Origin of the sequence: Demequina subtropica, from assembly GCF_000971235.1 — a bacterium.
Lineage (GTDB): Bacteria > Actinomycetota > Actinomycetes > Actinomycetales > Demequinaceae > Demequina > Demequina subtropica.
The window spans coordinates 1-57,671 of sequence record NZ_BBMB01000015.1 but is presented as its reverse complement, the minus strand read 5'-3'; the positions used below and the strand labels follow the sequence as shown (position 1 = coordinate 57,671).

The 57,671-nt window shown below is 71.4% G+C and carries 47 protein-coding genes (1 of these 47 running past the window's edge); 19 read left to right on the top strand and 28 right to left on the bottom strand.

The features are described 5' to 3' along the window. On the top strand, positions 1 to 614 hold the 3' end of the coding sequence (gene dcm, locus AOM06_RS13640; RefSeq protein WP_228372964.1) for a DNA (cytosine-5-)-methyltransferase. The gene continues 850 nt to the left of window position 1, outside the view; only the last 614 of its 1,464 coding nucleotides appear in the window; its start codon lies beyond the left edge, outside the window; its stop codon occupies positions 612 to 614. A 14-nt stretch (positions 615 to 628) separates the two neighbouring features. Here dcm and AOM06_RS13635 read toward each other — a convergent pair whose 3' ends face one another. Genes AOM06_RS13635 through AOM06_RS13625 form a run of 3 tightly spaced genes read right to left on the bottom strand, consistent with a single transcriptional unit; the run spans position 629 to position 6,700 of the window. Continuing rightward, positions 629 to 1,720 carry a PD-(D/E)XK motif protein gene (locus AOM06_RS13635; protein WP_062308023.1) on the bottom strand — a complete coding sequence of 364 codons (1,092 nt, stop codon included), beginning with the start codon at positions 1,718 to 1,720 and terminating at the stop codon, positions 629 to 631. Then, positions 1,713 to 4,475 (bottom strand): Z1 domain-containing protein, encoded by a 2,763-nt coding sequence (locus tag AOM06_RS13630; protein WP_156163721.1) that lies wholly within the window; start codon positions 4,473 to 4,475, stop codon positions 1,713 to 1,715. Before AOM06_RS13630 ends, AOM06_RS13635 begins: the two co-directional genes overlap by 8 nt. Then, entirely contained in the window at positions 4,472 to 6,700 is a 2,229-nt protein-coding gene (locus AOM06_RS13625) for a DUF262 domain-containing protein (protein ID WP_062308016.1), read from the bottom strand. The genes AOM06_RS13630 and AOM06_RS13625 overlap by 4 nt, the downstream gene beginning before the upstream one ends. A 161-nt stretch (positions 6,701 to 6,861) precedes the next feature. On the opposite strand from AOM06_RS13625, the gene AOM06_RS13620 reads away from it, so the two are divergent. After that, on the top strand, positions 6,862 to 7,287 hold the full coding sequence (locus tag AOM06_RS13620; protein WP_228372963.1) for a very short patch repair endonuclease: 426 nt from the start codon (positions 6,862 to 6,864) through the stop codon (positions 7,285 to 7,287). On the opposite strand, the gene AOM06_RS13615 is transcribed toward AOM06_RS13620, so the two are convergent. Beyond that, positions 7,288 to 8,004, bottom strand: a complete 717-nt coding sequence (locus AOM06_RS13615) for a M50 family metallopeptidase (RefSeq protein WP_156163720.1) — start codon at positions 8,002 to 8,004, stop codon at positions 7,288 to 7,290. A gap of 58 nt (positions 8,005 to 8,062) precedes the next feature. Between AOM06_RS13615 and AOM06_RS13610 the strand changes: the two genes are divergently transcribed. Further along, positions 8,063 to 8,629 (top strand): dihydrofolate reductase family protein, encoded by a 567-nt coding sequence (locus tag AOM06_RS13610; RefSeq protein ID WP_062308000.1) that lies wholly within the window; start codon positions 8,063 to 8,065, stop codon positions 8,627 to 8,629. A gap of 114 nt (positions 8,630 to 8,743) precedes the next feature. Here the strand turns inward: AOM06_RS13610 and AOM06_RS13605 are convergent, their stop codons facing one another. The 9 genes from AOM06_RS13605 to AOM06_RS13565 form a co-directional block, all read right to left on the bottom strand. After that, a complete protein-coding gene (locus AOM06_RS13605; RefSeq protein WP_062307996.1) occupies positions 8,744 to 9,133 on the bottom strand; it encodes a hypothetical protein in 390 nt (129 codons plus the stop codon). A gap of 88 nt (positions 9,134 to 9,221) precedes the next feature. Further along, complete coding sequence (locus AOM06_RS13600; protein ID WP_062307990.1) at positions 9,222 to 10,067, bottom strand: ABC transporter permease; 846 nt, start codon at positions 10,065 to 10,067, stop codon at positions 9,222 to 9,224. Next, positions 10,064 to 11,020, bottom strand: coding sequence for an ATP-binding cassette domain-containing protein (locus tag AOM06_RS13595; protein ID WP_062307986.1), 957 nt, complete (start codon positions 11,018 to 11,020; stop codon positions 10,064 to 10,066). Before AOM06_RS13595 ends, AOM06_RS13600 begins: the two co-directional genes overlap by 4 nt. Positions 11,021 to 11,126: 106 nt before the next feature. Beyond that, the gene (locus AOM06_RS13590) at positions 11,127 to 12,938 is read right to left on the bottom strand and encodes an AMP-dependent synthetase/ligase (RefSeq protein ID WP_062307981.1); all 1,812 of its coding nucleotides are present in this window, start codon (positions 12,936 to 12,938) and stop codon (positions 11,127 to 11,129) included. A gap of 67 nt (positions 12,939 to 13,005) precedes the next feature. Further along, complete coding sequence (locus tag AOM06_RS13585) at positions 13,006 to 13,968, bottom strand: alpha/beta fold hydrolase (RefSeq protein ID WP_062307976.1); 963 nt, start codon at positions 13,966 to 13,968, stop codon at positions 13,006 to 13,008. A 104-nt stretch (positions 13,969 to 14,072) separates the two neighbouring features. After that, complete coding sequence (locus AOM06_RS13580; protein ID WP_062307971.1) at positions 14,073 to 14,516, bottom strand: YbhB/YbcL family Raf kinase inhibitor-like protein; 444 nt, start codon at positions 14,514 to 14,516, stop codon at positions 14,073 to 14,075. Between the two features lie 110 nt (positions 14,517 to 14,626). Then, entirely contained in the window at positions 14,627 to 15,736 is a 1,110-nt protein-coding gene (locus AOM06_RS13575; protein ID WP_062307965.1) for a branched-chain amino acid aminotransferase, read from the bottom strand. Positions 15,737 to 15,860: 124 nt separating this feature from the next. After that, the gene (locus AOM06_RS13570; RefSeq protein WP_062307960.1) at positions 15,861 to 16,919 is read right to left on the bottom strand and encodes a 3-isopropylmalate dehydrogenase; all 1,059 of its coding nucleotides are present in this window, start codon (positions 16,917 to 16,919) and stop codon (positions 15,861 to 15,863) included. A gap of 201 nt (positions 16,920 to 17,120) precedes the next feature. Then, on the bottom strand, positions 17,121 to 17,513 hold the full coding sequence (locus tag AOM06_RS13565) for a hypothetical protein (protein ID WP_062307954.1): 393 nt from the start codon (positions 17,511 to 17,513) through the stop codon (positions 17,121 to 17,123). Positions 17,514 to 17,703: 190 nt separating this feature from the next. Between AOM06_RS13565 and AOM06_RS13560 the strand changes: the two genes are divergently transcribed. Further along, entirely contained in the window at positions 17,704 to 21,951 is a 4,248-nt protein-coding gene (locus tag AOM06_RS13560; protein ID WP_169747770.1) for an nSTAND1 domain-containing NTPase, read from the top strand. On the opposite strand, the gene ilvC is transcribed toward AOM06_RS13560, so the two are convergent. The 5 genes from ilvC to AOM06_RS13535 all read right to left on the bottom strand — a co-directional run bounded on the left by ilvC (position 21,924) and on the right by AOM06_RS13535 (position 29,017). Then, entirely contained in the window at positions 21,924 to 22,955 is a 1,032-nt protein-coding gene (gene ilvC / locus AOM06_RS13555; protein ID WP_062307947.1) for a ketol-acid reductoisomerase, read from the bottom strand. The genes AOM06_RS13560 and ilvC overlap by 28 nt on opposite strands. A gap of 88 nt (positions 22,956 to 23,043) precedes the next feature. Further along, positions 23,044 to 23,565 (bottom strand): acetolactate synthase small subunit, encoded by a 522-nt coding sequence (ilvN, locus tag AOM06_RS13550; RefSeq protein WP_062307944.1) that lies wholly within the window; start codon positions 23,563 to 23,565, stop codon positions 23,044 to 23,046. 3 nt (positions 23,566 to 23,568) lie between these two features. After that, positions 23,569 to 25,440 (bottom strand): acetolactate synthase large subunit, encoded by a 1,872-nt coding sequence (locus AOM06_RS13545; RefSeq protein ID WP_082105593.1) that lies wholly within the window; start codon positions 25,438 to 25,440, stop codon positions 23,569 to 23,571. Between the two features lie 291 nt (positions 25,441 to 25,731). Continuing rightward, positions 25,732 to 27,237, bottom strand: a complete 1,506-nt coding sequence (locus AOM06_RS13540; RefSeq protein ID WP_062307939.1) for a TolB family protein — start codon at positions 27,235 to 27,237, stop codon at positions 25,732 to 25,734. 115 nt (positions 27,238 to 27,352) lie between these two features. Further along, a complete protein-coding gene (locus AOM06_RS13535; protein WP_062307930.1) occupies positions 27,353 to 29,017 on the bottom strand; it encodes a variant leucine-rich repeat-containing protein in 1,665 nt (554 codons plus the stop codon). A gap of 160 nt (positions 29,018 to 29,177) precedes the next feature. Between AOM06_RS13535 and AOM06_RS13530 the strand changes: the two genes are divergently transcribed. The 4 genes from AOM06_RS13530 to cydC all read left to right on the top strand — a co-directional run bounded on the left by AOM06_RS13530 (position 29,178) and on the right by cydC (position 34,272). Further along, the gene (locus AOM06_RS13530) at positions 29,178 to 29,822 is read left to right on the top strand and encodes a TetR/AcrR family transcriptional regulator (protein ID WP_062307924.1); all 645 of its coding nucleotides are present in this window, start codon (positions 29,178 to 29,180) and stop codon (positions 29,820 to 29,822) included. 1 nt (position 29,823) lies between these two features. Next, positions 29,824 to 30,810, top strand: a complete 987-nt coding sequence (locus tag AOM06_RS13525) for a DUF5692 family protein (protein WP_062307920.1) — start codon at positions 29,824 to 29,826, stop codon at positions 30,808 to 30,810. A 136-nt stretch (positions 30,811 to 30,946) separates the two neighbouring features. Beyond that, positions 30,947 to 32,530: an ATP-binding cassette domain-containing protein gene (locus AOM06_RS13520; RefSeq protein ID WP_062307916.1), complete on the top strand. Its 1,584-nt coding sequence runs from the start codon at positions 30,947 to 30,949 to the stop codon at positions 32,528 to 32,530. Beyond that, the gene (gene cydC, locus AOM06_RS13515) at positions 32,527 to 34,272 is read left to right on the top strand and encodes a thiol reductant ABC exporter subunit CydC (protein ID WP_062307912.1); all 1,746 of its coding nucleotides are present in this window, start codon (positions 32,527 to 32,529) and stop codon (positions 34,270 to 34,272) included. The genes AOM06_RS13520 and cydC overlap by 4 nt, the downstream gene beginning before the upstream one ends. Before the next feature lie 29 nt (positions 34,273 to 34,301). Here the strand turns inward: cydC and AOM06_RS13510 are convergent, their stop codons facing one another. The 5 genes from AOM06_RS13510 to ilvD form a co-directional block, all read right to left on the bottom strand. Continuing rightward, the gene (locus AOM06_RS13510; RefSeq protein WP_062307909.1) at positions 34,302 to 35,852 is read right to left on the bottom strand and encodes a TolB-like translocation protein; all 1,551 of its coding nucleotides are present in this window, start codon (positions 35,850 to 35,852) and stop codon (positions 34,302 to 34,304) included. A 139-nt stretch (positions 35,853 to 35,991) separates the two neighbouring features. Next, entirely contained in the window at positions 35,992 to 36,117 is a 126-nt protein-coding gene (locus AOM06_RS15145; RefSeq protein ID WP_267127769.1) for a hypothetical protein, read from the bottom strand. A 27-nt stretch (positions 36,118 to 36,144) separates the two neighbouring features. Beyond that, positions 36,145 to 36,801 carry a hypothetical protein gene (locus AOM06_RS13505; RefSeq protein ID WP_062307906.1) on the bottom strand — a complete coding sequence of 219 codons (657 nt, stop codon included), beginning with the start codon at positions 36,799 to 36,801 and terminating at the stop codon, positions 36,145 to 36,147. Then, positions 36,785 to 37,411 carry a zinc metalloprotease gene (locus AOM06_RS13500; RefSeq protein ID WP_156163717.1) on the bottom strand — a complete coding sequence of 209 codons (627 nt, stop codon included), beginning with the start codon at positions 37,409 to 37,411 and terminating at the stop codon, positions 36,785 to 36,787. The genes AOM06_RS13505 and AOM06_RS13500 overlap by 17 nt, the downstream gene beginning before the upstream one ends. Before the next feature lie 115 nt (positions 37,412 to 37,526). Next, positions 37,527 to 39,224: a dihydroxy-acid dehydratase gene (gene ilvD, locus AOM06_RS13495; RefSeq protein ID WP_062307896.1), complete on the bottom strand. Its 1,698-nt coding sequence runs from the start codon at positions 39,222 to 39,224 to the stop codon at positions 37,527 to 37,529. A gap of 294 nt (positions 39,225 to 39,518) precedes the next feature. Between ilvD and AOM06_RS13490 the strand changes: the two genes are divergently transcribed. The 4 genes from AOM06_RS13490 to AOM06_RS13475 all read left to right on the top strand — a co-directional run bounded on the left by AOM06_RS13490 (position 39,519) and on the right by AOM06_RS13475 (position 43,495). Further along, on the top strand, positions 39,519 to 41,237 hold the full coding sequence (locus AOM06_RS13490; RefSeq protein ID WP_062307893.1) for a choice-of-anchor I family protein: 1,719 nt from the start codon (positions 39,519 to 39,521) through the stop codon (positions 41,235 to 41,237). A gap of 96 nt (positions 41,238 to 41,333) precedes the next feature. Continuing rightward, positions 41,334 to 42,083, top strand: a complete 750-nt coding sequence (locus AOM06_RS13485) for a MerR family transcriptional regulator (RefSeq protein ID WP_062307888.1) — start codon at positions 41,334 to 41,336, stop codon at positions 42,081 to 42,083. A 74-nt stretch (positions 42,084 to 42,157) separates the two neighbouring features. After that, positions 42,158 to 42,832 carry an NADPH-dependent FMN reductase gene (locus AOM06_RS13480; protein WP_062307881.1) on the top strand — a complete coding sequence of 225 codons (675 nt, stop codon included), beginning with the start codon at positions 42,158 to 42,160 and terminating at the stop codon, positions 42,830 to 42,832. A 99-nt stretch (positions 42,833 to 42,931) separates the two neighbouring features. Next, positions 42,932 to 43,495 (top strand): NADPH-dependent FMN reductase, encoded by a 564-nt coding sequence (locus AOM06_RS13475; RefSeq protein WP_062307875.1) that lies wholly within the window; start codon positions 42,932 to 42,934, stop codon positions 43,493 to 43,495. 101 nt (positions 43,496 to 43,596) lie between these two features. Here the strand turns inward: AOM06_RS13475 and AOM06_RS13470 are convergent, their stop codons facing one another. Then, positions 43,597 to 43,824 (bottom strand): helix-turn-helix domain-containing protein, encoded by a 228-nt coding sequence (locus tag AOM06_RS13470; RefSeq protein WP_228372962.1) that lies wholly within the window; start codon positions 43,822 to 43,824, stop codon positions 43,597 to 43,599. Further along, positions 43,821 to 44,513 (bottom strand): hypothetical protein, encoded by a 693-nt coding sequence (locus tag AOM06_RS13465; protein WP_062307865.1) that lies wholly within the window; start codon positions 44,511 to 44,513, stop codon positions 43,821 to 43,823. Before AOM06_RS13465 ends, AOM06_RS13470 begins: the two co-directional genes overlap by 4 nt. 111 nt (positions 44,514 to 44,624) lie before the next feature. On the opposite strand from AOM06_RS13465, the gene AOM06_RS13460 reads away from it, so the two are divergent. From AOM06_RS13460 to AOM06_RS13450, 3 genes are all read left to right on the top strand, one after another. Continuing rightward, positions 44,625 to 45,920, top strand: a complete 1,296-nt coding sequence (locus tag AOM06_RS13460; protein ID WP_267127768.1) for a cryptochrome/photolyase family protein — start codon at positions 44,625 to 44,627, stop codon at positions 45,918 to 45,920. Positions 45,921 to 46,062: 142 nt separating this feature from the next. Continuing rightward, positions 46,063 to 46,386: a DUF4190 domain-containing protein gene (locus AOM06_RS13455; RefSeq protein WP_062307853.1), complete on the top strand. Its 324-nt coding sequence runs from the start codon at positions 46,063 to 46,065 to the stop codon at positions 46,384 to 46,386. Positions 46,387 to 46,494: 108 nt separating this feature from the next. Then, positions 46,495 to 48,027 carry an AlkA N-terminal domain-containing protein gene (locus AOM06_RS13450; RefSeq protein WP_062307846.1) on the top strand — a complete coding sequence of 511 codons (1,533 nt, stop codon included), beginning with the start codon at positions 46,495 to 46,497 and terminating at the stop codon, positions 48,025 to 48,027. A gap of 77 nt (positions 48,028 to 48,104) precedes the next feature. On the opposite strand, the gene AOM06_RS13445 is transcribed toward AOM06_RS13450, so the two are convergent. Together AOM06_RS13445 and AOM06_RS13440 are read right to left on the bottom strand one after the other, a co-directional pair. After that, positions 48,105 to 49,055 carry a 2-hydroxyacid dehydrogenase gene (locus tag AOM06_RS13445; protein WP_062307841.1) on the bottom strand — a complete coding sequence of 317 codons (951 nt, stop codon included), beginning with the start codon at positions 49,053 to 49,055 and terminating at the stop codon, positions 48,105 to 48,107. Then, positions 49,052 to 50,233, bottom strand: coding sequence for an ROK family protein (locus AOM06_RS13440; protein ID WP_156163716.1), 1,182 nt, complete (start codon positions 50,231 to 50,233; stop codon positions 49,052 to 49,054). The genes AOM06_RS13445 and AOM06_RS13440 overlap by 4 nt, the downstream gene beginning before the upstream one ends. A 242-nt stretch (positions 50,234 to 50,475) precedes the next feature. Between AOM06_RS13440 and xylA the strand changes: the two genes are divergently transcribed. The 4 genes from xylA to AOM06_RS13420 all read left to right on the top strand — a co-directional run bounded on the left by xylA (position 50,476) and on the right by AOM06_RS13420 (position 56,002). After that, entirely contained in the window at positions 50,476 to 51,666 is a 1,191-nt protein-coding gene (gene xylA, locus AOM06_RS13435) for a xylose isomerase (protein WP_062307830.1), read from the top strand. Between the two features lie 95 nt (positions 51,667 to 51,761). After that, positions 51,762 to 53,189 carry a xylulokinase gene (gene xylB, locus AOM06_RS13430; RefSeq protein WP_062307824.1) on the top strand — a complete coding sequence of 476 codons (1,428 nt, stop codon included), beginning with the start codon at positions 51,762 to 51,764 and terminating at the stop codon, positions 53,187 to 53,189. 93 nt (positions 53,190 to 53,282) lie between these two features. Further along, on the top strand, positions 53,283 to 54,629 hold the full coding sequence (locus AOM06_RS13425; protein WP_062307819.1) for an anaerobic C4-dicarboxylate transporter family protein: 1,347 nt from the start codon (positions 53,283 to 53,285) through the stop codon (positions 54,627 to 54,629). 29 nt (positions 54,630 to 54,658) lie between these two features. Continuing rightward, positions 54,659 to 56,002 carry a M20/M25/M40 family metallo-hydrolase gene (locus AOM06_RS13420; RefSeq protein WP_062307812.1) on the top strand — a complete coding sequence of 448 codons (1,344 nt, stop codon included), beginning with the start codon at positions 54,659 to 54,661 and terminating at the stop codon, positions 56,000 to 56,002. 18 nt (positions 56,003 to 56,020) lie between these two features. On the opposite strand, the gene AOM06_RS13415 is transcribed toward AOM06_RS13420, so the two are convergent. After that, the coding region (locus tag AOM06_RS13415; protein WP_062307806.1) for a heavy metal translocating P-type ATPase at positions 56,021 to 57,671 on the bottom strand (1,651 nt) is incomplete at its 5' end.

Here is a 57,671-nt window from a genome sequence, read left to right as displayed (position 1 = left end):
ACCTCGTCAGGCGCCATCGCCAGGCGACCGGCAAGCGCCTACCGGGTTTCCCGCTTTGGGCTGACCACTGGAAGCCCGAGCGGGACCTCGACGCGCAGATGCTCGACCTCCTCCCCGCGTGGAAGCGAGACTTCCTCCTCAAGAATGCAAGGTTCTACGACGCGAACCGCGCGGTGGTCGACGCGTGGCGTGACGACCATCCGGAGTTCGCAGCCTTCCCGCCGTCTCGTCGCAAGCTCGAATGGCAAGCAGGCGAGCTCGCGTCGCTTTGGGACACGCTGATGCAGCTTCGTCCGTCCGGGGTCCGCGCGAAGGCGCCGACCTACCTCCCCGCCCTCGTCGCCATCACGCAGACATCGATCTATGGTCCGCGCCGTCGTCGTTTGACACCGCACGAGGCGGCGCGGCTTCAGGGCCTTCCGCTCGCGTTCACCTTTGGCGACCAGCGTGACAAGGCGTCATACAAGCAGGTCGGGAACGGCGTTGCCGTGGGAGCCGCATGGCATGTCTTCCGGACGCACGTCGAGGCCAACTACGAAGAACTCCCACCGACGCTCGTCGCTGCGGTGCGCGCTGCCGCGCCGGCCCCGCCGTCCTCGCTTCGGAGACGCTGAGGTACCTGACGAAGTCACCGCGCCAAGAGTCCTGCTCTCGCGAGCAGATGCGATGCACTATCCGGCAAGGTCCGGATGGGATTGAGGTCGCCGTTGACGCGTTCAGGGAGTTGGATACGGAACGACAGCGAATCGAGCTGCATGTGCTCGAACCCTGAGAGGTCATCCCGAGTCGGAAGTTTGATGAGCGGATCGGTCAAGTCGTAGAGCCGTGCGAACCGCACGTCGAACCGGTCCGCGAAGTGCGACGACTCCGTGATCGGCGCGGAGCCGGGACCACCCGAGCCCGCCCCGTAAGCCTCAAGCGCCCGGTCGAATACTGAACGGGTCTCCGGATCTCCGATCCGCCCGCGGATCGCCTCGACGAGGTCCCTGAGCGACGTGCCGTAGCTCTCATGAGCATCGAGCCACGAGATGCCGAAGCTCATCAGGTAGAGATCGGTCTCGGGATGATCATCGACGGGAGTCCCGCACTCGATCTGGTGGAGCCCCTGGATGTGATGAACCGCATCACTATGGGTCGTGGCCTTGACCTCGACGCCGACGTTCGCCAACTGGAAGTCCCTGCTAGAGCGGCCAGCGCCCTTCCACGCATCGATGATGAACTCGGCGGCCGCAGGAGCGTGTGCGAGAAGTGCCCGCAGGAGCAAGAGCTCACCGGCGAGCCCGATGAGGAATTCGCTGCCCAGCCTTGCCTTCTGGAGGGCAAGCGCGATGATCGCCTCGGTCCGTGCGAACGCCCCTTCACGGTCGGAGTCCATGCCGTTGTTGAGCAGTTCGGCACAGATGAAGGCAGCGACCTGATCGAAATGGGGCGCTGCGGGCATGAGCAATCGAGACGCCTCGAGAGAATCGCCTCCTCTCGTGGTCCAGACGTCGTGCGCCAACGCCTCCTTCACGACGGGGTTCGCCGGATTAAGGCGCGCTCCCACCAGGAAGAGCTCTAGCCTGCCCCTCTCATCACGGGCGATCCCGAGCTCGCGCCGTTCATCAGCCCACGACAAGGTGCGCGCGTCGGCACCGGACGCGGATCTCAGCCCGACGATCTCCTCGCGCAGCCACTCGTACGCCGGTTCCAGCGGAAAGTCTTCGAGCGATTCAGCCATCTTCGCGCCTCCGCGCCTGAACGAAGTCAGGCCCACCGCGCGGAATCGAGCACGCGACGGAGATTGTGGGACTCTCCGGTCCTCGATCGATCACGTGGAAGAGGATGAGCCCGTCAGACCCGGTCGGTCGAACGCGATCCGTCGTCTCGACCGGGGCGTCTCCGCGCGCCTCGAGATCGAAGAAGTCATCGCCGTACGGCCCGCTCTGGGAACCCCACGCGCGATCCCGAAGCCGCCCATCGAGCACCGCACGCTCGATGGGCCGGACGAGGAATCCGACATCGGCCAGCTGTCCTTCAACGACGGGTTCGCCGCCACCGAAGCGGACTCCCACCGAGAAACGCGGGTTGCGCAGCTTGCGGGCCTGCAGATCGAGGAGACTCCACCGATGCGGAACCTCGTCGGTCGTGTACAAACCCGGTACGTCCCGGTTGAGACACGCGTCCCAATAGCGCAGGTAGGCCGCGACGGAGAACGGCGATGCGAGCAGGTCCACATAGCCCTCGGTCGGCTGGGCGCGATACAGCGGCAGGTGTGGATCCGCGTCTTCGAGGCCCGCGGTACGAGCAACCGACGCCCACCGGTCGATGAGGAAGCCCTGCGGGTCCGCACCGTGGGCTGAGTACGCGAGGCTGTCGAGCAGATCCGCGACTTCGAGCATCGAGAATCGTCTCTCCAGCACCACTCCGCGTGGCGAGCTCCGGCCGTCGAGCCTGACGAGCGGCTCGCGCATCAGACCGGCGACGATGCCACGGTTCACCTCGTCGTCGTCGGACGGGTTCATGTGGGTGAAGAAGGGGCGCTGCCCGGGCGAGAGGCTGACACCCCGCACGGCTGCGATCTTGCCGGTGGCCAGGAAGTCCCGCCCCTGGAGGATCATCGGGTCCGGAGGTACGCCGCCCTCGTCCATCGCGCGCAGGATTTCTGAACGCAACGCCTCGTCGTTCTCGTGGAACCTGGTGAACAGGTCGATCTGCTCCGCACGCATGAATACACGGCAGAGGTCGATGTGGCTGCCGCGATACCCGAACCACCGCTGCATCTGCATCTGGGTGTCCGCGAGCGGGTTCTCCGCGGAACGGGTGAATACCGTCGTCAACAGACCGTCGAGCGTCAGGCCGCGTGACATCACGTTGCCAGACACGAAGATGGTCGACAGATTCGCTGGGGCGTACCATCTTCCGTCCCTCTCGACAATGCTGAACTGAGGGCGGTCGTCGGCGTGCTCGTCGCTGTTGATGACCGCGAGCGTCGTCGCAGGAACGATCTCCCGCAGGATCACCTCGCGAACCGCGCCCCATTCAGTCGCCGGAGGCACCCGACGCACGGACACCTCGTACCGCGCGGAGACAGCGTCGGCGGATTGCGCGTACCGCGTGAGCCATCGCGTCCACGCGTCAGGGTCGGCATCCATGTCGGCGGCGATGCCTTCACTCCGCAGGTGCCTGTCGGCAAGCGCCGCGAAGTCTGTCGGCCCCGCGTCCGCGGTACCCGCGGACCAAGCGTGAATCGCTCCCGCTACCTCGAAATGCCGGCCCATCGCCGAGGCCGGGTTGACAAGCATCGAGGACACCGGCGGCACCGCCTCACGCGCTTCGCTTCGCGTCGCGAACGCCTGGCCGACCACTTCGGCAGGCGACTGCCGCTCAGGCGCTCGGAGTCGACGGATCGCTGCCGCGACGAGGAACGCGCGCACGCCTTCGATGAGCTGCTCCGGCGTGTCGTCCGAAGGCACGCACATCGGGACCGACGCGAGCGCCTGGTAGTAGACGTCGCCGCCGGTGTAGTAGGAGCTCAGCCCTTCGGGCACTCGATAGGTGCTGGTACGGCTGCCGGTCTCGCCGACAGCACCCGGCGCCCGCAGCCCGATGACGAAGTCTCGCGGAGCAAGGGGGTTGTCGGGATCCTGAAGGAAGTTCGCTTGCGGCGTCGCGGTGTACGCGACATAGGTCGCGAAGTAATGGTCGTTGAACGTCGCCCCGGACGTGCCGCGCGGCTCCCACAGGTCCCGGATACGACGTGGCACCTGCTTGACGTCGACGCTGAGCGCCTCTGCCCCTGGCTCCTGGACCACATTGTCGATCGACGAGTCGTCCGCCTCGTCATCGATCACCAGGACATGGAAGGGGCGCCCCGCCGCCTCGACCTCCGGCGCGACCACCGTCCTGAGCACCCGGGAGACCTGCTCGAGATGGGCCACGTTCTTCATGGTGATCGCGATGATCGGCCGGCGGGCTTTGAGCGCCGATCGCACGCGCTGTCGCTGGATCGCGTACAGCGACGCCGGCGTGGGCACCTCGTCGGGCGCCTGAAGGACCATCGCCGTCGGCATCAGGTCCCGTCGGGCCATCGGGTTCGGAAGCACATCGATCTGCTCGATGAACCTCTCGAGCGTCTGCAGCCATAGAGACCTTCGTGTGCCCGCGAGGACCACGATGCAGTCCACGCCACGATCCATGGCAAGGGCGGTGACCGCCATCATCGACGCGGTCTTCCCCGACTGGACGGCACCCATCACGACGCCGGACCGCTGTCGCGACTCTGGCCAGGCCTCGACACCCGGATCCCCTGCGCCGAAGACACCGCGTTCGACGATGTACTCGGCATCGGACTGGATCACGCTTCGGCTCGTCCGACCGATGCCGGACTCCGCTAGAACCGACTCGTATGCGCTCCACCACGTGGGACGATCAGCCGCACCGCCCTTCACGACCGCGGTGCGCCCGAAACGAGGCCCAGCCTCGTTGACGGTCACGCCTGAGATTCCTCAGCAAGCGAGACAAGGTGTCGAAGTCCGGACTGCCCAAACCTCGCAGCGATCGCCTGGTCCGCCTCCGCCGCATCCACCCCGAGGATGTCCAGGAACGAGGCGACGACACGCCCCGTGTGCATCCACTGCTGGCGCGACTGTGTCTTGGCGGGACGCTTCCACGCCGCGGATGCGCTCGCAGCCTGGATGCTCTCAAGCGCGCCTTCGACTCGCTCGTCGAGCTCGTCCTCCAAGACAGCGCGCGCTGCGGCAAGCGCAATCAGCGTGCCCACGAGCTGCAGCTCCTGCCACTTCGTCTGGCTCTTGAACTGAGGCGCCCAGCACTCCGGTGGGATCGACGCATGCGCATCGACGGCGTGGTCGAGCAGGAGCATGGCGTCGAGCACCACCGTCTCGTCCCAGAGCCTGTGCTTCTTGTCGTCCTGGACAGTCTTGAGCAGCGCGTTGATCTGCCCCGCGGTCGACCGGGACATCGGGGTCCCGTCGTCGACAAGAAGCGCTCCCGCGACCCACGAGAGGAGCTTGGTGCGCTTGTAGCCCGCCTTGCCGAACCCGTACTCATCGAGCACGTCCGGCGTCGAGCTGAGATCATCCCAGTGCGCTGCCAGGAAAGGCGCCACCTCCGACACGTTCGCGTTGTCTCCGGCAGTCACCAGCAGCGCCTTCATGAGCGGCAGACGGTGATACAGCGCGTTGCGGATCTCCTCGGCGTTGAGGTGCTTGCCCTGCTTGTTGTAGAGGCTGAAAACCTCATGCACCTGACCAGTCGTCACCTCTTCGTAGACGATGACGGGAAGCTTGTAGTCGGAATCCTCTTCGAACAAGGCCTGGACCCTGCGCTTCTGGCCCACGACCGTGATCTTGTCTTCACGGATCTGCGAGTAGTACCTGCCGCGCAGAGGCGCGAGGTCGCCGCTCAGAGGCTTGACCTCCCCCTTCCGCAATGGGAACGGGAAGTAGTGGGACCGCTCGACCTGCGCCGTCAGGCTGTCGGACTCATGCTGCTTCCAGAGCTTCTTGAAGGCGGGATAGTCGGTACGGAAGATGTGCTCAAGCATTGGCTCACCCCATGCCACGGCCTTCTCACGAACAACCTTGAGCGCCGAGGGATGATTGCCCGTGAACCGGAGGATCGATGTCAGGCGCTGCTTCCCGTCGACCGCCTCGTAGCGCGTTCCTTCACTGTCGCTTTGCTGCAGCAGGATGACCGACGGAAGAGGGATACCTCGTAGCACCGACTCGATCAGCGCCTGGGCGTCGCCTGTTGGCCAGACATCGGCACGCTGATAGGACGGGCTCAGCTCGAGCTCGTCGTAGTTCGCGAGCGTGACGAACTTGATGATCGACCAGGTATGCGCGGTCGCCTTGATCGGACCGGAGCCCTCGCTGGTCTCCTCATCCTCGATCTCGGCCCATGCCTCGCTCCACGCCTGAGATGCGGAGCCGATGGTCGCTCCACCTTCGGCCTCGTCCTCGAGCGTCTCATCGAACTTCTCACGCAGCTCGATGGCTTGCTCGAGCCGCTCGGTGAGCCTTGCCGCGACCGTGACTTCATCCGCATCGGAGATCGGCAGCCCAAGCGCCGCGACGAGGCTCGCATCGAATGCCTCAGCGGACTCGGCGTCAAGGTCATCCGGGAACGCGAGCCAGACCTGAACCGAGGCAAGAAGCTCTCTCCACGAGCCATCGTCGAATCGAACCTCGTCCGCCGTTACGCCGGCAGCCGTGAATGTTGCGCCAGCCGGGGCAACCCCCTCGCGTGACAGCGTCGCGATGAGCTCCGCGATGTTCTGCTTGGCCTCGGACGTGATCTGCTGCATCGACAGCCCTTCCTGCTCGCCCGACCGCGCCGACGGCGCCGGTGGGAGCTCCATGAGTTCGGTGATGAGGTGTTCCTCGCGTGCCAGATCCCGCGCAACCAGCACCTCGACGACGCCGTCGACGAGCCGGTTGAGTCCCAGCAGCGTGATGGTGCCGCCAGTGCTGTAGCACTCTTCGTTCCACGCTACGCGCACCGCATCGGCGAGGTGACGGCCACACTCCGCCTTGCCGGGGGTGCCGGTGACATCGATGTCGACAGCGGAGGCGAGCGCCTCGAGCGCCGAGCGCTTCTCCTTGCCACCCGGGCCGAGCGGTTGCACCGGCTTGCCCCCGAGGTGGTACATCCGGGCGACAGCCTCGGCCTTGTTGGTGGCGCTCGCGTACTGCATCCGCCTCAATCCCCCAGATCGCACGCTTCCCGGTCGACGACCCGCGCCGACGGCTGTGATGTGTGTGTACGAGGCTATCGGTTCTCGCTCTCCCCCAGCACTAATCCTGCTGTGGCTTGCGGCACATGCGGCGTGTCCAGTGCGCACCGTAGTGTCGTCGAATGGACCGCGACGCCTCCTGGGCCTCCACGCCAGGTGTCGCGCGGTCGATGCGAGGCAACAGGAAGCGCGACACCAAGCCCGAGCTCGCCGTGCGGCGCATCGTCCATGCCGCGGGGCTCCGCTACCGAGTCGCCGCCGCGCCCATCCCGGGCGTCAGGCGCACAGCCGACCTTCTGTTCCGCCCCACGCGAGTAGCGGTGTTCATCGACGGCTGCTTCTGGCACTCGTGCCCCGTCCACGGCACCAGCCCTCGTGCCCACAGCGAGTACTGGCTCCCCAAGCTCGAGCGCAACCGCGCGCGCGACCTCGAGACCACCAGCACCCTCGAGGAGGCCGGCTGGCTGGTGCTGCGCTTCTGGGAGCACGAGGACCCGGCCGAGGTGGCCGCGAGCATCGTCGCGGCCGTCCTGGACCGCCGCTCCTGACTAGCCCGCAGCCCCGACCAGCAGCCACGCACCCGCCACGAGGCACGCGACCGTCACCAGCCAGAACAGCGCGACCCACACCCCGCCAGGCACGTGCGTGAGCCGGGCCAGCGCGTCGGCGTCCGATCCTCGCGCGCCTCCGCGGCGCGTACCCTGCAGCTCGACCACCGCGCGCACTCCCCCGATCAGCAGCAGCCACGCGAGCCCGCACGCGATCCCCACGCGCCACTCGTCGGGCAGCGCCCACGCCGCCCAGCCGAGGCCCGCCGCCACGGCCACCACCACGAGCACGCCGTACACGTTGCGCACGCGCATCAGGACGAGCAGCAGAGCCGCGACGCTCACCCACAGCACCGCGATCCCATGGCCCGCACCGACGGCCCACGCGATCGCGAGCCCCGTGACGCCCGGAGCCGGGTAGCCGGCGAACGCCTTGAGCGCGAGCGGCAGCCGTCGCGCGTCACCGCGCGACACCGTGAGGCCGGAGGTGTCGGAGTGGAGGCTGATGCTCCGGACGTCGCGCCCGAGCAGGGTCGCGACGAGCGCGTGCCCGGCCTCGTGCACCAGCGTCACCACGTGGCGGACCAGGTGCCACAGGGACGGCACGGCCACGGACACGAGCACCGCGCCGAGCGCGATCCACACGCCCTCGGACGACGGCGGGGCCGACGCGGTGATGTCGCCCCAGATGCGGTCCCACGCGTCGCCCATGCTCATGGTCCAGGACCCTAGCCCGCGCCGCCCGACACGAGGCGCAGCGGCCTATCCTGGCGCCATGGGACGGCTCATCGTCGAGCAGATCGTGTCCGCGGACGGCTTTGCAGCCGGACCGCAGGGCGAGATCGACTTCATGACCGCTCCGGGCGACTTCGACCCGGACGACCCAGGCCAGCTGGCCATGGTCGCGCGCTGCGACGCGATCCTGCTGGGTCGCCACACGTACGGCATGTTCGCCCAGTACTGGCCGGAGCGCACCGCAGCGGACGAGTCGATCGCCTCGTTCATCAACGGCGCCCCCAAGCACGTCGTGAGCAACACCCTCGCGCGGGCCCCATGGGGCGACTACGCCTCCGCGACGGTCGAACCGGGAGAGCCGCGCGACACCGCGCGACGCCTCAAGCACCGCTACCGGGGCGACATCATCCTGTGGGGCAGCCTCATGCTCGCTGGAGCGCTTCTCCAGGCCGAGCTGGTCGACCAGGTGCGCCTGCGCATCGTCCCCGTGCTCATCGGCGAGGGACGGACCGCCACGCCCGGCCTGCGCCACTTCCGGCACCTTCGACCCCGCGAGATCGACACCCTGCCGAGCGGGCACGTCACGCTCGTCTACGACGTCCTGTAGCCGCGCATCGTTGCCGGTCGGACATGCAAGGACTCCGAGATCGGGAACCCGGAACTGGAAGGAAAGGGCACCCGACCTCGGAGTCGGTTCAATTATCGGGCATGAAGCGCGATCTCAGTCGCAGTAGTCGCACAGACCCGTCGACGGAAGGTTGGTGAAGCACGTGGCGCACGTGGGGATGACCGCCTCGGCCACCTTCTCGGCGACGGCCGCGAAGCCCTTTGCGGCGGCCTGGTGCGCGGGCAGCTCGACCCAGTAGTTGTCGCCGTTCTCGGGGTGCACGGCGATGTAGCCGTGCGCGATGAACGCGACGGGGCTGCCGCCGCCGGCGGGCTCGAGCGCGATGAACGCGCGCGACTCGGGGATGTACACGTGCTCGAAGCGGAGCTCACGGACGGTGTCGACGATCTGGTCGATGTTCTCGGCCGGGGGCCGGAAGTCCGCGAGCGCGGCCTCGAAGGATCGGAAGTACGTCCGGGGTTCGATGTCCTGGGCAATTGTCACCGGAAGATTATTCAGCATCCATAAAGCACCGAGTGCCACCCTTGGTCCCGCGCGCAGGCAAGATTGCGCTCCACCAGGGACGATGCGCTCAACGAGGATCGCGGTAGCGCCACATCGTGAGCGTGCCGAAGACCGCGACCAGCCCGGCGGACCACAGCAGGGCCATCGCGAGCTCGCCGCCGAGCGCCGTCCCATCCATGAGCGCCCGCACCGCCGTCACCAGGTCGGAGACCGGGTTGACGTCGACCCAGGCCTGGAGCCACCCCGGCATGGTGCTCGGGTCCACGAAGATGTTCGAGCCGAACAGCAGCGGCATGAGCGTGAAGCCCGCGACACCCATGATCGCCTGCGGCGTCCGCAGCACGAGCGACAGGAACGTCCAGATCCACCCGAGAGAGAAGGCGAACACCAGCACGAGCGCGATCCCTGCGCCCACGCCGAGCACTCCCCCGCCCGGCCGCCACCCGATCGCCAGGCACACCGCCGCGGTGATGAGCGAGGCCACCAGGAACCGGATCCCGTCGCCCAGGAGCATCCCGACGAGCGGGCTGGGGCGCCAGATCGGCAGCGAGCGGAACCTGTCGAAGACCCCGCGGTCGATGTCCGTCCTGAGGTTCGAGCCGGTGTACATGGTGATGAACAGCACGGACTGCACCAGGACACCGGGCGCGATGTACGCGATGTAGTCCGCGGGCGATCCCGCGATCGCACCGCCGAAGAGGTACGTGAACAGCAACGTCATCATCACGGGGAAGACCGTGACGTCGAAGAGCTGCTCGGGCACGTGCTTGATCTTGAGGAGGGCGCGCCACCCGAACGTCACCGACGTCGACAGCGCGCTCGGGCGCGGTGGCCGCGCGACGCTCGTGAGCGCAGAAGCGATCGCCTCGGTCCGCGGCGCCGCGGACTCCTCCGTGGCCGTCTGGGCGCTCATGCCGCCTCCTCGTCCTCGGCTGCGTGGCCCGTGAGCGCGAGGAACACCTCGTCGAGGGTGGGCTGGCCCAGGGCGAACTGAGCGAGCTCGATGCCGGCCGACTCGAGCGCCGCGAGCGCGCGGGTGACCCCGGACCGGTCCTCGAGCGCCGCGACCAGGGCCTGCGGGTCATGCGTGGTGTCGAGCTCCACCCCGAGCTCCTTCGACAGGATCGCGCGCGCCGTGTCGCGGTCGTCGCGGTGCATGACACGCACATGGACCGTGCCCGAGCCGACCGACGCCTTGAGCTCGCTGGAGGTCCCCTCGGCGATGATCCTGCCGCTGTCGATCACGGAGATGCGGTCGGCCAGCTGATCCGCCTCGTCCAGGTACTGCGTGGTCAGCATCACCGTGGTGCCGTGCCGCACGAGCGCACGGATGATGTCCCACACCTCGTTGCGGGCGCGCGGGTCGAGCCCGGTGGTCGGCTCGTCGAGGAACAGCAGCTCGGGGCTCACCACCAGCGAGGCCGCGATGTCGATGCGGCGCCTCATGCCGCCGCTGTACTTCTTCACCTGCCGGTCCGCCGCATCGTCCAGGCTGAAGGCCGCGAGAAGCTCGTCGGCGCGTGCCGTGGCGGCCGCGCCGCGGAAGCCGTAGAGGCGCGCGATCAGGCGCAGGTTCTCGAGGCCCGACAGGTCCTCGTCCACCGACGCGAACTGGCCGGTGAGACCGACGCGGCTTCGCACCTCGTCGGACTGCCGCTCGATGTCGTACCCGAGGACCCGGCCGCTCCCCCCATCGGGACGGATCAGGGTCGCGAGCATGCGGATCGCCGTGGTCTTGCCCGCCCCGTTGGGACCCAGGAAGCCGTGGACCCCGCCACGCGGGATCGCGAGGTCGATGCCGTCCACGGCGCGCGTGTCCCCGTAGATCTTGGTGAGGCCCTCGGTCTCGATCGCCAGCTGCGTCATCGTCGCCCTCCCCCGGGCTCGTTGCGACCCCGTCAGGCTACGTCCGCCCTCCGACCTCGGGAAGGTCCCTACTTGTGGGGGCAGGGACCTCCCGGACCCCGGCGCCCTACGAGCGAGCCGCGGGCGCGGCGCCTCCGGCGGGCGCGTAGATCGACTCGATCACGTCCGCGAAGTGCTCCATGACGGCCGCACGGCGCACCTTGAGCGAGGCCGTGACCTCCTCGCGGACCTCGGTGAACTCCCGCGGCAGGATGCGGAACTCGCGGATGGCCTCGGCCCGCGAGACGTGCTCGTTGGCCGCCGCGATCGCGCGGCCGATCAGCTCGCGCACGCGATCGTGGGTCGACGCCTGCTCGAGCGACATCTCGGGCAGGTGATGCGCCGCGAGCCAGCCGGGGAGCATCGCCGAGTCGAGCGTGACCACCGCGGACACGAAGTGGCGGCCGTCGCCGATCACCACGGAGTCCTGGATGGCCGGGTGCGAGCGGATCGAGTCCTCGAGCACCGCGGGCTGGATGTTCTTGCCGGAGGAGAGCACCAGGATCTCCTTCTTGCGGCCCGTGATGGTGAGGGCGCCGTCGCTGATCTCACCCAGGTCGCCCGTGGCGAACCAGCCGTCCTGAACCGCCGCCGCGGTGGCCTCGGGAGCGTTCCAGTAGCCCGCGAACACGTTCACGCCGCGCACCAGGATCTCGCCGTCGTCGGCGAGCTTGACCTCGCAGCCCGCGATCGGGTGGCCGACGGTCCCCATGATCTGACCGGATGCGGGGGTGCCCATGTGCGCGGCCGTGGTCTCGGTGAGCCCGTAGCCCTGCATGACGGTGACGCCGAGGCCGCGGAAGAAGTGCCCGACCTGCGGCGTGAGCTTGGCGCCGCCCGCGAGGACGTAGCCGAGCTGCCCGCCGAGCAGGTGGCGGATCTTCTTCAGCACGAGCGCGTCGGCGATCGCGTACTGCGCCTTGAGGACGATGCCGTGGCCGCCGGTCTCCTCGGCCATCGACACCTTGCGAGCGACCCAGGCGGACCAGCGGAAGATCTTCTTCTTGATCCCGGTCTGAGCGGCGTCGGCACGGTTGTAGATGGTCTCGAGCACGCGCGGCACCAGGGGGATCCACGTGGGTCGGAACGATGCGAGGTCCGCGGCGAGCGTCTTGTGGCTCGGCGAGTACCCGATCACGGCGCCCGAGGAGAGCGCGAGGACCATGGCGAGCCGCGCGAACACATGCGCGAGCGGGAGGAACAGCAGCACACGTGTCTGGCCCTGGACGAACACGCCGAAGTCGGGGTCGAGCTCGATGTTCGCGACGTGGCTCACCAGGTTGCCGTGCGTCAGCATCGCGCCCTTGGGGCGGCCCGTGGTGCCCGAGGTGTAGATGATCGAGGCGAGGTCGCCCAGGACCACGTCGGCGGTGCGCGCGTCGAGGACCTCGTCGGCGACGTCGGTGCCCGTGGTCGCGACTTCGTCGAGACCCTCCGGGGTCAGCGCGAGCACGGCGGGCGCGTGCTCGAGCCCGCTCAGCATCCCCTGCTGCTCCGCGGACTGCGCGGCGACGAACGCGAGGCCGGCGTCCTCGATGATCCATGCGCACTGGTGCGCGGACGAGGACGGGTAGATCGGGACGGTCACACCGCCCGCGGCAAGCACCGCGAAGTCCATGACCGACCACTCGAGGCTCGTGTCGCCCATGACCCCCACGCGATCGCCGGCAGCGACGCCCGAGGCGATGAGGCCCTTGGCGACAGCGCGCACGCGCTGCTCGAACTCGCCCAGGGAGACCGGCGCCCAGGCGCCGGAGCCGTCCTTCACCTCGGCGAAGGGCGCGGACGCGTCGGCGGCGGCGCGAGCGCGCAGAAGCGCGGTGAGGTGAAGGTGGTCATCGACGGAGGTGAGGGCGGGGGACGCCATGCTGCTCTGCATGACCCCAGGCTAACCTACGCGACCGTAGGTTGGCATATGCCAAACGGCCCGGGTCGCGCGCGTCGCGCTACGCGACGGCCTGCTCGGCCCACCAGCGGTGGATGATCCGGGCGTGACGGTCCGGATCGTCGAGCCATGGCTGGTGCCCCGATCCCTCCATCACATGAACCGAGGCGCGGGTCGCGTGGCGCGCCCATGCCCGCACACGCGCCGGCGAAGCGAACGGATCGCGGTCGCCGACGATCCACAGGCTCGGCATCCGCAGCCCCTCGAGGTCCGCCTTGCCCGCGACCCACTCGGGCCTGAGCCCGCGCCACGTCGCGGTGCGCTGGATGAGCGAGAGCTCGTGCCAGTAGGTGTCGGTGTAGCGCGACAACGCGATGCGCCACTCCAGCTCCTCCGCGGGAGGGCCGCCCGCGTCGAGGAGCCCGCCATGGCCCATCGCCCGGAAGGAGCGCCTGAGGTCCGCCTCGTTGACCTTGTGACCGGCCACTATCCGCGCCACCGGCGTGAGCGAGCTGAGCCGCAGGAGCCTGGGAAGCTGCATGCCGCGGATCGCGGGCACACCCTCGATGACCACGCTGCGCACCTTCTCCGGGAGCTGTGCCGCGGCGACCACCACCGTGCCGCCGCCCGCCGAGTTGCCCAGCAGGTCGACGGGACCTCCCACGAGCGCGTCGATGACCGCCCCGAGGTACCCGGTGATCGCGGCGCGCAGGTCCTCCGGGGTCATGCCGGAGTAGTCGAGCGGCTCGCTCAGACCGCAGCCCGGGCGATCCACGACGATCGCCCGGACGCCCGGCAACGCGGCGACCAGCGGCACGAACACGTTGCCCGCCGTCGGGTTGCCGTGCACGAGGATCACCGGCCTCCCGTCGCCATGCTCGAGCGCGCGCACACGGATCCCGTAGCCCGGCACCTCCACCCAGCGTTCGACCGGAGCCATCCCATGGCTCGCCCAGACGGCCGCCTCCGCCTCGCGGTAGCGCGCATCGTCGCGTCGGGAGACGCGTGGGGTCGCGGAAGGCATGACTACTCTCCTCGGGGCACGCGGGGGCTGTCCTTCAGGATGCGCCCGCCGGCGCCGCCGCGCCAGCGGACGCCGCCCCGCGCTCGGGGTGCGCGAGGACCCGCTCAGCGGGAGTAGGTCGCGACCAGGCGCGCCTGCTCGATCACCGCATCGGCGTACGTGTCGAGGAACGTCGCGCGGTCGGGAGTGCCCTCGACCTTGCGCGACAGCGCGTACACCCAGAAGTAGTAGTGGTGGTCGCCGTGGCCGAACGGCGGGAAGGGGCCCACGTAACCGAAGCCGTCGTCGTCGTGCGGGCCGGGGCGCCCGCGCGCGACCGAGAGCTCGCCATCGACCGGCGGCAGCCCGTACAGCGTCCAGTGCGTGAAGCCGTGCGGCATCGGCGCGTCGGGGTCGTGGCACACCACCGCGAGCTCGACCGTGCCCGCCGGGACGCCGCTCACGACGAGCCGCGGGGTCTCCGCTCCCGTCTGACCGGCGAAGCGGTCGTCGATGCGCTGGCCCCACGTGATGTCGGGGCTGGTGAGGGCGAGGTCTGCGACGGCCATGAGGCCAGGATGCCTGACCCTCGCCTCACGCGCACCAGGACCGAGTGTCCCGAGGCGCGGGGAAGGCGCCAGGACCGCAGGACTGAGCGTCCCGACCCCTCAGGGAGGGGTCAGATGACGCGCGTCATCCAGCCGTACGTGTCCTCCGCGCGGCCGTACTGGATGTCGGTGAGGCGCTGACGGACCGCGAGGGTGACCTCGCCGGGCTCGCCGTCGCCCACGGTGACGTCGAAGTCGGTCGAGGCCATGCGGCCCACCGGGGTGACGATCGCGGCGGTGCCGCACGCGAACACCTCGGTGATGTCGCCGTCCTCGATGCCCTGGCGCAGCTCCGCGAGGGTGATGTCGCGCTCGACCACCTTGAGGTCCTGGTCCTCGACCAGCTGGATGATCGACGAGCGCGTCACGCCCTCGAGGATGTTGCCGTTGATGATCGGCGTGAGCACCGTGCCGTCCTTGTGGACCGCGAAGACGTTCATGCCGCCGAGCTCCTCGAGCACGGAGCCGGTGGCCGCATCGAGGTACAGGACCTGGTCGAAGCCGCGCTCGATCGCCGCCATCTGCGGGCGCAGCGAGGCCGCATAGTTGCCGCCGCACTTCGCGGCACCGGTGCCGCCGGGGCCGGCGCGGTGGTAGTCGCGCTCGACCCAGATGCTCACGGGCTTGACGCCGCCCTTGAAGTACGGGCCGGACGGGGACGCGATGAGCAGGTAGTCGACGCGCTTGGGGGCGCGCAGCCCCAGGAAGACGTCGGTGCCGATGAGGAAGGGACGCAGGTACAGCGACGTCTCGGGCGCATCGGGCACCCACGCCTGGTCGATCTCCACGAGCGCGTGGATCGACTCCATGAAGTCCTCGACCGGGAGCTCGGGCAGGGCCATGCGCCACGCGGAGCGGTTGAGGCGCTCGGCGTTCGCGATCGGGCGGAACAGGTGGACCGAGCCGTCGGCCCAGCGGTACGCCTTGAGACCCTCGAAGACCTCCTGCGCGTAGTGCAGCACCGAGGCGGCGGGGTCCATCGGGAGCGGCCCGTAGGGCTCGACGCGGCGGTCGCCCCAGCCCTCCGCGGCGGTCCATGTCATGTGGGCCATGTGGTCCGTGAACTGGAGCCCGAACGCGAGGTCGCGGAGACGCTCGGCACGCTCGGCATCGGTGGCCGGGCTCGGGTTGCGGACGACCCGGAAGGCCTCCGCAGTGGACGATGCAGCGGTGTCGGTCACGTCTGGGCCTTCCTGTGATGGGGGTGGGTTTGAGAGTAGTGGCCGCCCGCCTCCCCGCGGGACATGAGTGCCGGATCCGCTACAGATCCTGCACTCATGTCCCGTCAGGGCGCAAAGGTGCGGGTCAGCCGCGGATGCGGGCGGCGATCGCGTCGCCGACCTGGGAGGTGGAGCGCGGGCCGTTGCCCTCGGCACCCTCGGCGACCTTGGCCGCGGCGTCGGCCGCGACCGCGTCCTCGACCTTCTGAGCGAGGTCCTTGTGGCCGAGGAAGTCGAGCATCATGCCGACCGAGAGGACGGTCGCGGACGGGTCCGCGATGCCCTTGCCCGCGATGTCGGGCGCCGAGCCGTGGACCGGCTCGAACATGGACGGCCCGGTCTTGTCGGGGTTGACGTTGCCGGAGGCCGCGAGGCCGATGCCGCCGGAGATCGCCGCGGCCTCGTCCGTGAGGATGTCGCCGAACAGGTTGTCGGTGACGATCACGTCGAACGATGCGGGCGCGGTGACCAGCTTGATGGTCGCCGCGTCCACGTGCAGGTAGTCCCACGTCACGTCCGGGAACTCGGGAGCGACGGCCTCGACCGTGCGGCGCCACAGGTGACCCGCGTGGACCAGCACGTTGTGCTTGTGGACCAGCGTGACGTGCTTGCGGTCGCGGCCCTGCGCGACGGTGAACGCGTAGCGGACCACGCGCTCGACGCCGTGACGGGTGTTGACGGAGACCTCGGTCGCGATCTCGTGAGGCGTGTCGACCCGCAGCGCGCCGCCGTTGCCCACGTACGGCCCCTCGGTGCCCTCGCGGACCACGACGAAGTCGATGTCGCCGGGCTCGCTCAGCGGCGAGACCTCGCCCGGGTAGAGGCGCGACGGACGGAGGTTGACGTACTGGTCGAGCTCGAAGCGGAGCTTGAGCAGCAGGCCGCGCTCGAGGACGCCGGACGGCACGGTCGGGTCGCCGATCGCGCCGAGCAGGATGACGTCATGACCCTTGATCGCCTCGAGGTCCGCGTCCGTGAGGGTCTCCCCCGTCGCGTGCCAGCGCTTGGCGCCGAGGTCGAACTCGGTGGTCTCGAACGTGATGTCGGTGCCCTCGGTCGCGGCGGCGAGGCACTTGAGCCCCTCCGCTACGACCTCCGGGCCGATGCCGTCGCCGGCGACGACTGCGAGGCGGTAGGTGGTCATCGGTTCTCCCTCGGTCGGATGCTGACCCGCCCCGTCATCGGGCCGCGGGCTCTGCCTCCATCCTAGGGGAAGTGTCCACATGTTGGGGAACCCGTCTCGCATCGCGAGACGCGGCTGAGGCGCGCCACGCGGGCCCGAACGGTGGCAGCGGAACAGGGAGGTCCGGATGGGGACCTCCCCTGGTGACGCGACGGTGCAGCACTACCGGGCATAGTCCGGCAGGCCTCCGGTCATCGGCTCGCCGTCCGGCTGTGCATAGTCCGGCAGGCCTCCGGTCATCGGCTCGTAGGCGTCCTGGTCCTCCGACTCGCCGTACGCCCCCTTCGGCACGCAGGACATCGGCACGTAGGCATCGTCCTCGTCCTCCGACTCGCCGTACGCCCCCTTCGGCACGCAGGACATCGGCACGTAGGCATCGTCCTCGTCGGTGTCGCTCGCGGCCTCCAGCGAACCCCAGGAGCCGCCCGAGTACACGTACCCGACGGCCTGGGTGTCGGCGCCCGGAGTCTCGGTGTCGTCCGGCGTCGCGCACGCGGTCATCGACAGCACGACCGCACCAGCGAGCCCGACCACGGCGCCGAGGCCCTTCGCCATCCCCGGTCCGCAAGCACCGGTCCGGCAGTTCAGCGTGGTCCTCATCTTCCTCACCTCCTCCCCTGGTCACCTTCAGATCACACCCGCCGCGTATCGCCCCGGTATGCACGTCCCGACGGCCGGTATGCACGCGGTATGCACGGCGCGCCGAGCGTTTGACCGGCGGTCCCGCCCGTTCGACACTCGAAGGGTGAGGGTCTCCGTGCTCGGGGGCGCGGGCCCCTCGGCGGATCCGGGGGTGAGCCCGCGGGAGCAGGCCGTCCTCGAGGCGCTGCTGGTCGCGCGACCCACCGCGGCAAGCCCGGCGCGAATCGCCGAGGCGCTCTGGGGTGAGGCCCCGCCGAAGACCTGGCCCAAGCAGCTGCAGGCCTCGGTCGGACGCCTGCGGAGGGCGCTCGGCGCTGACGCGATCGCGACCACGGCCGCGGGCTACCGGATCGTCCCCGCCGCCGAGGGCGGGACCATCGAGGCGGACGTCGACGAGTTCGAGGCCGCGGTCGCGCGCGCCCGGGGCTACGCGGCCGATGGCGAGCATCCGCGCGCGGTGACCACGCTCGAACGCGCACTGGGACTGTGGCGCTCCCCGCCGTACGCGACGATCGCCGACTGGCCGGAGGCGCGCGACGAGGCGCTGCGCCTTGCGGAGCTCCGCGAGGCGGCGCGCGACGACCTTCTCGAGGCCCGGCTCGCGGCCGGCGATCACCGTGCCGTGGCGGAGAGCGCGACGGCGCTCGTCGCTGCAGATCCCTACCGCGAACGCCGTTGGCACGCCTTGGCGCTCGCGCAGTACCGGTGCGAACGCCAGGCGGACGCGCTCGACACCGTGCGCCGCGCGCAACGGCTGCTGGTCAAGGAGCTCGGGATCGACCCGGGGCCGTCATTGGCCGCGCTCGAGGGCGCGATGCTGCGGCACGATGCCGCGCTGCTCGGCCCGCCCGCCGCGCTCCCCCCGCGACAGGACTGCCCGTACAAGGGGCTCAGCGTGTACGAGGCCCGCGACGCGGAGCTCTTCTTCGGCCGCGAGGACGAGGTCGCCGCGGTGCTCGACCTGTTCGACCGCACGGGGTTCGTCACCGTCGCGGGACCGTCGGGCATCGGGAAGTCCTCGCTGCTGCGTGCAGGCGTGATCCCCGCGCTGCGCCGCCGCGGGCTGGCTCCGGTGCTGCTGGGCCCCGGCACGGGTCCGGTCGAGATCGCGGCCGCGACCCGGGGCGTCCCGCTCGTGCTGGACGACATCGGGCATGCCCTCGCGGAACGCGAGCGCGCCGCCCCCCTCGCCGCGGCGCTCGCCGCCGCACATGCACAGGGTGCGCGCATCGTCCTGGCCGTCCAGTCGCTCCAGCTCGATGCATGCGTGGCGCAGCCGCCCATCGGCCCGCTGGTCGGCTCAGGGCTGCACCTGATGGCGCCGCCGAGCGCGGACGCCATCCGCGCCGTCGTCGAGCAGCCTGCGCTGCGCAGCGGGCTCACCATCGAGCACGGCCTCGTCGACGTGGTGCTGCACGACGCCGCACGGGTGGACACCGCGCTGCCGCTGCTGTCGCATGCGCTGGTGGCCACCTGGGAGAGGCGCGAGGGAAGCACGCTCACGATCGAGGCGTACGAGACGACAGGCGGGCTGCTCGGCGCGATCGCGCGGTCGGCGGAGAGGGTCTACCTCAACCTCGGCGCGGCGGAGCGGGCCGAGTGCCGGGCCCTCATGCACCGCCTGGTCGAGGTCGGCACGGAGGGTTCGCTCGCGCTCCACCCGACGGACCCGGCTGTGGTGCAGGGCTCTCCGGCGCGCGCCGAGACCGTGGCGCGGCTGCTCTCCGCGCGGCTGGTGGTGGCGCACGGGGACGGTTACCGGCTCGCGCACGAGTCGATCGCACGCGAGTGGCCGAGGCTGCAGCACTGGCTCGACGAGGACGCCGAGACCACGCGGGTGGTGGCGCACCTCTCGAGCGCAGCCGCCGAATGGCACAGAGGTGGACGGCGCACCGACGACCTCTACCGCGGCACCCGGCTCGCAGCCGCCGCCGCGTGGCGCGAGAGCATGGCCGAGCCGCTCGCGCCGGTCGAGGACGAGTTCCTCGCGCGGTCGGAGCACGTCGCCGCGGAGGAGGCCAGGCGCGAGCAGCGCCGTGCCCGCCGGACGCGCGGGCTCAGCATCGGGATCGCCGCCGCGACGGTGGCGCTCGTCGCGCTCGGATCGACCACCGTGGCGTTGCACCGCGCCACCCAGGCGCGACGGGAGGACGCCGTGATCGCAGCGGTCGCCGAGAAGGTCGGCGACATGGCGGCATGGTCCCGACCGGCCGCCGCGCTCCTGGCCGCCGAGATCTGGTCGCGCGTGCCCGACGACCCGCGCGCACGGGCGGCGCTCGTCGATTCCGCCGCGGCGAACCCCGACCTCCTCTCCTCGACGGTGCTCCCGGGGGCCGGAGGCCTAGCCCTCGCCGACGCGGGCGGGGCGCACCGGGTGCTCGTGTCCGACGCCGGGGTGCGCGGCATCGACGCGGACACCGATCAGACGCGCTGGCAGGTGGCGGCGCCGACCTCGTGGGCGGCCGGCGGTCGGCGCGCGACGGCCATGTCGGACGATGGGTCGCGGGTGGCGGTGCTCGCCGAGGCCGCGGGGTGCCCCACCGCCGACACGTGCGGCGTGCTCACCACGCTCGACGCCGCCACGGGCCGGGTCCTGGCCTCCGCCACGGTCACGGGCGCCATCCCCGAGCACAACGGCCGCCCCCTGCAGATCGAGGTGGATCCCGCCGGGACGAGCGTCGCGACGGTCGACCACGGCGAGGGCACCATCGAGCTCCGCGATCTCGACACCCTCGCGCCCACGGGCGCGATCCGGGCCTCCGGAGCGCGCTCCGACGAGGTCGCGCTCGGCGCCACCCGCACCGGTGCGATCGTGGTCGCGCAACCCGGTCGGGTGAGGTTGGTGGACCCGCGCACGGCCACGGAGACCTCCACCTTCCCGATGCTCGCCTCTGCGACGGGCCTGTCCGTGGCGGTGGCGGGCGACGGCACGCTCGTCACGGCGGGCGACGGCGCGATCGCCGCGGTCGACCCGGGCACCGGGGCCGTCGATTGGACGGCGCCGTTGACCTCCGGCGAGACGGGTCCGTGCAGCTGGCTGGCCGTCGATGACGGCGGGTCACGGGTCTACTGCGCGGACGACGCCGGCGGCGTGGCCGTGCGCGACCTGCGGACGGGCCACGACACTGGGCGGGCGCTCACCACGCAGCCCGAGCATGCCGGGCCGCTCGTGCTCGTCGACGACGAGCTCCTCGCGGTCGGGGCGCTCGCCCCGGTGATGACCCGGTGGACCACCACCGGCGACGGACCGGTGCGCCGCCAGATCGCCGCCGGTCAGGCGATGTTCGGCGGCTACTCGCCGAGCGGTGCGCGCATGCTCGTGAGCGCGCGCCGACCCGCCGACGTGGCCTGGGACCTCTACACGGACTTCAGCACGTGGGACGTGGCCTCCGACCGGGAGATCGACGAGTACGACGGCGCCACCGCGCTTGCGTGGATCGACGAGTACTCGGTGCTCGCCTACTCGTTCACGGCGCGCCACGTCGGCCGGTTCTCGCTGGCCGAGGGTGCCATGACCACGCCGTACTCGATCGCGCCGTACGCGGTGTACCACCCCTCCGGCGACGGCAGCGGGTTGCACGTGATCGACCAGAACGGCAGGTTCCGAACCATCGACGTCACCACCGGAGCCACCATCGGACCTGAGATCGAGGTGGTGGGCGAGGTCGACCACGCCGCATCGTCACCCGACGGCCGCCTGCTGGTGGTCTCGAGCTCACGCGCCGATGGGACGCCCGGCGCGCAGGTGTTCGACGCGGCCACGGGGCGACCTCTCTCGCCGTTCCGCGAGGGGCTGTGGCTCGCCGAGATCACCGATGCGGGCACGGTGGCCGCGGGAACGGTCGGGGGCGTCGCGCGTCTGACGACCGGCCTCGACCTGCTCGGCACGAGCGACGTGCCCGGCCGCACCCTCACGTCGATCGAGTTCAGCGACACGGGCGAGCTGTTCCTGGTGTGCGGCGACGGGGGCGGCTCGGTGGTGTTCGACACGGGGTCCGGCGAGCGTGTCGCGGGCCCGCTGGCCTCGAGCTCGCCGTACGTCCGCGCGGTGGTGCTGCGTCCGGACGGGCTGGAGGTCGCGGCGACGACCGCCGAAGGCATCGAGGTCTGGTCGCTCGACCCGGAGACGCTGCGCGCCGCGGCCTGCGCCTCCGCGGGTCGCGACCTCACCCAGGACGAGTGGGACGCCTCCCTCGCGCCTTTGGGCGAGTGGCGCTCGACGTGCGGGTTCGGCGACGAGCCCCCCGAGGCATCGTCCTGGGACGCGACGAAGGGGAGGCCCCGTGCGGGACCTCCCCTTCGCGTCGGCTCAGGCGAGCGGGATCAGCGTGCGGCGGAGCCGTCGACGTAGTCCGCGTCGACCGTGGCGGCCGACCACGAGAACAGGGCGCGGAGCTCCTTGCCCGTCTTCTCGATCGGGTGCGACTCCTCCTTCGCGCGGAGCTCCTTGAACTCCACCGCGCCGGCGTCCTGGTCGTCGATGAAGCGCTTGGCGAACGCGCCCGACTGGATGTCCGCGAGGACCTCCTGCATGGCCGTCTTCACGTCCGGCGTGATGACGCGCGGGCCGGAGACGTAGTCGCCGTACTCAGCCGTGTCGGAGATGGACCAGCGCTGCTTGGCGATGCCGCCCTCCCACATGAGGTCGACGATGAGCTTGAGCTCGTGGAGCACCTCGAAGTACGCGATCTCGGGCTGGTAGCCGGCCTCGGTGAGGACCTCGAAGCCGTACTGGACCAGGTGCGAGGTGCCGCCGCAGAGCACGGCCTGCTCGCCGAACAGGTCGGTCTCGGTCTCCTCGGTGAAGGTGGTCTTGATGACGCCGGCACGCGTGCCGCCGATCGCCGAGGCGTACGACAGCGCGGTCGCCCATGCGGAGCCCGAGGCGTCGACCTCGACGGCGATGATGTCCGGGATGCCGCGGCCCGCGACGTACTCGCGGCGCACGGTGTGGCCCGGGGCCTTGGGGGCGATGAGGATGACGTCGACGCCCTGCGGGGCCTCGATGTAGCCGAAGCGGATGTTGAAGCCGTGCGCGAAGGCGAGGGTCTTGCCCTCGGTCAGGTGCGGCTTGATCTCGTCGTTGTAGATGCCGCGCTGGTGCTGGTCCGGCGCGAGGATCATGATGACGTCCGCCCACTGCGTGGCCTCGGCGACCGTGAGCACGGTGAAGCCGTCGTTCTCGGCCTTCGCGGTCGAGCTCGAGCCCGTGCGGAGCGCGACGCGGACGTCGACGCCCGAGTCGCGGAGGTTCTGCGCGTGGGCGTGGCCCTGCGAGCCGTAGCCGACGATCGCGACCTTCTTGCCCTGGATGATCGAGAGGTCGGCGTCCTTCTCGTAGAACAGCTCAGCCATGCTGGGGATCTCCTTCGTTTCGGTACTGACGTAGATGAGAACTGCGGTGACGGACGATGCGGCGGTCACCCGCGCATCGGCCGTGGGGTCAAGCGGTGGCGACGCGATCGAGCGCGCGCTCCGTGATGGAGCGGGCGCCGCGACCGATGGCGACGGTGCCGGACTGGACGATCTCGCGGACGTCGTGCGGCGCGAGGGCCGCGAGCAGCGCCTCGAGCTTGTCCGGGGTGCCCACGGCCTCGATCACCACGGAGTCCGTGGAGACGTCGACGATGTGCGCGCGGAACAGGTCCACGATCTGGAGCACGTCGGTGCGCTGACGCGCGTCGGCGCGCACCTTGACCAGGAGCAGGTCGCGCTGGACGGAGCGCCCCTGCTCGAGCTCGACGATCTTCAGCACGTGGACCAGCTTGTTGAGCTGCTTGGTGACCTGCTCGAGCGGGAGCTCGTCCACGTCGACCACCACGGTGATGCGGGAGATCTCGGGGTGCTCGGTCTGGCCGACCGCGAGCGAGTGGATGTTGAACGCGCGGCGGCTGAAGAGGCCGGCGACGCGTGCCAGGACGCCGGGCTTGTTCTCGACGAGCACGGAGAGCGTGTGCTTGGTCATGGGTCAGTCCTCCCGGTCCCACTGCGGCGCGATGCCGAGCGCGTACTGGATCTCGTCGTTCGACTTGCCGGCCGCGACCATCGGCCACACCATCGCGTCGCGCGACACGGTGAAGTCCACGACCACGGGCTGGTCGTCGATCTCGTTGGCGCGCTTGATGGTGGCGTCGACGTCCGCGTCGGACTCGCAGCGCAGGCCCACGCAGCCCATCGCCTCGGCGAGCTTGACGAAGTCGGGGACGCGGCGCGTGCCGTGGCCCGTGTGCAGATCCGTGTTCGAGTAGCGCTCGTTGTAGAAGAGCGTCTGCCACTGGCGGACCATGCCCAGGCTCGAGTTGTTGATGATCGCGACCTTGATCGGGATCTCGTTGATGGCGCAGGTGACCAGCTCCTGGTTGGTCATCTGGAAGCAGCCGTCGCCGTCGATCGCCCACACCTGCTTGTCGGGCGCGCCCACCTGGGCACCCATCGCCGCCGGCACCGAGAAGCCCATGGTGCCCAGACCACCGGAGTTGATCCAGGTGTTGGGGTGCTCGTACTTGATGAACTGGCTGGCCCACATCTGGTGCTGGCCCACTCCCGCGGTGTAGATGGTGCGGTCGGGGTCGTTGAGCTCCCCCAGGCGCTGGATCACGTGCTGCGGGCTCGAGAGCTGGTCCTTGGTGGGCGTGTAGCCGAGCGCGTAGGTGGTGCGCCAGTCGTCGAGCTGCGCCCACCAGGCCTCGAGGTCGGGCTTGCCGTGACGCTCGTGCTCCGCGGCGAGCGCCGGGACGAGCGCCTCGAACACGTCCTTGAGGTCGCCGACGATCGGCACGTCGACGGCGCGGTTCTTGCCGATCTCCGCCGGGTCGATGTCCGCGTGGACGATGGTCGCGTGCGGCGCGAAGCTGTTCAGCGCGCCGGTGACGCGATCGTCGAACCGCGCACCGAGCGACACCACCAGGTCCGCCTTCTGCATCGACGCGACCGCCGCGACCGTGCCGTGCATGCCGGGCATTCCCAGGTGCTGCGGGTGGCTGTCGGGCAGAGCGCCGCGCGCCATGAGCGTGGTCACCACGGCCGCTCCGGACAGGTCCACGAGCTTGCGCAGCCCGGCCGATGCGCCGGCGCGGATCACGCCGCCGCCGACGTAGAGCACGGGGCGGCGCGCGGTGGCCAGCAGGCGCGCGGCCTCCTGGATGGTCTTCTGGTGCGGGCGGGCTCCCGCGTTGAAGCCGGGGAGCTCGATGCGGCCGGGCCACTGGAACGTGGTGGTCGCCTGCTGCGCGGACTTCGCGATGTCGACCAGCACCGGGCCGGGACGGCCGTGGCTCGCGATGTAGAAGGCCTCGGCGATGGCCTTGGGGATCTCCGCCGGGTCCGTCACCAGCACGTTGTGCTTGGTGATGGGCGCCGTGATGCCCACGATGTCCGCCTCCTGGAAGGCGTCGGTGCCGATCATCGCGGCGCCGACCTGGCCCGTGATGGCGACCATCGGGATGGAGTCCATGTTCGCGTCCGCGATCGGGGTGACCAGGTTGGTCGCGCCCGGGCCGGACGTCGCGATGCACACGCCCACCTTGCCGGTGGCGTGAGCGTAGCCCTGCGCGGCATGGCCGGCGCCCTGCTCGTGACGCACCAGGATGTGGCGCAGGCGCTGCGAGTCCATCAAGGGGTCGTAGGTGGGGAGGATCGCGCCGCCAGGGATGCCGAACACGTCGGTGGCGCCCGCGCACTCGAGCGACCGGATGATCGCCTCGGCGCCGGTCATCTGGACACCGTTGAGCGCCGGGTCGGGGTTCGACTGCGGCGTGGGGCGCGCCAGCGTGGGCGCGCCTGACGCCTGGCGGGCGATGCGGGCCGCGGGCATGCCCGGCTTGGCCTGAACCTGTGCCATCTTCTCTCCTGGGGGGTCGGGGTGAGGCGGTCCTCGCGTCCGCCTCGCATGCAAAAACCCCTCAGCCTGGCGGCTTCGGGGTCAGCGCGCGGACGATGCTGGGGTTCGGGGCTAGTCCGCGCGCCCGATAACTCGTACGAGGATCGTCTGCATGCCAGCGACTCTACGCCCGGCTCCGGGCGCGTGTCACCAGATGGACAGTGAATCTCACATCGTGGTTCACCATCTTACATATTGAGACCGCGGGTCCCTCGCGACGAGCATCAGGGACCCGCGGGACGCGCGCCTCGATCAGCCCACGAAGGTGCGACGCGCCATCAGCGTGCCGTCGTTGTCCTGGATGAGCCAGCGCCCGTCCGCGGTCCAGGTCGCACCCGAGTACCGGTCGCCCTCGACGGTGAGCCAGCTCGGGTCCATGGTCGACGTGTCGAAGAGACCGCTCCACGAGCCCGAGCGGGTCGAGCCGTTGACGATCAGCCCGGAGGAGTCCGGTGTCCAGGCGACGGACAGCGGCAGGAGGTTGGAGACCCCGTGCTCGCGATCGTCGAGCACGTCCGGGTGCGTCGGGTCGGCGACGTCCACCACCGCGACGTCGTCCCAGCCGATGACGGAGAACTTCTGCCCCGAGGGAGCCCACCGGATGCCGCGGTAGTCGCTCACACCCGGCACCACGCGATCGCCGGTGCCGTCGGCAGCGAAGAGCCGCACCGGCTCGACATCGTCACCCTGGTTGTAGGAGTACGCGCACCACGTGCCGGTGGGGTCCCACACGAGCGTGGCGAGCGCGTAGACCGAGGGGTCCTCCAGGGTCAGCTCCTGCGCGGAGATCGCCTGCTCGCTCCCGGAGGCCAGCAGCGTGCGGTAGAGCCGGATCCCGCCATCGCGCGATGCGTAGTAGACCACCGCGCGGCCATCCGGCGCGAACGTCCCTCGGGCACCGGTCGCGACCTCGGTGACCCGCGAGGACGCCCGGTCCACCACGACGATCGAGTTCGCCGCGCCGTCGAGGCTCCAGTCGTTGCCCGCCCCGAGGGAGACGACCATGCTGCCGCCTGCCGGGCTCCACTGGGCGTTCACCACGGTCCTACCGGGGAAGTCGAGCGACCAGGTGACATCACCGGTGACAACGTCGACCACCTCGAGCGCGTCTCCGTCCTTGCCCGACGTGCCGATGAGCAGCTCATGGCCCGCGGGCGCGAGCTCGAGCGTGGTGAGGGTCGAGACCGTGAGCTGCCGCGCCTGGAGAGGCCCGGACTCCAGGGAGCCCGCATAGATCAAGGAGGACTCGCGCCCGCCGCTGAACTTGGTGGCGCGTGCGACGTACGCGGCGCCATCCGGCGTGGTCTCGACCGCGAAGAACGCGTTCGGGGTGGTTCCCAGGTCGCGTGCCTCGCCCGCGGAGTCGACGTTCCATACGTACGGCGGCGCGATGGCCACGGGCTCGTCCACGGGCGCGGGCGCCGCCGTCGCCGATGCGCTCGGCTCAGGCGACGGGGTCGCGGTCGCGATCGGCGACGCGCTGGAAGAGGGCGATGGCGCGGGCGCTGCCACGACCGCGGGCTCGGCCGTCGCGGTGACGCTGGGGGTCGGGCTCGACGACGGCGCATCGGCGGTGGCCACCGCATCGTCCGCGTTCGCCTGCACCACGACGATGGCGATCGACAGCGCGATGACCGCGGCCGCTGCGGCGGTCGGCACCCACACCTTGGGCGGCCGCAGCGCGGCGGCCCACGCGGACCAGCCGCTCGCACCGGGCTCCGGTGCGCCCGCCGTCGAATCCTGCGCCTGCTCGTACATGCCGCCCCCAGCCGATCGGTTCCTGAGACCCTAGCGGCACCGCATGCCAAGTCCGGGTCGCCACGCGTCTCGATCCCATAACGACGCCGCAGGCAGATCGGTTGGGTCGGTCCTGTCAGAACCCGTACATCAGCTCCTCGAGCGAGCCGTCCTGGCTCATCTCGGCGTACATCTCCGTCATGCGCACCATGTAGTCGCCGAGCGTCGCGATCGGGCTGACGAGCCAGCCGTCGCCCTCGCGCAGCACCGTGAGCGTGACGTCCTCGACGGAGAAGCCTGCCGTGAACGCCATCGCGTCCGCGAGGCAGAACTCGTCCGTGTAGTCGCTCTCCATGGTGAAGCAGCCGTCGCTGTAGGTGATGGTGGTGGGGTCCGAGTAGCCGTCGTTCGGCTCGACGGCGAGCGTGAACCCGAGGATCTCCGCGAGGGCACGGTCGCCCGTGGCCTCGACGTCGAGGTCCGCGATGTCGAGGGCGACGTCGGGCGCCCCGGACATGTCCCCCTCCATGACGAGGTCGCCGTAGATCGACATGAGACGGCGCTCCGGGAGCGGCATGACCGCCGCGAGCGTCTCCAGGTCTTGGGTCGCGAAGAACTCCTCGATCGCGTCGGCCGTGCCGGCCACGGCGTCCTCAGGGGTGGCGAAGTCGAGCGCGGCGACCACCTCGGAGCCACGCTCGTCGGTGCCGAAGGCGGAGTAGGCGGCGAGCTCGGCGACGGTGAGCATCGGGCTCACGTACCACCCGCCCTCGTCGACCGTGACGAACGCGAGGGGCGACTTGTCCGCCATGTCCCCGTCCATGTACTGGCGCTGCTCGGCGATGACGTCGGCGATGTCGAGCTCCCACGGGAACGTCTCGTCCACCCAGGACTCGACGCCTTCGCGAGCCGTGTCGAGCTCCGCGTCGATCATCGAGTCGTCGAGCCCCAGCTCCGCCATCTGCTCCGAGCTGGCTTCCACCATCGCGTCGACCTGCTCCATCACGGCGTCGACGAACGGCCACTTGTCCACATCGGCGGAGATCACGCCGCCGTCGATGCGCACGACGGAGACGCCGTCGGCAAGCTCCTCGGTCTGATAGACCATGCCGCTGAGGTCGATGTCGACCGTGTCGAGCACCGCGTCGACGTCGTAGATGTCCTCCATGCCGTCGAGGTCGCCGAGCTGGGCCTCCGCGACCTCGGTGAGGCCGTCCACCATGTCCTGGATCAGCGCGCGCTCGGACGGCGCGATCGACGTGCCCAGCGCGACCATGTCCCCGCTGAGCGCACCATCGACGAGCTTCTCGACCGCGCCCTGCGGGCTGCCCGCGCCATGGAAGAAGGTGAGGTAGGCGAACGCGCCACCCGCCGCGAGAACGAGCACGACCACGCCCGCGACGATCCCCGCGACCATGCGCCCGCGAGGACGCGGCCGGGTCGCCCCGAGGACATCCACGTCGGCCTGCTCGGGGGCCGGCGCCGCGGGATCCGCCACCGCGACCGGAGACGGGTACGCGGCCGCCGCGGGGGCCGCCGCCCAGGCTGCGGCGGGCTCGGGTGCGAAGGCGACCGGGGCGACGGGAGCAGCCGCGGCCGCGCGGATGGCGGCGACCGTCGCGCGCGCGTGCGGGTCGCCGTAGGCGGCGAGCCAGTCGAGCAGCGCGGGGTAGGCCTGCGGATGACGGGCGACCGCCGCACCGAGGTCGGGCCGCTGCTGGACGATCTCGCCGAGCCGCGCCGGCGAGGTCTGCGGGTCCAGGACCTCGGCGTCAGGCGTAGTGGGCTGGCCAGTCGTCATTCTTCCCCCTCAAGAAGCCGCGCGACCGCGCGATGTGGCGCACCGTAGCACGCGGCTTCTACCTGGGTCGACGACCTCGCGACGGCGCGCCGCAGACGCACCTTCCGGTCGGGACCTCCGTCCCAATTGACGATGTGTCAATGGGCGCTACGGTCCTGCCATGGACCCCCGCCGCTCCCGCATCGTGAAGGCGCCCGACGCTCGCCGCGAGGAGATCATCGCCGCGGCGCGCCGCATGTTCGCGCAGCGCGGCGTGCGGGCGACCACGTTCCAGCACATCGCCGACGAGGTCGGCGTGACGCGAGGGCTCGTGTACCACTACGCCGGCTCGATGGACCAGCTGGTGACCCAGGTGCTCGACGCGTGCGTCGCGGACTTCGCCGACGAGCTCCGCGCGTGGGACGCGGCGCGCACCCCGGGCGACATCGACGGCGCCGTGCGCACCTACATCCAGCTGTTCCGGCGCAACCTTCCCCACCGGATCGACGGCGCTGCGGATACCGCGCACCCGCTGCCCCGCTTCGACGATGCGGGCCTGTACGTGCGCTACGTCGACCAGTCCGTGACGGCTCTGCTCGACGTGCTCGAGGCGACCACCATCCCGGCCTACGCGGCTCGGCACACCATCGAGATCCGCCACGTGCGCGCGACCTTCACGATGCTCCTGCACGGCATCGTCGGCGTGATGCGCACCACCCCAGACATCGGCGACGACGTGCTCGCCGACCTCGTACGCCAGACCCTCCGGCTGGCGCCTCACACCTCCCGGGCCCCCGGCCGGGATCAGCTGCTCGAAGGAGAGTGAGATGTTCCTGTTCGAATCGATCACGTTGGCCCAGGGGGTCATGTGGTTCGTGGTGCTCGGGGCCCTGATCGGGCTCAACGAGCTGTCGCGCCACGGACCCTGGGCCGGCATGTTCTTCTTCATCGCCGTGCCGGTGGTGCTGACGATCTTCGTCTGGCCGCACACCGCCGGGGAGGGCTCCTCCACCGGCACGTGGTTCCACTGGGTCAAGGTGTACTCCGCGCTCGCCGGATGCCTCGGCTTCCTCGCGATCCGCCACATCCCGCGCCTGCAGAAGAACCGGTGGGCGCTCATGTTCCCCGCGGGCATCCTCGCCCTCAACATCCTCGAGGCGTGCATCCGCGACTTCCAGGTGGGCGCGATGAACGCCGACGGCATGGTCGACGGCGTCTACATGCTCTCCGGCTCCTGGAACTGGATGAACGGCGTCGCCGGGCTCATCAACCTGCTCGCGATCACGGGCTGGATGGGCATCTACATCTCGCGCGACAAGACCAAGGACATGATCTACCCCGACATGATCTGGCCCTGGATCATCGCGTACGACCTCTGGAACTTCGCGTACGTCTACAACTGCGTGGGCGACCACTCGTTCTACGCGGGCGCCGCGCTCCTCATCAGCTGCACCATCCCCGCGTTCTTCATCCGCAAGGGCGCGTGGCTCCAGCACCGCGCGCACACGCTCGCGTTCTGGATGATGTGGACCATGGCCGTGCCGGCCTTCGTCTCGGACTCGTCCTTCGCGGTCGACTCCTCGCACGACCCGGCCGCGCTGTTCACGGTCTCCGCGATCTCCCTCGCGGCCAACGTGGCCCTGGCCGTCTACCAGATCCGCAAGATGCGCGCGGGTCGCAAGAACCCGCTCACGGTCGAGATCTACGACGACACCCCGGCCTACCGCCGTGTGGTCGAGACGATCCCGGGCGCGTCGGACGCGCAGCTGGCCGCGGCCGGCGTCGACCGCGAGCGCGCCGAGGCGACCGTCTGACCTCCCCCTCCCCTGCGACAGGAAGGCCCCGCATCGTCCGCTTCCGCGCGGACGCTGCGGGGCCCGCTTGCGCACCCGGCACCCCAGGACCTCGGGCCCGAATTTCGCAACGCACCCGTCCCGTTAAGATTGACCGGTGCTGACCTACCGACCCCTCGTGCTGGGCGTCCTCGCGACCGTCCTCGCGGCGCTCCTGTACCTCCAGGCCGGACGTGCGATCGACGACGGCGACGCGGGCGCCCTCGCCCTCGCCGCCATCGGCATCGCCGCGCTCGTCGGCGCGAGCTCGTGGTACTCGACCCGCGCCGCGTCGCGCGACCAGGTCGCGCTCGAGGGCTCCGACCGCACACGGCTGGTCCGGCACGTCATCGCGCTGGGCCCCGTGCACCGCACGCGAGCGCAGGCCGGGCGCCTCGTGTCCACGAGCACCGACGCCGTCGAGCGCTCCGCGCAGTACCGCGCGACGTTCCTCGGCTCGGTCATCGGGTCGCTGCTCGCGCCCCTCGCGGTCGTCGCGATCATCGCCGCCGCGATCGACCTGCGGATCGCGCTGCTCCTGCTCGCCGCGGTCCCCGTGGTGCCGCTCGCGATCGGCGGCTTCCGGAAGATCTTCCGCAAGGTCTCGACCAGCTACCGGGCCTCCGCGCGCCGCCTGGCCGCCGAGTACCTTGACTCGCTTCAGGGGCTGCCGACGCTGCGCGGGCTCGGGGCGGGCCGGGCGCGGGGCGCCGCCTTGGCGGTGCATGCGGAGCGTGTGCGCGCCGACGTCATGCGCCTGCTCGCGGGCAACCAGCTGGTGCTGTTCGTGACGGACGCCGTCTTCTCGCTCGCGATGATCGTGCTCGCGACCGGCCTCGCGATGGCCGGGGCCGCCGCCGGGACCCTGACCGCCGGCGAGGCCGTCGCGGTCGTCCTGCTGTCGACGCTGATGACCGAGCCCGTCGACCGCATCGGCCAGTTCTTCTACATCGGCATGGGCGGGATCGCCTCGGGCAAGGAGATCGCGCGCACGCTCGCGACCCCGATGCCCCGCGCGGCCGCCGATGCGCCCGAGCCGACCGACGACGACGGCTCGATCGTGCTCGAGGACGTCACGTTCACGTACGGCCGCGACGCCTCCACGCCGGTGCTCGCCGGCTTCTCGCTCGAGGTCCGCCGCGGCGAGCGCGTGGTGCTCGCGGGACGCTCGGGAGCCGGCAAGTCGACCGTGCTCGGGCTCATCCAGGGGCACCTCGCCGCCCAGTCGGGCGCGGTCAGGGTCGGCGGGCACGAGGTGCGCGACGTCTCCCCCGCCTGGCTGCACCGCCGCCTGGGGATCGTCGCACAGCAGACGTATCTGTTCACCGGCTCGCTCGCCGAGAACCTCCGGCTGGCGGCTCCCGAGGCGAGCGAGGCGGACCTCTGGGAGGCGCTCAGGCGCGCGCGCCTCGAGGCCGAGGTGCGCGCGTGGCCACGCGGGCTCGACACCCCGGTCGGCGAGCGCGGGATGTCGCTGAGCGGTGGCCAGGCGCAGCGCGTCGGCATCGCGCGGGCCCTGCTCGCGGACGCGCCGATCCTGCTCCTCGACGAGCCGACCTCGCAGACCGACCTCGACGCCGAGGCCGAGATCCTCGCCGCGATCGCCGAGCTGTGCGAGGACCGCACCGTGCTCGCCGTGGGCCACACCGAGGCCGTGCTGTCCTCCTCCACCCGCATCGTCACCGTGGGAGGTGCCGCATGACCCGCTGGCTGCTGAACGTCGCCCGCCCGGTGCTCGCGCCGCTGAGCATCTCCATCCTCATGCGCACCGTCGCGCTCGTCTGCGGCGTCGCGCTGCTCGTGGTCGCGGCCGGCGGGATCGCCACCGCGCTGGACGGCGGCGCGATCGCGCCCGTGCTGTGGACGCTGGTCGCCATCGCCCTGGTCAAGGCGTTCGCGCGCTATCTCGAGCAGTACGCGGGCCACTACGTCGCCTTCAAGGCCCTCGCGCTGCTGCGCGTCATGATGTTCGCGCGGCTCGAGCCGCAGGCGCCCGCCGCCGTCGAGGGCCGGCGCACCGGCGACCTGCTCTCGCGCGCGACCCGCGACGTGGACCGCGTCGAGGTGTTCTTCGCGCACACCATAGGGCCGGCGCTCACGGCCGTCCTGGTACCGGCCGGGGTCGGCGCGTGGCTCGCGCTCGCCGTCTCCCCCGCCGCCGCAGGCGTCGCTGCAGCCGGCTGGCTGCTCATGCTCTGCGTCGCATCGCTCGGCGCTCGGGCGTCCGTGGCCGCCTCGGCCGGCCTCCGCGAACGCCGCGGGGCGCTCGCGCAGCACGTCACCGACACCATCCAGGGCGTGTCCGAGGTGGTCGCCTTCTCCGCCGAGGAGCGCCGGCTCGCGGGGCTCGACGCCATCGGCCGCGAGGCGGCGGCGCTCCAGGCGACGCGCGCCCGGTGGGCCTCCACCCGCCGCGGGCTGACCCAGACGCTCGTGGTCGCGACGCCGATGCTCGCGCTGGCCGCGGCGCTCCCCCTCGGCTGGGAGACCGCCGTGGTCGCGGCCGCCGCGGTGCTCGGCGCGACGCCGGCCGTGGTCGCCGTCGAGGAGTTCGCCGCCGAGCTCGACCAGGCGTACGCGGCCGCGGGACGCCTGCGCGAGGTGATGGACGCGGCTCCCGCCACGCCCGAGCCGCTCGTCCCCGCCGCGGCGCCTCGCGGCGAGCTCGATGTCGCGCTCACGGACGTCGTGTTCTCCTACCCCGCGGTCGACGCGGGCGACGGTCGGGACGCTCCCGCGCGACCCGCCCTCGACGGGGTGACGATGACGATCCCGGCCGGCACCACCACGGCGCTCGTCGGCGTCTCCGGCGCGGGAAAGTCGACCATCGGCGCGCTCATCGCGCGCTTCCACGATCCGGGCGAGGGAAGCGTCACGCTCGGCGGCGTCGACGCGCGCGACCTCGCCGACGCGGATCTGCGGAGGCTCGTGTCCGTGGTGCCGCAGCGCCCGTACCTGTTCGCGGGGTCCATCCGCGACAACCTGCTGCTCGCGCGGCCCGAGGCCACGGACGGCGAGCTGCTCGCGGCGTGCGCCGATGCCGCGCTCACCGACACGCTCGCCCGCATGCCGCAGGGGCTCGACACGCCCGTGGGCGAGCACGGCACGCAGCTGTCCGGCGGCGAGCGTCAGCGCGTCGCGATCGCCCGCGCGCTGCTGCGCGACGCCCCCGTGCTGGTGCTCGACGAGATCACGAGCCAGCTCGACGCCGCCACCGAGGCGGGCCTGGGCGAGGCGATGCGCACCGTGCGCCGCGGCCGCGCCGTCGCGGTGATCGCTCACCGGCTCACGTCGATCGTGGACGCCGATCAGATCGTCGTGGTCGACGCCGGGCGCATCGTCGAGCGGGGCACGCACCGCGAGCTGCTCGCCGCGGACGGCGCGTATGCGCGCCTCTGGGCGCGTCAGGCCGCGGCCGAGGACGCCGCCGGCGCACGGCGCTGAGCCCGCGGCGCTGAGCCCGCGGGCGAACCTCAGCGGCGCGTCACCAGGAAGCGTCCCGCGACGGCATGGTCGCCGCTCGACACGGGTCCGAGCGAGATCAGCAGGCGATCGCCGTCCGGGGACCACGCGGGCGCCGATGCGGCGGACCCCGGCTGCGGGTCCGTGAGCTTGGTGGCCTTGCCGTCGCGCACGGCCACGGGCCACGAGGTCGCCGGCTGCCCGTCCGCGGACGGCTTGTCGACCATCACCACCACCCCGGAGCCGTCCGGGAGCGGGGTCGGGTGGCTCAGGCCGGTGCCGCGCGCGTGCGGGACCTTCACCTGCTCCGCGGCGCCGGACACGCTGTCCACCAGCCACACCTCGCACGCGGCGGCGCTCCCGTCGCAGTCGTCGACGAGGAGCGTGACGCCGTCGGGCATCCATCGCACGCGCGCCCAGGGCAGATCGAGCGTGGCCACGAGCGCATCGTGCGTGCCGTCGGGGTTCACCACGCGCACCGCGACGGGCGAGCTCTGCTCGGTGTACGCGAGGGCGCCGCGGTCGGCGGAGAGCACGGCTGGCGTCACCACGGTCCGTGCGGTGTAGAGCTTGCCCGCGCCGTGTCCGATGACGCCCTGATCCATGCCGTCGAGCGAGGAGGACCACAGCTCGAGCCGCCCGCCGTCGACCTTGCGATAGATGAGGGTGCCGTCCTCGGCGAAGACCGGCATCAGTCCGTTGTCGATCGCGGTGACGGCGCCATCGGAGAGCCGAATGGTCGAGATCGTGTGCGCCTGCGGGTCCTCGCTCGCACCCGGGGCCGCGGCATCGCGCACCGCGACCGCGAGGCAGGCGCCGTCCGCGGACCACGCGACGGACTCGGCACCGGCACCCGCGAACAGGCCCACGACGGTCTGCTCTCCGGAGTCCGCGTCGACGGTCGAGACCTCGACGGCACCGCCGTCGAGCTTCCGCGCGACGGCGAGCGTGCGCCGCGTCGAGTTCCACGCGAGGCGCGGCTCGCCCTCGGAGGCGAGATCGAGACGCGAGTCCGTGCCGCTCACGTCGAGCAGTCGGAACGTGGATGCCCCGTCGTTGCTCTCCGTGACGGCGATGCGGGAGCCGTCCGCGGAGAAGCTCACGTCCCGATAGGAGGGCGAACCCGCGAGCGGCGTCACGGAGGCGTCGGCCGACACAGCGCCCTCGTCCCCCGGCAGCACCTGGGTGGCCGCCTGCAGCGCGACGGGCAGCGCGAGGTCCGGCACGCACGCGCTGGCCTGCGCCGCGTCGAGGGGTGCGACCCCGGCTTCCGCGTCCGGCGTGGCGCTCGGCGCGGGCGTCGCCGCGTCGGACGGCTGCGGCGTGGGGGTGGTCGTCGGCACCGGCGTCGGCGACGGGGAGACGTGCGTCGGGCTCGGGCTCACGCGCGGCGCCTCGGCCGCCGCACGGTCGTTGGCCGCAGGCAGCACGAGCAGGACCGCCAGCGTCACGACGAGCACCACGGCAGCGACGGCCGCGGGGATCCAGACCCGGGGCGATCTCAGCGCGGCGGGCACGCGCGCGCCCGCGGTTGCCGCCTCACCCTCGCGCTCGTCAGCCACACGATCCCTTCCGTCGAGCGTTCACCACTGCACCCTAGAGGCACGCGGTGACGCTCCGATGATCCTTGCGCCACGCGCCGCAATCGACAAGGGACGATGCGCGGGGCCTGCCCCGTGCATCGTCCCTCGAACGATGGGTTCAGCTGAGGACGGCGCCCTTCGAGGCCGAGCCCACGAGCTTCTGGTACTTGCCCAGGACGCCCTTGGTGAAGCGTGCCGGGATGGGCTCCCAGCCCTCCTTGCGCTGCCATCCAGGAGCCGACATCGTGGCAGGCGCACACCATCCCTGGAGTCAGTCGAGCAACGACTCCACTGCGTCCGCGGTCCCAGGTACGGCGGGCTCCCCCGCGACCGTGACCGGCTCGTCCTCAGGCGTGAAGACGGCGGGAGCACCACCGAGAGGCTCCTCTGGATTCGCCTGAAGCCGCTCGAGCTCGCCAGTGGCAGCGTCGTACTCGTATAGGAACTCCACGACGCTCTCGAGCGTGAAGTTCGGGTACTCGTACGGTGTCCAGCTGAGGAGATAGCGTGACTCCGGGTCGATCTCCGCCTTGTCGAACTTCCACAGCGACGGCGCAGTCACACCCTCGGCCGTGCCACCCGGGATCGCGACGCTGAGGAGGTCTCCGGTCTCGAGGCCCGAGTTGCCGGGCCCAACGATCTTGACCTCGGCTGGGGTATAAGTCCACGGCTCGGAGGCGTCAGTCCCGTCGACGAGGACATTGTGCGAGAGGGCTTCGAACGTGACGACGGCCGTGACGGGACCGACTGTGAACTCGTTGTCCTGCGCATAGTCGTAGTAGTAGTGCGCCTCTGGCGCGGCCGACGCGTCTTCGCCCGGTTGCCACTCCCAGGCCTCAGCTCCGCCCGCGCAGCCCGCGAGCGGCACGGCGGCGAGCAGCAACCCCGCGGCACGGGTCGTTGGACTCACATCAGTACCCCAGAGCATTGAACCCCGCCTTGTCGTCGGTAGTAGGTGAACGCCTCAATGCCGTCCACTGCGCGTTCATGACCGATGCGGACTCAGCCGTGGTGAACGCCCCTGTGCATTCCCACGGATGCGCGAGTCCCGCAGCGTGCCCGACCTCGTGCACGGTCACGGTACGGATGTCGGTCGTGACCTGGCCCGAGTCCTTCCACGGACCGTGGGCGACGTTGGACCACAGCCACCGACTGCTGTAGGACGAGTAGATGACTTCCACTCTCGAGTGGTTCGCCGTCAGCGAGCCCGGCGCCATGCCCGGAGCTGAGGAGTCCCCTCCGAAGCGACCGCGGGTCAAGACAAGGCCGGTCGTCTCCGACGGCACGGCGGTCATCCAAGTGGCGTTCCCGTAGCTCAGCGGCGCGGGCGAGACCGCGTTCCAACTCCGCACCGTCGTGTTCACATACTCCTTGGTCGTGGAGTTCCATGTCAGGTCGCCATTGACGGTGATCGAGATGCTGGGCCAGCGATAGCTCGTGGCGAACATGCAGTATGCCTCCGCCGGTGAGCCCCCCGCCACGGTGAGCGACAGACCCAGCGTCGTCGCAACACCCACCAACGCGAGCAGCTTCTTCACGGGCACATCGTGGAGCACGGCCAGCACACGCGTCCATAGGACGTCTACCTGGACTCTCGAGAGTGACGCGACGGCCACGCCGCCGCTCTCATGTAGGCCGTCGCACGTCTATGGCTCAACTGAGGACGGCGCCCTTCGACGCCGAGCCCACGAGCTTCTGGTACTTGCCCAGGACGCCCTTGGTGAAGCGCGCCGGGATGGGCTCCCAGCCCTCCTTGCGGGCCTCCATCTCCTCCTCGGAGACAAGCACCTCGAGCGTGCCGTGGGCCACGTCCAGCGTGATCCTGTCGCCGTCGCGGACGAAGGCGATCGGGCCGCCGTCGACCGCCTCGGGGGCGATGTGGCCCACGCACAGGCCGGTGGTGCCGCCGGAGAAGCGACCGTCCGTGACGAGGAGCACGTCCTTGCCCAGGCCGGCGCCCTTGATGGCCGCCGTGATCGCGAGCATCTCACGCATGCCGGGGCCGCCCTTGGGGCCCTCGTAGCGGATGACCACGCAGTCGCCCTTCTGGATCTCGCCGGCCTCGAGCGCGTCGAGCGCGGCACGCTCGCGGTCGAACACGCGGGCGGTCGCCTCGAAGACGTCGTCGTCGAAGCCTGCGGACTTCACCACGGCGCCCTCGGGAGCGAGCGAGCCCTTGAGGATGGTGATGCCGCCCGACTTGTGGATCGGGTTGTTGAGCGCGCGGACCACGCGGCCGTCGATCTTGGCGGGCTTGAGCTCGTCCATGTTCTCGGCGAGGGTCTTGCCGGTGACGGTCATGACGTCGCCATGCATGAGGCCCGCGTCCAGCAGCGTCTTCATGACGGCGGGGACGCCGCCCACGCGGTCGACGTCGTTCATCACGAACTGCCCGAACGGCTTGAGGTCGCCCAGGTGCGGGACCTTGGCGGCGACGCGCGCGAAGTCGTCGAGCGTGAGGTCCACCTCGGCCTCGTTCGCGATCGCGAGCAGGTGAAGGACGGCGTTGGTCGAGCCGCCGAAGGCCATGACCACGGCGATCGCGTTCTCGAAGGCCTCCTTGGTCATGATCTGGCGCGCGGTGATGCCCTTCCGGAGCATCTCCACGACGGCCTCGCCCGACTTGTGGGCGTAGTAGTCGCGGCGACGGTCGGCGCTCGGCGGGGCCGCCGAGCCGGGGATGGACATGCCGAGGGCCTCGCCCACGGACGCCATGGTGTTGGCGGTGTACATGCCGCCGCACGCGCCCTCGCCTGGGCAGATCGCCTTCTCGATCGCGAGGCGGTCCTCCTCGGACATGAGACCCGCGGCGCACGCGCCGACGGCCTCGAACGCGTCGATGATGGTGACGTCCTTCTCGGTGCCGTCCGAGAGCTTGACGTGGCCGGGCATGATCGAGCCCGCGTAGAGGAAGACGCTCGCGAGGTCCAGGCGCGCGGCGGCCATGAGCATGCCGGGGAGCGACTTGTCGCAGCCCGCGAGCAGGACGCTGCCGTCGAGCCGCTCCGCCATCATCACGGTCTCGACCGAGTCCGCGATGAGGTCGCGCGACACGAGCGAGAAGTGCATGCCCTCGTGGCCCATCGAGATGCCGTCGGAGACGGAGATGGTGCCGAACTCGAGCGGGTAGCCGCCGCCGGCGTGGACGCCGTTCTTGGAGGCGGCGGCGAGGCGCTGCAGCGAGAGGTTGCAGGGCGTGATCTCGTTCCACGAGGACGCGATGCCGATCTGCGGCTTCGCGAAGTCGTCGTCACCGAGACCGACCGCGCGGAGCATGCCGCGCGACGCGGTCGCCTCCAGGCCATCGGTGACCTGGCGCGAGCGGGGCTTGATGTCGGGAGTCTGCGTCATACGCGCGAGTCTAGGGCGCTCGCGTGGGACACGGTGCCCGCATGGTGGACACCGACGACGCATGGGTTGTCTGCGGGTTCCTCGCACCTTTCCTGCACGAAGGGGCGCGGCGCCGGGCGCGGCGCTGGGCGCGGCGCTGGGCGCGACGGCACGCCCGCCCCAACGTTCACCGAGGATTCACCGCACGATGTCCGTTTCGTCACCTTGCGCTCAGTACGTTGAGTTCGACGCGGCACCCGATCTCTCAGGGACGATGCGGGACGGCGGTCCGCGCACCAGACCCCGGAGGAACCGATGAAGCTGCTCCTTGCCGCATGCGCGGCCACCGCCCTCGCCGCCGCCGCGGCGGCACCTGCGACCGCCGCGATCGTGAGCGGCCCGACCACCCTCTCCGCCGACGACGCCGCGCTCGCCGTGGCCCCGCTCGGGACCTACGAGACCGGCGTGTTCGACGCCTCCGCCGCGGAGATCGTCGCGTTCCACGCGCGCTCGCAGCAGCTCTACAGCGTCGACGCGAACGTCGGCGAGGTCAACGTGCTCGATGCGTCCGACCCGACGGCCCCGTCGCTCGTCGGCACGCTCGCCGTGGCCGGCATCGTGGACGCCGCGGGCACCGCGATCCCCGCGGGCTCCGAGGCGAACTCGGTCGCGGTGCGCGAGGACGGCCTCGTCGTGGTGGCGGTCGAGGCCGCGACCAAGACGGATCCGGGCTGGCTCGCGTTCTTCGACACCGACGGCGAGGCGCTCGGCGCGGTGCGGGTGGGCGCGCAGCCCGACATGGTCACGGTGACGCCCGACGGGCGCATGGCGATCACCGCGGACGAGGGCGAGCCGAACGAGACCTACGAGGTCGACCCCGAGGGGACCGTGAGCATCGTGACCCTCCCCAAGAAGGTCGCGGCCCCCGTGCAGTCGGCCGTCCGCACCGCCGACTTCCACGCCTACGAGGGCGATGCGCTCCCCGACGGTGTGCGGGTGTTCGGCCCGACGTCCGACGACGGCCTCCCCTACCCCGCGTCGCGCAACCTCGAGCCCGAGTACGTGACCGTCGACGCGAGGTCCCGCACCGCCTACGTCACCGTCCAGGAGGCCAACGCGATCGCGGTGGTCGACCTGCGCGCCGCCACCGTCACCGACCTGTGGTCGCTGGGCGCCAAGGACCTCTCGCTCGAGGGCAACGGCATCGACCCCTCCGACAAGGACGATGCCATCGCGATCCAGACGATCCCGGTGAAGAGCCTGTACATGCCCGACTCGGTCGCGTCCTTCACCTCGCGCGGCACGACCTATCTGGTGACCGCGAACGAGGGCGACGCGCGCGACGACTGGAACGAGGGCCCGGACGAGTACGAGGAGTCGATCCGCATCGCCGACCTCGCTGACGACGGCCTGCTGTGCGACGGCGTCCTCACCGGCGACCAGCTGAAGAAGGGCTCGCTCGGCCGCCTCGACGTCTCCACCGCATCGGGCTTCAACGAGGACCTGGGCTGCTACGACGAGCTCTACGCGTTCGGCGGGCGGTCCTTCTCGATCTGGACCACCGACGGCACGCAGGTGTTCGACTCGGGTGACGCCTTCGAGCAGATCACCGCGGAGGCGCTGCCGGAGTACTTCAACTCGAGCAACGACGAGACCGAGCTCGACTCGCGCTCGGACGCCAAGGGGCCCGAGCCGGAGGGCGTCACCATCGGCGAGGTGCGCGGCCGAACCTACGCGTTCGTGGGTCTCGAGCGCATCGGCGGCGTGATGGTCTACGACGTGACCTCGCCTGCGTGCGCCGAGTTCGTCACCTACGTCAACAACCGCGACTTCGAGGCGGACCCCGAGTCCTCCGCAGCGGGTGACCTGGGCCCCGAGGGTCTCGCGTTCATCGCGGCGAAGGACTCGCCCACGCGATCGCCGATGCTCGCGGTCGGCAACGAGGTCTCCGGCACCACCACGCTGTACTCGGTCGACACCGTCACGGTCGACCGTTCCGCGAAGGGCAAGGGTCGGCCCGCGCAGCACCGCTGATCCCGCCCGGGCCCGGGGTGCCGCGCGGCACCCCGGGCCCTTGCGCTGCACGCCGCGGTTGACGTTGACGCGACGTCAACTCCTACCGTGGTCGGCATGGACCTCGACATCTCCGCCGTCGCCCGGATCACCGGCGTGACCAGCCGCACGCTGCGTCACTACGACGCGATCGGGCTGCTCTCCCCCGCCTGGACCGGGCACGACGGCCGGCGGCACTACGGCGAGACGGAGCTGCTCCGCCTCCAGCACATCCTGGTGCTGCGCGAGCTCGAGGTCCCGCTCGACACCATCGCGCGCATCGTCGACACGGACGATGCCGCGCTCACCGCCGCGCTCATGCGCGACCACCACGTGGCGCTGCTCGCGCAGCGCGACCGCTTCGCCGCGCTCGCCGAGACGGTCGAGCGCACCATCACCCGCCTCGAGAAGGGAATTCCCATGTCCGCCGACGACATGTTCGAAGGATTCGACAACAGCCGCTACGAGCCCGAGGCACGCGAGCGCTGGGGCGACGATGCGGTCGCTCGGTCGAACGCCGCGTGGGGCTCGCTGGACAAGGATGCGCAGCGCGCCCACCTCGCGGAGCACGAGGCGATCGCGGAGGCGCTGGGCCGCCTCGCAGCGGCCGACGCCGACCCCGAGGGCGACGAGGCGCAGGCGCTGGTCGCACGCCACCACGCCTGGGTCTCGCTGTTCTGGACGCCCGGGCGGGACGCGTACGCCGGGCTCGGCGCGATGTACGTCGATGACCCCCGCTTCCGCGCGACCTACGACAAGCACGGCGACGGCGCGGCGGAGCTGCTGAGGGACGCGATCGCCGTCTACGCGCAGACCTTGGAGGACTGACCAGGGGTTTCTGCCACCCGTCGGGAATCGCGCGGGGCGCCGCGCCGTTGACCCGGGCGACCCAAGGGGGAACGATGCCGACGATCGGTCTGCTGCTAGGCCAGCTCCCGCAGGCGCGATCGACGCGACTGCTCTCCTCGCTGCTTCACCGCGCCGCACCGCGCGGCACCACGCTGGTGGAGCTGACGCCCCAGGCGCTGCCGATGCACCCGCCGTACACCGATGCGCCCATGCCCTCCTCCGGAGCGGCCTGGAAGTGCGCGCTCGCGGGTGTCGACGGGCTCATCGTGGTGACGCCGAGCCACGAGCGCTCGATCCCCGGCACCCTCAAGCACGCGCTCGACTGGGCGGCATCGTCGCCCAGCCCCCTCGCGGGCATGCCCGTGATGATCGCGGGCGTCGCCCGCCCGGGCGAGGGGCTCTTCTCGCCCGTCACACACCTCCGCACGGTCCTCATGGATGCCGGCGCGGAGGTCGCGGGCCAGCCCGAGCGCTCGCTCGCGATGGATCCGGCCGCGTTCGGCGAGGCCGGCGAGTGCTCCGACGCCGCGCTGTGGCAGCAGGCCGCGGAGCTGGTCGCGGATGCGGCAGGGTTCACCGTCCACGTGCGGCGCGCGCGTGCCGCGGTCCCGTCCACGCCCGTGCCGGCCATCGACGCCGCGGGCCCGGCGCCCCGGAGCCCGGAGGTCGGCGTGCCGCTGGCGACGCAGGCGATGGCGGCGGTGGCCGACCCCGCTCCGCTTGGTTGACGCGTCATCTTCTGGAATAGTTGACACGTCACCCTTGTTCGGGTGATCGACCGACGACGGAGTCGGCGCCTCCACCCTCACCCTGAACAGGAGACTCCCATGACCCGCATCGGCATCATCGTCGGCTCCATCGCCGACGCCTCCATCAACCGCCAGGTCGCGAACGCGCTGCCCGGCCTCGCCGCGAGCGACGACGTCGAGTTCGTCTTCCTCGAGTACAAGGACCTGCCCTTCTACGACTACGCCCACGACGCGGACTACCCGCAGGTGGCGCGCGACTGGAAGCAGGCGATCGCGGACGTCGACGGCGTCATCATCGTGACCCCGGAGTACTCGCGCTCGATCCCCGGCGTGCTCAAGAACGCCCTCGACTGGTCGGCCCGCCCGTGGGGCCAGGGCTCGTTCGCGGGCAAGCCCGTCGCGATCATGGGCGCCTCGATCGGCGCCGCCGGCACGGCCGCGGCGCAGCAGCACCTGCGCGCGATCCTGGGCCACTACGACGCCCCGACCATGGGCCAGCCCGAGACCTTCTTCCACTACCGCGCCGACGCGTTCGGCGCCGACGGCTCGCTTCAGGACGAGGCCTCGGCCGCCGTGCTCGGCGGGTTCGTCAACGCCGCGATCGCGCACGTCGAGAAGCACGCGCCGGTCGCCGTCGCGTAACACCTGAGCTCGGTCGAGGGCCCCGTCCGGCGCATGCCGGGCGGGGCCTTCGCCATGCGCGGCCTCACCGCGCGAGCGCGAGCGCTCGCATCTCCGGCGAGTCAGGCGCCGACGCGAAGGAGGTCCGAGACGTCGCAGTCCAGCACCTGGCAGATCGCGGTGAGCGTGGAGAAGCGCACGGCGCGCGCACGGTTGTTCTTGAGCACCGAGAGGTTCACGACGGTGACGCCCGCGCGCTCAGCGAGCTCGGTGAGGGTCATGCCGCGCGCCTCGAGCATCGCGTCGAGCGTGCAGACGATGCGGTGGTCGTCGACTTCGGCGGGGCTCACACCAGACCCTCCAGGTCCCTCCGCATCGCCGCGGCCTCGCGCCATGCCACGCCCAGGGCCACGATGACGAGACCCATCACCACGACCGACAGGTTGACGGCGAGCGGCGCCGCCGTCGCCACGGCTCCCGCAGCCGAGTCCTCGACGATCCAGTCGGCGACCGCCCACTGCGCCCACTCCGCAAGTGGCGAGCCGACGGCGACGAGCGCCCCGATCGCGATGATGCGGCGGGCCACGGTCGGCACGAACCCCGCCGCCCGACGGATATCGCCGAGGATGCGGAACACGAGCCACCAGATCACGGCGACCCCGGCGAGCGGGAGCGCGCGGACCGCCATCCACGCGAGCTGCTCGACGCGCGATGCCCCATAGATGGTGAGATGCGACTCGTTTCCGTAGAACTCGACGCCCACGGTGCCGTTCGCCGTGTCTCGCATCCCTCCCGCGAGCTCCTGCGCCGCGATCGCGGACTGCACACCGGCCTCCCCGTCGATCGTGACGGCCTCGTTCGGGCCGATGGTGTTCGCGTCCGACCACATGAGCACGTCGCCGAGACGCCACAACTCGACCGCGTCGAGCCCGTTCGGACCGAGCGCCCACGCCAGCGCCCAGACCGCCGACACGACCGCGAGGGCCAGCGCGCACCACTGGACCACCCCGATCGCGGAGCGCCTCACCATGACCTTCATCGCCCACCCCCTATCGAAAGTCGATAATAACGATGATCGATATGCCGTCAAGGGTGTGGAATCACGCCGGGCCGCCCAGGCGTTGGCCACACCATGACGTCGGTGTGGTGGGTGCGCAGAGACGCACGGCTCGCGGACAACCCGGCCCTGCTCGTCGCCCAGGAGGACGGCCCGGCCGCGGCGGTCTTCGCATGGAACCGCGGCGTCCACCTGTGGTCCGGTCGTCGCCGCGCCCACCTCGCGCGGGCGCTGTGGAGCCTACGGGAGGACACGGGCGGGGCGCTCGGGGTCCGCAGCGACGAGGCGGCCGATGCGGTGCTCGCGGTCGCACGCGAGCACGATGCGCAGACGGTCGTGGCGTCGCGCGAGGCCTCCCCCGCGGGCATCGCCGCGCAGGACGCGGTGCGCGCGGCGCTCGAGGCGGACGGCCGTGAGCTGCGCCTGGTCGGCACGCCCTACGCCGTGGCGCCGGGGCGCATCGTCAAGGGGGACGGGACCGAGTACAAGGTCTTCACCCCGTTCTCGCGCGCGTGGCGGGAGCACGGCTGGCCGGCGCCGGCGCCGCGCGCGGACCCGGGCGCGTTCGCGCGCGTCGCATCGGACGTCGACCTCGACCAGCGGGCCGCCCACGGCGACGCCGACGACCCCCTCGCGGTCCGTCACGAGTTCCGCGAGGAGCGCATCGTCCAGGCCTGGGAGGACTACGTCGACGGCGACCTCGCGCGCTATGCCGCCGAGCGCGACCGGCCCGACCTCGACTCGACCTCCCACGTCTCGGTGCCGTTGGCGCTCGGCCAGCTCCACCCGCGCACGCTGCTTGCCGCCACCGGCGCCGTCCCCGGCGAGGCGGCGCGCAAGCTCGAATCGGAGATCGCGTGGCGCGACTTCCATGCGGACGTCCTCTTCCACCACCCGAGGGCGCAGCGCGAGTCGCTCACCCCCGTGATGCCGGATTCGCACTGGACCACCGGCAGGGAGGCCGACGAGGCGTTCATGGCGTGGCGCGACGGCCGGACCGGCTTCCCACTGGTCGACGCGGGCATGCGCGAGCTCGCCGCGACGGGCACGATGCACAACAGGGTCCGCATGGTGGTCGCGAGCTTCCTGGTGAAGGACCTGCATCTGCCGTGGCAGCGCGGCGCCGATCACTTCCGCCGCGCCCTGCTCGACTACGACCACGCGCAGAACCAGCTCAACTGGCAGTGGGTCGCGGGCACCGGTCGGGACGCCGCACCGTTCTTCCGCGTCTTCAACCCGTCCACCCAGGCGGCGCGGTACGACCCGGAGCGACGTTACGTCGAGCGCTGGGTCCCCGAGCTCGACACCCCCGCGTACCCCGCGCCGATGGTCGACCACGCCGCGGAGCGCGAGGTCGCGCTCGCCGCGCTGCGGCACGCACGGGCGTAACAAGGTTATTTCCCGACCGACACCGCGACGACACACGCGCGCCGTAGCGTGAGTCCCGCCAGCGAGGGCGCCCCACCCAGGCGCACGGCCGATGCCGACGCCCCCGCGGTGCGACGCCCTCCCTCGACGGGAAGGAGCGGTCATGGAGACCCCAGCACGTGAGTACCTGGGCTACGTGGGCCACCCCGAGCTGCCCCACGGCTACTACCCGTACCTGCGCCGGCGACCGGACCGGCGCAAGGACTGGCTTGCGACCGCGGCCGTCGCCGCCGGATCGCTGCTGCTGTTCCCCGCCGCGATCGCGTTCGGGCACGCCAGCATGCGCGCGATCCGCCGGGGCGAGTCCGCGGCCACCCGCCGAGCCAGGGCGGGGCTCGCGCTCGGATACGGCGTGGCGACCGCCGTGCAGATCGCGTACTTCGTGTTCGCGGCCCACGCGATCGCGAGCGGAGGACTGACCGCCTGACCGCGCCGCGCGGAGCACCGCCGAGGGGCGCTCCGCGCACGCCGGGCCCCTCAGGCCATGTCCGATCACCGCGAGCGCGACCGCCCGGCCTTGGGTCACACTCGTGGCATGTGGAACGACGACACGCGGTACGCGGTGATCCACGGCAAGGACGCCCGCTACGACGGGCAGTTCTTCACGGCGGTGCGCACCACGGGCATCTACTGCCGCCCGTCGTGCCCGGCACGCACCCCCGCGCGCGCCAACGTCACCTTCTACCCGAGCGCAGCCGCCGCCCAACGGGCGGGGTTCCGCGCATGCCGCCGGTGCTTCCCGGACGATGCGCCCGGCTCGCCCCGCTGGAGGGTGGGCGAGGACATCGCGAGCCGCGCGATGCGGATGATCGACGACGGCCTGGTCGAGCGTGAGGGCGTCGCGGGACTGGCGCGCCGCCTCGGGTACACCGAGCGGCACGTGTCGCGCGTGCTGGTCGAGGAGCTCGGCGCGAGCCCGCAGGCCCTGGCCATCGCGCATCGTCTCCACCATGCGCGAGCGCTGCTCGAGGGCACGCCGATGCCGGTGTCCGACGTCGCCTTCGCGGCGGGGTTCGGCTCGGTGCGGCAGTTCAACGACGCCGCCCGCGCGGCCTGGGACCTCACCCCGTCGCAGGTGCGCGGCCGCCACGCGTCACGCGAGGCGACCCCGGCCGGCGAGGCGCGGCTCGAGCTGCGCCTGCGGCATCGTTCTCCGGCCGCGACGGCACGCACGCTCGCGTTCCTCGGTGCGCGAGCGGTCGACGGCGTCGAGTCGTGGGACGGCGGCATCTACTCCCGCACGCTCGCGCTGCCGCACGGTCCGGGGCGGGTCGCGCTCGCTCCCGCCGACGGCTACGTGAGCACGAGCCTGTCGCTCACGGATGTGCGGGACCTCGGCGCCGCGGTCGCCCGCTGCCGGCGCCTGCTCGACCTCGACGCGGACCCCGCGGCCGTCGACGCCGCGCTGGGCGCCGCGCCGCTGCTTGCCGCGCACGTGGAGGCTGTGCCCGGGCTGCGCGTGCCCGGGGCCGTCGAGCCTTTCGAGATGGTGGTCCGGGCAATCGTGGGCCAGCAGGTGAGCGTGGTGGGCGCGCGGCGGACGCTCGGCACGCTGGTCGAGCGCTGGGCTCCGGAGCTGAGCGTCCCGCGAGGCGACCATGAGGCGGATCCACGTATGGTGACCGTCCCGACCGGCCTGGGGAGGGTGTTTCCCGGGCCTGAGGCGCTCGCCGACGTCGACCCCGCGAGCGGGCTGGTCCCGCAGGCGCGATGGCGCGCGATCTCCGCGGCGGCGCGCGCGATGCTCGACGGCACGCTCGACCTGGGACCCGGCGCGGATCGCGCCGAGGCGCGGCGCGCGCTGCTCGCCATCCCCGGGATCGGGCCGTGGACCGCGGAGTACGTGGCCCTGCGCGCGCTGGGCGACCCCGACGCCTTCCCCGCGCGAGACCTGGTGCTGCAGCGTGCGGCCGGGCTCGACGCGGCGGCCCTCGCGTCCGCCTCGGAGGCCTGGCGGCCGTGGCGCGCCTACGCCGCGATGCACCTGTGGACCGCGGTGACCGACGGCCGCGTCGACGCGTCGGCGGGCCCGAGCCCTCGCCGCGCGCGCCGACCCGCGCGGGTCTAGCCTGAGCGTGAGGGGGGTCGTTCACCGAGCGCGATGTGCTCGGGCCTGAGGGGCGGTGCCTTCCCCGCGATGGGGGGCTACGCGGGGAAGGCGCCTATCAGCACCATGTTGACGGGTTCCTCGCCGCGCACGAGCGCGTCGATCTGACGGCGCACCAGGTCCGTGTAGCGACGGTTGGTGAGACGCTCGGTGCCGGCGATGTGCGGCACCACGATGCACCCGGGCGCGTGGAACAGCGGGTGGCCGTCGGGAAGCGGCTCGGGATCGGTGACGTCGAGCGCGGCGCGCAGGCGCCCGCTCTCGAGCTCGGTGAGCAGGGCTTCGGTGTCGACCACCTTGCCGCGCCCGACGTTGATGAGCAGCGCATCGTCCCTCATGGCGGCGAGGAAGCCCGCATCGACGAGCTTGTCGGTCTCCTCCGTGTGCGGGGTGACCACGATGACGAGGTCGAAGCTCGGCAGCACGCCATGGACGTCCGCGATCGCGTGGACCAACGTCCCGTCGGGAGCGGTGCGCGCGGTGCGCGCGACCCCCTCGACGTGCACCTCGCTCGCGCGCAGGCGCACCGCGATCGCCTCACCGATGCTCCCGTAGCCCACGATGAGCGCGCGCGAGTCGGCGAGCGAGGGCGCGTCCTGATCGGGCTCCCACGCGCCGCGACGCTGCGCGTCGAGGAACTGCGGCAGGCGCCGCTGGGACGCGAGGGCGAGCAGCAGCGTCATCTCGGCGACGCGCGTGTCATGCACGCCGCGCGCGTTCGCGAGCGCGACGCCCGGCGGGACGAACGGCGCGATGTGCTCGTAGCCCGCCGAGGCGATCTGGATCACACGCAGGTTCGGGCATTGGGCAAGGCGCCCGTAGACGCGGCGCCCGCCCGTCCAGTGCGGCATGCACATGAGCACGATGCGGTCGCGCTCGGCCTCCGGGACCTCGCTCTCGGCGGGGTTCCACACGATCACGCGGGCGCCCTCCCCCGGGTCGCCCAGCGCCTCGGCGACCTCGACCGACGGCACCCCGACCGTGATCACGCGGACACCGTCAGCGCCGTGCCGGCGGGATCCTGCAGCAGCGCCGCGAACGCGCGCTCTGCCGCGCCGATGAGCAGCCGGTTGCCGCCGAGCGCGGCCCGGGCGATCGCCACGTCCTCCGCGTCGGGCCGGAACGCGAGCGCGCGGACGCGCTGCTGGACCAGCTCACGGCGCACGTCGAACAGCCCGCCCAGGTAGCCCGCGAGGAGCACCGCATCGGGGTCGAAGGCGCACTCGAGGTTCGCGATCGCGAGGGCGAGCGTCTCGGCGTAGGCGTCGAGCGCCGCGTCGTCGTGCGCGGCGGCGTCGAGGCGTGGGGCGTTGACCTCGGTCTCGAGGCAGCCGCGGCGGCCGCACGAGCAGCGCTCGCCGTCCGAGCGGATCATCATGTGGCCGAACTCGCCGCCGTAGCCGCGCCCGCCGCGGAGCATCCGCCCACCCACGAGCGCCGCACCACCGATGCCCGAAGCGGATCCGTTGAGGTAGACCACGGTGTCGATGCCGCGCGCGGCCCCGAAGCTCCACTCCGCCCTCAGGCCCATGTTGGCGTCGTTACCCACCGTCACGGGGAGCTCGAGCGCCTCCGCGAGCCGCTCCTTGAACGACACCTCGCGCCAGCCGAGGTGCGGCGCATCGACCACCACCTCCCCGCCGACCGAGACCAGGCCCGGCACCGCGGCACCAAGCCCGGCGACGCGCGGCCCGTCGAGCTCCGCCGCGACCTCGCGGGCCGCCTCCCATGCGAACGCCACCGCATCGGCGGGCGTGGGCGGGGCGCTGACCGAGGTGCGCCGGCGCGCGAGCACCGTGCCGTCGATCGCGACGGCGCCCAGCTCGAGCGCGTCCACATCGGGGTGGAGCGCGAGCGCGACCACGTCGCGCCGCGGGCGCACGATGAGGCTCGGGCGCCCGACCGCGCCCGTCTCCGCGGCGGCGTCCTCGACCACGAGCCCGAGCTCCGCGAGCTCCGTCACCAAGCCGCCGATGGTCGAGCGGTTGAGGCCGGTGTCGCGCGTGAGCTGCGCGCGCGTGAGCGGGCCGCCGTAGTGGACCGCGGTGAGGAGGGCCGAGAGGTTGTGACGGCGCGTGTGGTCGTTCCGGCTGCCGCGCGCGGCGGCGACGCGCGCCTCCGCGGGCGACTCGTCGGTCGCGTCCGTGATCCCCATCGCCTCTGGCATCGTTCCTCCTTCGTGCTCGTCAGTATGCCCGGGACTCCCGCTCGCCGGGTCCCCCACCACCGCCGATCGGGGCGGTGAGGACGCGGAATCGCGGCGTGCGACCCGGCTCGGGACGCTCAGGCCGCGGACCGGACCGCCGCCGGTGCGACCTCGCCCGAGCCCCGCTTTGACGGCACCCCGCGTCGGGTATATGTTTCCTGCGGGAACATTTTAACCCGCTCAATGACGAATGGAGTTCGAGCATGTCGCTCACCCCCACCCCGGCCGATCACTTCACGTTCGGCCTCTGGACCATCGGCTGGCCGGCCGCGGACCCGTTCGGCACCGCGACGCGCGGGCCGCTCGGCGCGGTCGAGGCGATCCACAAGCTCGCCGAGCTCGGCGCGTACGGCATGACGTTCCACGACGACGACCTCTTCCCGTTCGGCTGCTCGGACACGGACCGCCGCGCGGCGATCGACGCGCTGAAGAAGGCGTGCGACGAGACCGGGATGAAGATCCCGATGATCACCACCAACACCTTCACGCACCCCGTGTTCAAGGACGGCGGCGTCACGTCCAACGACCGCGCGGTGCGCCGCTTCACGCTGCGCAAGGTGCTGCGCAACATCGACCTCGCCGCCGAGCTGGGCGCGACGACCTTCGTCATGTGGGGCGGCCGCGAGGGTGCCGAGTACGACTTCTCGAAGGACATCCGCGTCGCCCTCGAGCGCTACCGCGAGGCGGCGAACATCTTCGGCGCCTACGTGCTGGAGAAGGGCTACGACCTCAAGTTCGCGATCGAGCCCAAGCCGAACGAGCCCCGCGGCGACATCCTCCTCCCCACCGTGGGCCACGCGATGGCGTTCATCGAGACGCTCGACCACCCCGAGCTCGTGGGCCTCAACCCCGAGGTAGGCCACGAGCAGATGGCCGGCCTGAACTTCACCGCCGGCATCGCGCAGGCGCTGTACCAGGGCAAGCTGTTCCACATCGACCTCAACGGCCAGCGTGGCATCAAGTACGACCAGGACCTGGTGTTCGGCCACGGCGACCTCCAGAACGCGTTCGCGCTCGTGGACCTGCTCGAGAACGGCGGCCCCGACGGCGGCCCGTCCTACACGGGCCCGCGCCACTTCGACTACAAGCCCTCGCGCACCGAGGACTTCGACGGCGTGTGGGAGTCCGCCCGGGCGAACATGCGGATGTACCTCGCGCTCAAGGAGCGCGCCGCCGCGTTCCGTGCCGACCCCGAGGTGCAGGAGGCCATCGCGGCCACCAAGCAGCACGAGCTCGCGCAGACCACGCTCGGCGCGGGCGAGTCCGTCTCCGACCTGCTCGCCGACACCTCGGCCTACGAGGACTTCGACGCCGATGCCTACTACAACGGCAAGGGCTTCGGCTTCGTCCGCCTGCAGCAGCTCGCGGTCGAGCACCTCATGGGCGCACGCTGACCTTCTCCCCCTCCCTGGCGCCCCGCCCCGCCCTCCCTCCTTGGGGCGGGCGGGGCGCCCCTCCCTTCTCCTCCTGATCAGCGAAAGGCCCGCGCATGACCCTCGTCGCCGGCGTCGACTCCTCCACCCAGTCCTGCAAGGTGGTGATCCGCGACCTCGACACGGGAGCCGTGGTGCGCACCGGACGCGCGTCGCACCCGGACGGCACGTCCGTGGACCCGGCGTTCTGGTGGGACGCGCTGCTCGCCGCCCTCGCCGAGGCGGGCGGCCTCTCCGACGTCGCCGCGATCTCCGTGGGCGGGCAGCAGCACGGGATGGTCGCGCTCGACGCCTCGGGAGAGGTGGTCCGCGACGCGCTGCTGTGGAACGACACGCGCTCCGCGGGCGCGGCGGCGGACCTCATCGCCGAGCTCGGCGTCGATGCGCTGGCCGACAGGACGGGCCTGGTGCCCGTCGCATCGTTCACCTCGACCAAGCTGCGCTGGCTGCGCGACGCCGAGCCCGAGAACGCCGCGCGCGTCGCCGCCGTGGCCCTCCCCCACGACTGGCTGACGTGGCGGCTCCGGGGCTACGGGCCTGACGGCTCGTCCCCGCTGGGACCGGATCTGGAGGCGCTCACCACGGACCGCTCGGACGCCTCCGGCACGGGCTACTGGAGCGCCGCCACGGGCGAGTACGACCGCGACCTCCTGATCGCCGCGCTGGGGCACGATGCGGTGGTCCCGCGCGTGCTCGGGCCCGGCGAGAGCGCGGGCACGGTCCTGCCCGAGATCGCCGGCCACGAGGGCTGCCTGGTGGGTCCCGGCGCAGGCGACAACGCCGCGGCGGGCCTGGGCCTCGGGGCCGCGGTGGGCGACGCGGTGATCTCGCTCGGCACGTCCGGGACCGTGTTCGCGGTGACCGAGCAGGGCTTCCGCGACGCGACGGGGATCGTGGCGGGCTTCGCCTCCGCGTCGGGCGAGCATCTGCCGCTCGTGTGCACGCTCAACGCCTCGCGCGTGCTCGACGCGTTCGCCCGCGTGCTGGGCGTCGACTACGACGAGCTCGGCGCCCTCGCGCTCTCCGCGGAGCCCGGAGCAGGCGGCCTCACCCTGGTCCCCTACTTCGAGGGCGAGCGCACCCCGAACCTGCCGGACGCCACCGCGACGCTGTCGGGGATGACGCTGGCCAACACCACGCGCGCGAACATGGCACGCGCCGCGATCGAGGGCATGCTCGCGGCCCAGGCCGTCGGCATGGAGGCGATCCTGTCCGCGGGGGTGTCCGCGACGCGCGCGCTGCTGGTCGGCGGATCGGCGCAGAACCCCGCGGTGCAGGCCATCGCCGCGCAGGTGTTCGACGTGCCCGTCGAGGTCCCCGAGCCCGGCGAGTACGTCGCGGCGGGCGCAGCGGTGCAGGCGGCGTGGGCGCTCACCGGCTCGCGGCCGGAGTGGCCGCTCGCGGTGGTCGCGGCACCCGAGAAGGACACCCGGCCGGAGATCATGACGGCGTACGCCGCGGCCGCGGCGGCCTACGCGGGCTGACCCGGGCGCCGCATCGTCCCTCGACGGGCGCGTGTCGGAGCGCGCGCGTAATGTCCGTATTCAGGGCCTCCACCGGCCCCGGAGGGGCGGACCATGACCATCAGCTTCGTGCTCGAGGCGATCGTGGTGCTCGGCTCGATCGTGCTGGGAACACGCGCCGGAGGGGTGGGCGTCGGCATCTGGGGCGGCGTCGGCATGTTCGTGCTCGTGTTCCTCTTCGGGGAAGCGCCGGGCGAGGCCCCCATCACCGCGATCGGCATCATCCTCGGCGTGGTCACGTCGGCGGCGCTCATGCAGGCCGCGGGCGGCATCGACTGGATGGTCGCCATGGCGGCGCGCGTGATCGAGAAGCGCCCCAAGCAGATCACGGTCATCGCACCGCTCACCGCGTTCCTGTTCTGCGCGGGCGCCGGGACCGGCAACATCGTCTTCCCGCTGCTGCCCGTGGTCTACGACCTCTCCGTCAAGAACGGCATCCGGCCGGCACGGCCGCTCACGGTCACGGTGGTCCAGTCGGGCATCGCGCTCGCCGCCTCGCCGGTGTCCGCCGCCATGGCCGCGATGCTCGCCTTCACCGATGTCGCGCCGTACAACCTCGGGCTCGCGCAGATCCTCGCGATCACGTTCCCCGCGTGCGTCATCGGCATCGTGGTGACGTCGCTCGTGGTGAACCGCATGTGGAAGGACATGGACGACGACCCGGAGATCCAGGAGCGCATCGCGGCCGGCGCCGTCGCTGCCCTCCGGGACGATGCGGGGGGCAGCTCCACGGCGCACCTCACCTACACGTCGCGCGGCAGGAACGCGGCGATCACGTTCCTGCTGGGCGTGCTCGCGATCGTGATGTTCGGCATCTTCGAGGTCCTGCGCCCCACCTACACGGTCGACGGCGAGGAGGTGCGCGTCGGCATGGGGGTCACGATCATCCTGGTGATGCTCGTCGTCAGCGCGATCATCATCTTCGTGGGCCGGCCCAAGGTCGCATCGGTGCCCGACCAGTCCGTGTTCAAGGCGGGCATGGTCGCGGCGATCGCGCTGTTCGGCATCGCGTGGCTCACGGCGACCTTCATCGCCGCGCACGAGGACTACATCGTCTCCACGGTCGGCTCCTGGGTCACCGACTTCCGCTTCATCTTCGCGCTCGCGGTGTTCCTGGTCGCAGCGATGACCACCAGCCAGTCGACCGCGACCAACACCATCGTCCCCATCGGGCTCGCCGCGGGCCTGCCCGTCGGCACTGTCGCCGGCATGTGGGCCGGCGGCCTCGGCGGCGTCTACACGCTTCCCGCCAACGGTCCTCAGATCGCGGCGGCCAACTTCGATGAGACCGGGTCGACCAAGCTGGGCACCAAGCTGCTCGACCACAGCTTCTTCGTGCCGATGGCGATCCTCTCGGTCACTACAGTCGTGGTCGGCGCGCTCATCGGCGCATTCTTCTGATCCGCATCCGCACGGAAAGGCGTTCACCCATGCCCGCATCGTCCATGGCCGCGAAGGTCCACGACCTCATGCCCGGCGTCATCGAGGACCTCAAGGAGCTCATCTCGATCCCGTCGATCGCGTTCCCCGGGTATCCCGAGGAGCCCGTGCACGCGATGGCGCAGCGCACGCTCGAGCTGGTCCAGGAGGCCGGCTTCGCCGACGCGCGCCTCATGGACGTGCCGTGGGGCTATCCGCCCATCTACGGCGAGATCGCGGGGCCGCCCGGGTCCCCGGTGGTGGTGCTGTACGCGCACTACGACGTGCAGCCGGCCGCCGTCTCGCAGGGATGGACCACCGAGCCGTTCATGCCCACCGTCAAGGACGACGGCCGCATCTACGGCCGCGGCGCCGCCGACGACAAGTCCGGCATCGCGACGCACCTGTGCACGCTGCGCGCGTTCGACGGGCAGCCTCCGGTCACGCTGCGGCTCATCCTCGAGGGCATGGAGGAGACCGAGAGCAACCTCGAGGAGTTCGTCGAGGCGCACCCCGACCTGTTCCAGTGCGACCTGTTCGTCGTGTGCGACATGGGCAACCTGGTCGCGGGCGAGCCCGTGCTCACCACCGCGCTGCGGGGCGACGTGTCCTGCGCCGTGACGGTCCGCACGCTCGACCACCCGCTCCACTCGGGCGTCTTCGGCGGCGCCGCGCCCGACGCGATGATGGCGCTCGCGCGCCTGCTGTCCTCGCTCGTGGACGATGCGGGCGAGGTGGCCGTCGCAGGCGTCACCACCGGTACGTGGGAGGGGGCGGTGCAGAGCGAGGAGAGCTTCCGCGACGGTGCACCGTTGCTGCCGGGGGTCTCGTTGATCGGCACCGGGACCATCTCCGACCGGCTGTGGGCCAAGCCGTCGATCAACGCGATCGGCGTCGACATCACGTCGATCAAGGACTCCTCCAACGTGATCCACCCGGCCGCAAGCGCGAAGATCTCCATGCGCATCGTGCCCGGATCGAACCCCGAGGCGGAGCTCGACGCCCTGGTCGCCCACCTCGAGACCCACGCGCCGTGGGGCGCGCAGGTCGAGGTGAAGCGCGTCAAGGCGGCGCCGGCGTTCCTGGTGCCCGGGGGTGGCGCGGCCGTCGCGGCGGCGCGCGAGGCGATGACGGAGGCCTTCGGCATGGAGGTCAGCGAGGTCGGCTCGGGCGGCTCGATCCCGCTGCTCCAGACGCTGCACGAGGCCTGCCCGTCCGCGGAGTTCGCGCTCTGGGGGCCCGAGGACATGGAGAAGTCGCGGATCCACGCGTCCGACGAGAGCGTCGACCCGGCCGAGATCGAGCGCATGGTGCTCGCGCAGGCGCTGCTGCTGGAGAAGCTCGCGGCGGGCTGACCCCCCGCGGCGCGAGCCTCAGGCCTCTGCCGGCTTGAGGCTCACGCGCCGGAGCAGCTGCGCGTTCGCCGCGACCACGATGGTCGACAGGCTCATCGCGATCGCCGCGACCGCGGGCGGCATGGTGAGGCCCGCCCACTGGAACGCCCCCGCCGCCACCGGGATCGCGACCGCGTTGTAGGCGGTGGCCCAGACGAGGTTCTGGCGCATCTTGCGATAGCTCGCGTGCGACAGCGTGATCACGCTCGCGACCGCGCGCGGGTCGGAGCCCGCGAGCACCACGCCGGCGGCCTCCATCGCGACGTCGGTTCCCGCGCCGATCGCGAGGCCCACATCCGCGCGCGCCAGCGCCGGCGCATCGTTCACCCCGTCGCCCACCATCGCGACCTTCTTGCGCTTGCCCTGAAGGTCGCCGACCGCCTTGTCCTTGTCGTCGGGCAGGACCTCCGCGAAGACGTCGTCGATGCCGAGCTCGCCCGCGACGGCCTCCGCGACCGCGCGGGAGTCGCCCGTGATGAGCGCGACGTCGATGCCGCGCGCGTGGAGCGCCTCGACCGCCTCGCGGGACTCGTCGCGGATCGGGTCCGCGGTGGTGAAGGCGCCGACCACCTCGCCGTCGACCACCACGTGCAGCACCGCGCCGCCCGTGGAGCGCCATCGGGCCGCCGCATCGGCCAGGGTGTCCGGCACGTCGACGCCCAGCTGGGCGAGAAGCGCCGGGCCGCCCACGGCCACGTCCTTGCCGTCGACGCGTGCGCGGACACCCTTGCCGGGGACGGCATCGATGCCCTCGGCGGTCGGCACGTCGATCCCCTTGTCCTGGGTTGCGGCGACCACGGCGCGGCCGATCGGGTGCTCGGAGTCGGATTCGGCTGCCGCCGCGAGCGCGAGCACCCGGTCCGCCTCCCAGCGGTCGATGTTCGCCACCTCGGTGAGCGCGTGCTCGCCGCGCGTCAGGGTGCCCGTCTTGTCGAACAGCACCGCGTCGACGGTCCGCATCGCCTCGAGCGCCGAAGTGTCCTTGATGAGGATGCCCTGCTTCGCGCTGGTCGAGGTCGCGATCGCGATCACCAACGGGATCGCGAGGCCCAGCGCGTGCGGGCACGCGATCACCAGGACGCTGACCGCGGCGCTGAGGCCCTGGGCGGGATCGCCGATGGCGGCGTGGATCGCGAAGGTGAGCGCGGCGGCGGCGAGTGCGATCCAGAACAGCCAGGCCGCCGCCCTGTCCGCGAGCCTGCGTGTGCCCGAACGGCTGCTCTGCGCGTCCTGGACCATGCGCTGGATGCCCGCGAGCGCGGTGTCATCGCCCGTCGCCGTGATCTCGACGCGGAGCGACCCGTCCGTCGCGACCGTGCCTGCGACCACGCGGTCGCCCTCGTGCTTGGCGACCGGCGCGGACTCCCCCGTGATCATCGACTCGTCGATGCTGGCGTCGCCCTTGACGATGGTGCCGTCCGCCGGGATGCGACCTCCCGGGCGCACCACGACGGTGTCGCCGTTCTGGAGGTCCCCGATGCTCACGTGCTCGGTGCCGCCGTCGGGGATGGTGCGTTCCGCATCGTCCGGAAGGAGCTCGGCAAGCGCGGCGAGGGCGCCCTGCGCCTGGCCGACCGCCTTCATCTCCTGCCAATGGCCCAGGAGCATCACGACGATCAGCGCCGCGAGC

Coding starts and splice junctions, on each gene's coding strand:
- AOM06_RS13635 (WP_062308023.1), bottom strand. CDS start 1,720: ATGGCTGAATCGCTCGAAGACTTTCCGCTGGAACCGGCGTACGAGTGG.
- AOM06_RS13625 (WP_062308016.1), bottom strand. CDS start 6,700: ATGCAGTACGCGAGCGCCACCAACAAGGCCGAGGCTGTCGCCCGGATG.
- AOM06_RS13620 (WP_228372963.1), top strand. CDS start 6,862: ATGGACCGCGACGCCTCCTGGGCCTCCACGCCAGGTGTCGCGCGGTCG.
- AOM06_RS13615 (WP_156163720.1), bottom strand. CDS start 8,004: ATGAGCATGGGCGACGCGTGGGACCGCATCTGGGGCGACATCACCGCG.
- AOM06_RS13610 (WP_062308000.1), top strand. CDS start 8,063: ATGGGACGGCTCATCGTCGAGCAGATCGTGTCCGCGGACGGCTTTGCA.
- AOM06_RS13600 (WP_062307990.1), bottom strand. CDS start 10,067: ATGAGCGCCCAGACGGCCACGGAGGAGTCCGCGGCGCCGCGGACCGAG.
- AOM06_RS13595 (WP_062307986.1), bottom strand. CDS start 11,020: ATGACGCAGCTGGCGATCGAGACCGAGGGCCTCACCAAGATCTACGGG.
- AOM06_RS13590 (WP_062307981.1), bottom strand. CDS start 12,938: ATGCAGAGCAGCATGGCGTCCCCCGCCCTCACCTCCGTCGATGACCAC.
- AOM06_RS13585 (WP_062307976.1), bottom strand. CDS start 13,968: ATGCCTTCCGCGACCCCACGCGTCTCCCGACGCGACGATGCGCGCTAC.
- AOM06_RS13580 (WP_062307971.1), bottom strand. CDS start 14,516: ATGGCCGTCGCAGACCTCGCCCTCACCAGCCCCGACATCACGTGGGGC.
- AOM06_RS13570 (WP_062307960.1), bottom strand. CDS start 16,919: ATGACCACCTACCGCCTCGCAGTCGTCGCCGGCGACGGCATCGGCCCG.
- AOM06_RS13565 (WP_062307954.1), bottom strand. CDS start 17,513: ATGGCGAAGGGCCTCGGCGCCGTGGTCGGGCTCGCTGGTGCGGTCGTG.
- ilvC (WP_062307947.1), bottom strand. CDS start 22,955: ATGGCTGAGCTGTTCTACGAGAAGGACGCCGACCTCTCGATCATCCAG.
- ilvN (WP_062307944.1), bottom strand. CDS start 23,565: ATGACCAAGCACACGCTCTCCGTGCTCGTCGAGAACAAGCCCGGCGTC.
- AOM06_RS13545 (WP_082105593.1), bottom strand. CDS start 25,440: ATGGCACAGGTTCAGGCCAAGCCGGGCATGCCCGCGGCCCGCATCGCC.
- AOM06_RS13540 (WP_062307939.1), bottom strand. CDS start 27,237: ATGTACGAGCAGGCGCAGGATTCGACGGCGGGCGCACCGGAGCCCGGT.
- AOM06_RS13535 (WP_062307930.1), bottom strand. CDS start 29,017: ATGACGACTGGCCAGCCCACTACGCCTGACGCCGAGGTCCTGGACCCG.
- AOM06_RS13530 (WP_062307924.1), top strand. CDS start 29,178: ATGGACCCCCGCCGCTCCCGCATCGTGAAGGCGCCCGACGCTCGCCGC.
- AOM06_RS13525 (WP_062307920.1), top strand. CDS start 29,824: ATGTTCCTGTTCGAATCGATCACGTTGGCCCAGGGGGTCATGTGGTTC.
- cydC (WP_062307912.1), top strand. CDS start 32,527: ATGACCCGCTGGCTGCTGAACGTCGCCCGCCCGGTGCTCGCGCCGCTG.
- AOM06_RS15145 (WP_267127769.1), bottom strand. CDS start 36,117: ATGTCGGCTCCTGGATGGCAGCGCAAGGAGGGCTGGGAGCCCATCCCG.
- AOM06_RS13505 (WP_062307906.1), bottom strand. CDS start 36,801: ATGCTCTGGGGTACTGATGTGAGTCCAACGACCCGTGCCGCGGGGTTG.
- ilvD (WP_062307896.1), bottom strand. CDS start 39,224: ATGACGCAGACTCCCGACATCAAGCCCCGCTCGCGCCAGGTCACCGAT.
- AOM06_RS13490 (WP_062307893.1), top strand. CDS start 39,519: ATGAAGCTGCTCCTTGCCGCATGCGCGGCCACCGCCCTCGCCGCCGCC.
- AOM06_RS13485 (WP_062307888.1), top strand. CDS start 41,334: ATGGACCTCGACATCTCCGCCGTCGCCCGGATCACCGGCGTGACCAGC.
- AOM06_RS13480 (WP_062307881.1), top strand. CDS start 42,158: ATGCCGACGATCGGTCTGCTGCTAGGCCAGCTCCCGCAGGCGCGATCG.
- AOM06_RS13475 (WP_062307875.1), top strand. CDS start 42,932: ATGACCCGCATCGGCATCATCGTCGGCTCCATCGCCGACGCCTCCATC.
- AOM06_RS13465 (WP_062307865.1), bottom strand. CDS start 44,513: ATGAAGGTCATGGTGAGGCGCTCCGCGATCGGGGTGGTCCAGTGGTGC.
- AOM06_RS13455 (WP_062307853.1), top strand. CDS start 46,063: ATGGAGACCCCAGCACGTGAGTACCTGGGCTACGTGGGCCACCCCGAG.
- AOM06_RS13450 (WP_062307846.1), top strand. CDS start 46,495: ATGTGGAACGACGACACGCGGTACGCGGTGATCCACGGCAAGGACGCC.
- AOM06_RS13440 (WP_156163716.1), bottom strand. CDS start 50,233: ATGCCAGAGGCGATGGGGATCACGGACGCGACCGACGAGTCGCCCGCG.
- xylA (WP_062307830.1), top strand. CDS start 50,476: ATGTCGCTCACCCCCACCCCGGCCGATCACTTCACGTTCGGCCTCTGG.
- xylB (WP_062307824.1), top strand. CDS start 51,762: ATGACCCTCGTCGCCGGCGTCGACTCCTCCACCCAGTCCTGCAAGGTG.
- AOM06_RS13425 (WP_062307819.1), top strand. CDS start 53,283: ATGACCATCAGCTTCGTGCTCGAGGCGATCGTGGTGCTCGGCTCGATC.
- AOM06_RS13420 (WP_062307812.1), top strand. CDS start 54,659: ATGCCCGCATCGTCCATGGCCGCGAAGGTCCACGACCTCATGCCCGGC.